The organism is Priestia sp. KCTC 13724 (assembly GCF_056820425.1).
Genome location: NZ_JBXDLD010000002.1, coordinates 1 through 46,430 on the forward strand (window position 1 = coordinate 1; position 46,430 = coordinate 46,430).

Annotated in this window: 50 protein-coding genes; 7 read left to right on the forward strand and 43 right to left on the reverse strand. The window is 38.1% G+C overall.

Going from position 1 to position 46,430, the window contains the following annotated elements; genetic code table 11:
• Positions 1 to 241: 241 nt before the first annotated feature.
• Complete coding sequence (locus tag AC1UFB_RS00075) at positions 242 to 706, reverse strand: hypothetical protein (protein ID WP_482588229.1); 465 nt, start codon at positions 704 to 706, stop codon at positions 242 to 244.
• 82 nt (positions 707 to 788) lie between these two features.
• The gene (locus tag AC1UFB_RS00080) at positions 789 to 2,006 is read right to left on the reverse strand and encodes an MFS transporter (protein ID WP_025911595.1); all 1,218 of its coding nucleotides are present in this window, start codon (positions 2,004 to 2,006) and stop codon (positions 789 to 791) included.
• Positions 2,007 to 2,091: 85 nt separating this feature from the next.
• Here AC1UFB_RS00080 and AC1UFB_RS00085 point away from each other — a divergent pair, with 85 nt between their 5' ends.
• Together AC1UFB_RS00085 and ispG are read left to right on the forward strand one after the other, a co-directional pair.
• Complete coding sequence (locus tag AC1UFB_RS00085) at positions 2,092 to 2,421, forward strand: LysM peptidoglycan-binding domain-containing protein (RefSeq protein WP_100346814.1); 330 nt, start codon at positions 2,092 to 2,094, stop codon at positions 2,419 to 2,421.
• 150 nt (positions 2,422 to 2,571) lie between these two features.
• Positions 2,572 to 3,666 carry a flavodoxin-dependent (E)-4-hydroxy-3-methylbut-2-enyl-diphosphate synthase gene (gene ispG / locus AC1UFB_RS00090; protein WP_174521173.1) on the forward strand — a complete coding sequence of 365 codons (1,095 nt, stop codon included), beginning with the start codon at positions 2,572 to 2,574 and terminating at the stop codon, positions 3,664 to 3,666.
• A gap of 36 nt (positions 3,667 to 3,702) precedes the next feature.
• Here ispG and AC1UFB_RS00095 read toward each other — a convergent pair whose 3' ends face one another.
• Entirely contained in the window at positions 3,703 to 4,050 is a 348-nt protein-coding gene (locus AC1UFB_RS00095) for a DUF4190 domain-containing protein (RefSeq protein ID WP_100346813.1), read from the reverse strand.
• Between the two features lie 143 nt (positions 4,051 to 4,193).
• Here AC1UFB_RS00095 and AC1UFB_RS00100 point away from each other — a divergent pair, with 143 nt between their 5' ends.
• The gene (locus AC1UFB_RS00100; RefSeq protein WP_062687170.1) at positions 4,194 to 4,766 is read left to right on the forward strand and encodes a 5' nucleotidase, NT5C type; all 573 of its coding nucleotides are present in this window, start codon (positions 4,194 to 4,196) and stop codon (positions 4,764 to 4,766) included.
• A 52-nt stretch (positions 4,767 to 4,818) separates the two neighbouring features.
• Here AC1UFB_RS00100 and AC1UFB_RS00105 read toward each other — a convergent pair whose 3' ends face one another.
• Genes AC1UFB_RS00105 through AC1UFB_RS00115 form a run of 3 tightly spaced genes read right to left on the reverse strand, consistent with a single transcriptional unit; the run spans position 4,819 to position 6,859 of the window.
• Positions 4,819 to 5,244 carry a Fur family transcriptional regulator gene (locus AC1UFB_RS00105; RefSeq protein ID WP_025911602.1) on the reverse strand — a complete coding sequence of 142 codons (426 nt, stop codon included), beginning with the start codon at positions 5,242 to 5,244 and terminating at the stop codon, positions 4,819 to 4,821.
• Positions 5,241 to 6,083: a metal ABC transporter permease gene (locus AC1UFB_RS00110; protein WP_025911604.1), complete on the reverse strand. Its 843-nt coding sequence runs from the start codon at positions 6,081 to 6,083 to the stop codon at positions 5,241 to 5,243. The genes AC1UFB_RS00105 and AC1UFB_RS00110 overlap by 4 nt, the downstream gene beginning before the upstream one ends.
• Positions 6,080 to 6,859 (reverse strand): metal ABC transporter ATP-binding protein, encoded by a 780-nt coding sequence (locus AC1UFB_RS00115; RefSeq protein ID WP_078989269.1) that lies wholly within the window; start codon positions 6,857 to 6,859, stop codon positions 6,080 to 6,082. Before AC1UFB_RS00115 ends, AC1UFB_RS00110 begins: the two co-directional genes overlap by 4 nt.
• A 210-nt stretch (positions 6,860 to 7,069) precedes the next feature.
• On the opposite strand from AC1UFB_RS00115, the gene AC1UFB_RS00120 reads away from it, so the two are divergent.
• Positions 7,070 to 7,321 (forward strand): DUF2624 domain-containing protein, encoded by a 252-nt coding sequence (locus AC1UFB_RS00120; protein WP_025911607.1) that lies wholly within the window; start codon positions 7,070 to 7,072, stop codon positions 7,319 to 7,321.
• 71 nt (positions 7,322 to 7,392) lie between these two features.
• Here AC1UFB_RS00120 and AC1UFB_RS00125 read toward each other — a convergent pair whose 3' ends face one another.
• The 3 genes from AC1UFB_RS00125 to AC1UFB_RS00135 all read right to left on the reverse strand — a co-directional run bounded on the left by AC1UFB_RS00125 (position 7,393) and on the right by AC1UFB_RS00135 (position 9,886).
• A complete protein-coding gene (locus AC1UFB_RS00125) occupies positions 7,393 to 7,530 on the reverse strand; it encodes a hypothetical protein (RefSeq protein ID WP_160169911.1) in 138 nt (45 codons plus the stop codon).
• A 127-nt stretch (positions 7,531 to 7,657) separates the two neighbouring features.
• On the reverse strand, positions 7,658 to 8,548 hold the full coding sequence (locus AC1UFB_RS00130; RefSeq protein WP_100346811.1) for a deoxyribonuclease IV: 891 nt from the start codon (positions 8,546 to 8,548) through the stop codon (positions 7,658 to 7,660).
• Between the two features lie 18 nt (positions 8,549 to 8,566).
• Entirely contained in the window at positions 8,567 to 9,886 is a 1,320-nt protein-coding gene (locus AC1UFB_RS00135) for a DEAD/DEAH box helicase (RefSeq protein ID WP_025911611.1), read from the reverse strand.
• Positions 9,887 to 10,060: 174 nt separating this feature from the next.
• On the opposite strand from AC1UFB_RS00135, the gene vrrA reads away from it, so the two are divergent.
• Both vrrA and AC1UFB_RS00145 read left to right on the forward strand, forming a co-directional pair.
• Positions 10,061 to 10,720: a VrrA/YqfQ family protein gene (vrrA, locus tag AC1UFB_RS00140; RefSeq protein WP_482588234.1), complete on the forward strand. Its 660-nt coding sequence runs from the start codon at positions 10,061 to 10,063 to the stop codon at positions 10,718 to 10,720.
• 184 nt (positions 10,721 to 10,904) lie between these two features.
• Entirely contained in the window at positions 10,905 to 11,855 is a 951-nt protein-coding gene (locus tag AC1UFB_RS00145; protein WP_100346809.1) for a 4-hydroxy-3-methylbut-2-enyl diphosphate reductase, read from the forward strand.
• Between the two features lie 27 nt (positions 11,856 to 11,882).
• Here AC1UFB_RS00145 and AC1UFB_RS00150 read toward each other — a convergent pair whose 3' ends face one another.
• The 34 genes from AC1UFB_RS00150 to gpr form a co-directional block, all read right to left on the reverse strand.
• A complete protein-coding gene (locus tag AC1UFB_RS00150) occupies positions 11,883 to 13,004 on the reverse strand; it encodes a Nif3-like dinuclear metal center hexameric protein (RefSeq protein ID WP_482588236.1) in 1,122 nt (373 codons plus the stop codon).
• A complete protein-coding gene (locus AC1UFB_RS00155; protein WP_025911616.1) occupies positions 13,001 to 13,708 on the reverse strand; it encodes a tRNA (adenine(22)-N(1))-methyltransferase in 708 nt (235 codons plus the stop codon). Before AC1UFB_RS00155 ends, AC1UFB_RS00150 begins: the two co-directional genes overlap by 4 nt.
• Positions 13,709 to 13,857: 149 nt before the next feature.
• Positions 13,858 to 14,217, reverse strand: a complete 360-nt coding sequence (gene cccA / locus AC1UFB_RS00160; RefSeq protein ID WP_025911618.1) for a cytochrome c550 — start codon at positions 14,215 to 14,217, stop codon at positions 13,858 to 13,860.
• A 170-nt stretch (positions 14,218 to 14,387) separates the two neighbouring features.
• Positions 14,388 to 15,527 (reverse strand): acyl-CoA dehydrogenase family protein, encoded by a 1,140-nt coding sequence (locus AC1UFB_RS00165; RefSeq protein WP_100346807.1) that lies wholly within the window; start codon positions 15,525 to 15,527, stop codon positions 14,388 to 14,390.
• A 308-nt stretch (positions 15,528 to 15,835) separates the two neighbouring features.
• Positions 15,836 to 16,966, reverse strand: a complete 1,131-nt coding sequence (gene rpoD, locus AC1UFB_RS00170) for an RNA polymerase sigma factor RpoD (RefSeq protein ID WP_482588238.1) — start codon at positions 16,964 to 16,966, stop codon at positions 15,836 to 15,838.
• Positions 16,967 to 17,029: 63 nt separating this feature from the next.
• Complete coding sequence (gene dnaG / locus AC1UFB_RS00175) at positions 17,030 to 18,838, reverse strand: DNA primase (RefSeq protein ID WP_061784757.1); 1,809 nt, start codon at positions 18,836 to 18,838, stop codon at positions 17,030 to 17,032.
• A 41-nt stretch (positions 18,839 to 18,879) separates the two neighbouring features.
• Positions 18,880 to 19,365 (reverse strand): YaiI/YqxD family protein, encoded by a 486-nt coding sequence (locus tag AC1UFB_RS00180; protein ID WP_061784758.1) that lies wholly within the window; start codon positions 19,363 to 19,365, stop codon positions 18,880 to 18,882.
• A gap of 282 nt (positions 19,366 to 19,647) precedes the next feature.
• The gene (locus AC1UFB_RS00185; protein ID WP_025911626.1) at positions 19,648 to 20,454 is read right to left on the reverse strand and encodes a pyruvate, water dikinase regulatory protein; all 807 of its coding nucleotides are present in this window, start codon (positions 20,452 to 20,454) and stop codon (positions 19,648 to 19,650) included.
• Positions 20,455 to 20,490: 36 nt separating this feature from the next.
• Positions 20,491 to 21,129 carry a transcriptional regulator CcpN gene (gene ccpN / locus AC1UFB_RS00190; RefSeq protein ID WP_090752854.1) on the reverse strand — a complete coding sequence of 213 codons (639 nt, stop codon included), beginning with the start codon at positions 21,127 to 21,129 and terminating at the stop codon, positions 20,491 to 20,493.
• Between the two features lie 254 nt (positions 21,130 to 21,383).
• Positions 21,384 to 22,151, reverse strand: a complete 768-nt coding sequence (gene recO / locus AC1UFB_RS00195; protein WP_025911629.1) for a DNA repair protein RecO — start codon at positions 22,149 to 22,151, stop codon at positions 21,384 to 21,386.
• Positions 22,152 to 22,176: 25 nt separating this feature from the next.
• A complete protein-coding gene (locus AC1UFB_RS00200) occupies positions 22,177 to 22,320 on the reverse strand; it encodes a YqzL family protein (protein ID WP_064484023.1) in 144 nt (47 codons plus the stop codon).
• A 117-nt stretch (positions 22,321 to 22,437) separates the two neighbouring features.
• Positions 22,438 to 23,343 carry a GTPase Era gene (gene era, locus AC1UFB_RS00205; RefSeq protein ID WP_025911630.1) on the reverse strand — a complete coding sequence of 302 codons (906 nt, stop codon included), beginning with the start codon at positions 23,341 to 23,343 and terminating at the stop codon, positions 22,438 to 22,440.
• A gap of 142 nt (positions 23,344 to 23,485) precedes the next feature.
• A complete protein-coding gene (locus tag AC1UFB_RS00210) occupies positions 23,486 to 23,869 on the reverse strand; it encodes a diacylglycerol kinase family protein (RefSeq protein WP_025911632.1) in 384 nt (127 codons plus the stop codon).
• A complete protein-coding gene (gene ybeY / locus AC1UFB_RS00215; protein ID WP_025911633.1) occupies positions 23,847 to 24,317 on the reverse strand; it encodes an rRNA maturation RNase YbeY in 471 nt (156 codons plus the stop codon). Before ybeY ends, AC1UFB_RS00210 begins: the two co-directional genes overlap by 23 nt.
• Positions 24,314 to 26,407 (reverse strand): HD family phosphohydrolase, encoded by a 2,094-nt coding sequence (locus tag AC1UFB_RS00220; RefSeq protein ID WP_411831130.1) that lies wholly within the window; start codon positions 26,405 to 26,407, stop codon positions 24,314 to 24,316. Before AC1UFB_RS00220 ends, ybeY begins: the two co-directional genes overlap by 4 nt.
• A 66-nt stretch (positions 26,408 to 26,473) precedes the next feature.
• Positions 26,474 to 27,445 carry a PhoH family protein gene (locus AC1UFB_RS00225; protein ID WP_328100987.1) on the reverse strand — a complete coding sequence of 324 codons (972 nt, stop codon included), beginning with the start codon at positions 27,443 to 27,445 and terminating at the stop codon, positions 26,474 to 26,476.
• Between the two features lie 3 nt (positions 27,446 to 27,448).
• Positions 27,449 to 28,636 (reverse strand): sporulation protein YqfD, encoded by a 1,188-nt coding sequence (yqfD, locus tag AC1UFB_RS00230; RefSeq protein ID WP_328100988.1) that lies wholly within the window; start codon positions 28,634 to 28,636, stop codon positions 27,449 to 27,451.
• Between the two features lie 16 nt (positions 28,637 to 28,652).
• Positions 28,653 to 28,937 carry a sporulation protein YqfC gene (gene yqfC, locus AC1UFB_RS00235; protein ID WP_025911638.1) on the reverse strand — a complete coding sequence of 95 codons (285 nt, stop codon included), beginning with the start codon at positions 28,935 to 28,937 and terminating at the stop codon, positions 28,653 to 28,655.
• Between the two features lie 60 nt (positions 28,938 to 28,997).
• The gene (locus AC1UFB_RS00240) at positions 28,998 to 29,489 is read right to left on the reverse strand and encodes a hypothetical protein (RefSeq protein ID WP_283880275.1); all 492 of its coding nucleotides are present in this window, start codon (positions 29,487 to 29,489) and stop codon (positions 28,998 to 29,000) included.
• Between the two features lie 14 nt (positions 29,490 to 29,503).
• A complete protein-coding gene (floA, locus tag AC1UFB_RS00245; protein WP_100346805.1) occupies positions 29,504 to 30,487 on the reverse strand; it encodes a flotillin-like protein FloA in 984 nt (327 codons plus the stop codon).
• Positions 30,487 to 31,821, reverse strand: a complete 1,335-nt coding sequence (locus AC1UFB_RS00250) for an NfeD family protein (RefSeq protein ID WP_061784762.1) — start codon at positions 31,819 to 31,821, stop codon at positions 30,487 to 30,489. Before AC1UFB_RS00250 ends, floA begins: the two co-directional genes overlap by 1 nt.
• Before the next feature lie 151 nt (positions 31,822 to 31,972).
• The gene (locus tag AC1UFB_RS00255) at positions 31,973 to 32,416 is read right to left on the reverse strand and encodes a GatB/YqeY domain-containing protein (protein WP_025911644.1); all 444 of its coding nucleotides are present in this window, start codon (positions 32,414 to 32,416) and stop codon (positions 31,973 to 31,975) included.
• Between the two features lie 18 nt (positions 32,417 to 32,434).
• On the reverse strand, positions 32,435 to 32,608 hold the full coding sequence (gene rpsU / locus AC1UFB_RS00260) for a 30S ribosomal protein S21 (RefSeq protein WP_003152957.1): 174 nt from the start codon (positions 32,606 to 32,608) through the stop codon (positions 32,435 to 32,437).
• Positions 32,609 to 32,844: 236 nt separating this feature from the next.
• Positions 32,845 to 34,206 (reverse strand): tRNA (N(6)-L-threonylcarbamoyladenosine(37)-C(2))-methylthiotransferase MtaB, encoded by a 1,362-nt coding sequence (mtaB, locus tag AC1UFB_RS00265; RefSeq protein ID WP_025911646.1) that lies wholly within the window; start codon positions 34,204 to 34,206, stop codon positions 32,845 to 32,847.
• 5 nt (positions 34,207 to 34,211) lie between these two features.
• Entirely contained in the window at positions 34,212 to 34,961 is a 750-nt protein-coding gene (locus tag AC1UFB_RS00270; RefSeq protein ID WP_061784763.1) for a 16S rRNA (uracil(1498)-N(3))-methyltransferase, read from the reverse strand.
• Positions 34,962 to 34,980: 19 nt separating this feature from the next.
• Entirely contained in the window at positions 34,981 to 35,922 is a 942-nt protein-coding gene (prmA, locus tag AC1UFB_RS00275) for a 50S ribosomal protein L11 methyltransferase (RefSeq protein ID WP_061784773.1), read from the reverse strand.
• A gap of 94 nt (positions 35,923 to 36,016) precedes the next feature.
• A complete protein-coding gene (gene dnaJ / locus AC1UFB_RS00280) occupies positions 36,017 to 37,144 on the reverse strand; it encodes a molecular chaperone DnaJ (protein WP_062687058.1) in 1,128 nt (375 codons plus the stop codon).
• A gap of 211 nt (positions 37,145 to 37,355) precedes the next feature.
• Positions 37,356 to 39,167, reverse strand: a complete 1,812-nt coding sequence (gene dnaK / locus AC1UFB_RS00285; protein WP_062687056.1) for a molecular chaperone DnaK — start codon at positions 39,165 to 39,167, stop codon at positions 37,356 to 37,358.
• A gap of 32 nt (positions 39,168 to 39,199) precedes the next feature.
• Positions 39,200 to 39,760, reverse strand: a complete 561-nt coding sequence (gene grpE, locus AC1UFB_RS00290; RefSeq protein ID WP_062687054.1) for a nucleotide exchange factor GrpE — start codon at positions 39,758 to 39,760, stop codon at positions 39,200 to 39,202.
• A gap of 99 nt (positions 39,761 to 39,859) precedes the next feature.
• A complete protein-coding gene (gene hrcA, locus AC1UFB_RS00295; RefSeq protein ID WP_025911656.1) occupies positions 39,860 to 40,888 on the reverse strand; it encodes a heat-inducible transcriptional repressor HrcA in 1,029 nt (342 codons plus the stop codon).
• Between the two features lie 85 nt (positions 40,889 to 40,973).
• Positions 40,974 to 42,113: a radical SAM family heme chaperone HemW gene (gene hemW, locus AC1UFB_RS00300; protein WP_328100989.1), complete on the reverse strand. Its 1,140-nt coding sequence runs from the start codon at positions 42,111 to 42,113 to the stop codon at positions 40,974 to 40,976.
• A gap of 155 nt (positions 42,114 to 42,268) precedes the next feature.
• On the reverse strand, positions 42,269 to 44,095 hold the full coding sequence (gene lepA, locus AC1UFB_RS00305; protein WP_100346803.1) for a translation elongation factor 4: 1,827 nt from the start codon (positions 44,093 to 44,095) through the stop codon (positions 42,269 to 42,271).
• A 166-nt stretch (positions 44,096 to 44,261) separates the two neighbouring features.
• On the reverse strand, positions 44,262 to 44,597 hold the full coding sequence (locus AC1UFB_RS00310; protein ID WP_025911662.1) for a DUF3679 domain-containing protein: 336 nt from the start codon (positions 44,595 to 44,597) through the stop codon (positions 44,262 to 44,264).
• Between the two features lie 81 nt (positions 44,598 to 44,678).
• Positions 44,679 to 45,791: a GPR endopeptidase gene (gene gpr, locus AC1UFB_RS00315; RefSeq protein WP_062954402.1), complete on the reverse strand. Its 1,113-nt coding sequence runs from the start codon at positions 45,789 to 45,791 to the stop codon at positions 44,679 to 44,681.
• Positions 45,792 to 45,987: 196 nt separating this feature from the next.
• On the opposite strand from gpr, the gene rpsT reads away from it, so the two are divergent.
• A complete protein-coding gene (gene rpsT / locus AC1UFB_RS00320; protein WP_025911665.1) occupies positions 45,988 to 46,254 on the forward strand; it encodes a 30S ribosomal protein S20 in 267 nt (88 codons plus the stop codon).
• The last annotated feature ends 176 nt before the right edge of the window (positions 46,255 to 46,430 follow it).

The following is a 46,430-nucleotide window of genomic DNA, read 5'->3' on the forward strand; positions in this document are numbered from 1 at the left end:
TTCATTGGTAAGTGTTACCCTTATACTTCAACAGAGAGTAATCGTAATCCTTTAATTCAACTTATATAGGCTTCCGATTAAAAAGGAAAAGCGTACCTCTTTAAACGCTTAAGAGGTACGCTTTATAGTAATTAAAAGAAATGAGCGACTTGCTGCAGTTTTTTGGAAAGTGTGGCTAACTCCTGTCCTATTTTATCAGTGTTTTCAACATTTGTTAAACAGACAGCTGCCCCATTTTAGCTCATTCATCCATTTCTCTTGTATTTATTGATAATTGTTTCATTTGAGAAATCATACTATCTATATATTGATTCATGTTTTGAAAAAAATTAATATTTTGTTCTGAACTAGTAGCCGTTTGAGAAGCGCCTATTTGTAAAAGATCTGTCATCTCTACTAACTGTCTATTATGGTCAAGTGAATTAGTCGAGGCTTGTTTTAGCATATAACCCGTATTATCAAGAGCAGCAGTTGTTTCTTTTAGTTGTAAAAACATTGATTGCATATGCTCTAACATTAACTGAAAAGACGTAATTAAAGATTTAACTTCAGGAATTTGTTTAAAGGCTACTGTGTAACCTTGGTCCTTAATTTGAAAATGGACAACACCCTCCCCTATTCTTTCCACCTTTTTCTCTAGAGCGTTTGAAATATCTACTGTTACGTTACGATTTTCTACAAGCGTCACAGCTTTTTCCTTCTGCAACAGAATTACTTCACCTGCTATTCCTTCTCTTTGCAGATCAGCCATTTTATGTAAAGAAATTGTTCCCTTCAGGTAAAAAGAACTACTTCGATTTCATTTTTACGACTTTTCTCTTTCCAATATCAACTGAACTGAAGATTCGTAAAATCAACCAGCCACCCGCTATCAGCAAAGTCAGAAAGCTATACACGTACATGCTTTTTTCATTCATCATCCAAATTCCATATACAATGGGTCCTAAAGCAACACCTAGAAATCGCGTTGTCCCGTATAATGACACAACAAATCCTCTTTCTGCATCTGAAGCTGTAGACGTAATCATCATGTTGACGCATGGTAATACAAAGCCAAGCCCACCAAAAGCAAGCGTCAAGCTAAACATTAAAACAGACAGAGAATGAACAAAAATAAGCAAGCCGAACGTTACAAATAATAAACTCGTACCTAGAAGCATTAATTTCTTCATTAGTGCCTCATCGTTTTTAATTCTTTTTCCGCTCCAGTAAGAAGCAAGGGTCATCGCACTGAGAGGGAAGAAAAAAGCTGTTCCCTTAAAAAAACCATCGATATGATACGTTTCCTGAATTAAAAAGGATAGAAAATACAGAACACCAAACACAATAAACAATCCTACCCCTCCTATAAAAAAAAGAGGAAACAATTCTTTTTTTCTTTGGTAAACAATTCGAAAAGCTTGTTGAAAATAAGCTCTAATTCCTAACACATTTTCACTGCCCTTTACATTTTCCACATATCGGCTAATACCTAAAAAAGCCATCAATGCAACTAAAGGATAGACAATAAAAACAGCAGACCATATTACGAGCCCAACAGTTGCACCTATAATAGGAGCAATTACCTTCCCTACTCCGTTATAAACTTCTAATAATCCTAATGCCGTCGCTCGCTTATCATTATGAAACACATCACCTACTAAGGCCATTGCAAGGGTTGTCGTGCCTGCTGCTCCCATTCCCTGTATCACTCGCCCCCCAATTAGAATTGAAAATGCCTCATTTGGTATGGCCATGCTTAAAAATGAAATAACACTTCCAACCATAATAAAGGTTAACGAAATTAAAATAAGCTTTTTTCTACCGTAACGATCGGATAGGATGCCTGCAATTGGAATTAAAATGGCTGCCGGGATTGTAAAAGCGCTTAAGATAAAGCCTGTTTGCAATTCGTTTAAACCTAAGGACTGCTGAATATTTGGTAACAGAGGAATCAAAGTAGAATTTCCTAACACCATAATGAGCGGTAATAATCCTAGTGAGATCATCATTAATTTTTCTTTCAAAATAAATTCTCCATTCATAGTTAAAGTTGGGCAAGCATAAGCTATAACACCCTGTTTATTTAAAATTTGCTTTCAGGAGGAGCTTATGAAAAGACTATCTGCCCTTGCCGCTCTCGCATTTGTTGGTTATATTTGTCATTATGATATTAAATATGGTACGATCCCTTCCTCAACTGAAGCTGCTCCTGTCATAGCAAATGCTGAGAAAGAAAAACCAACACAAACAACAACACACTTTATAGAAGTAAGAGTAAAAGCTGGTGATACAGTATTGTCCATTATAGAAAAAGCACTAAAAGGCTCTATTCCCGTTTCAATCAATCAGCTATCAAAGGACTTTACAAGCTTAAACAACGGGCTTTCTCCACATGAAATTCAAGTTGGAAAAACATATAAATTTCCTACTTACAAGTAATTACAGCATACTTCTTGTCAAACAAAGATTGTCATTGTTAAAATAAACAAGCGACACTTTATACTAGTTATTTTATCTATAAAGAGTTATTCTATTAATGAATCTAAATTCTTGATTTCTTTTTGAAGGAGAGATTATCACGTGAGTGAAATTATACATCGTACAAAAACACGCCCTGTTAAAGTTGGAAATTTAACAATCGGTGGTAATAATGAAGTAGTTATCCAAAGCATGACAACAACAAAGACACATGATGTTGAAGCAACGGTTGCTGAAATCAAGCGCCTAGAAGAAGCAGGGTGTCAAGTTGTTCGCGTAGCTTGCCCAGATGAGCGCGCAGCAAATGCTATTGCAGATATTAAAAAACAAATCAATATCCCTTTAGTTGTTGACATTCATTTCGATTACCGTCTTGCTTTAAAAGCAATTGAAGGCGGAGCTGATAAAATTCGAATTAACCCAGGAAACATTGGACGCCGTGAAAAAGTTGAAGCTGTTGTGAATGCTGCGAAAGCTAAGGGTATTCCAATTCGTATTGGAGTTAACGCAGGGTCACTTGAAAAGCGTATTCTAGATAAATACGGATATCCAACGGCTGATGGCATGGTGGAAAGTGCATTACATCACATTAAAATTCTAGAGGATTTAGACTTCCACGATATCATCGTATCCATGAAAGCTTCTGATGTAAACCTAGCCATTGAAGCATATGAAAAGGCAGCAAAAGCTTTTGATTATCCTCTACACTTAGGTATCACAGAGTCTGGTACATTATTTGCTGGAACAGTAAAAAGCGCTGCTGGATTAGGTGCTATTTTATCTAAAGGTATTGGAAATACCGTTCGTGTATCTTTAAGTGCCGATCCAGTTGAAGAAGTAAAGGTAGCTCGCGAATTATTAAAATCATTCGGTTTAGCAGCTAACGCAGCGACTTTAATTTCTTGTCCTACATGCGGACGCATTGAAATTGACCTCATTAGCATTGCAAACGAAGTCGAAGAGTATATTTCACACATTAAGGCACCAATTAAAGTTGCCGTATTAGGTTGTGCAGTAAACGGACCTGGTGAAGCTCGTGAAGCCGATATCGGAATTGCTGGCGCTCGAGGTGAAGGATTGCTCTTCCGCAAGGGTGAAATCGTTCGTAAGGTTCCAGAGGAAACAATGGTTGAAGAGTTGAAAAAAGAAGTAGATAAAATTGCTGAAGAATATTATGAAAAACAAAAAGCAGAACAAAATGCTTAAAAAACAGGGTACCGTTTCGGTACCCTGTTTTCTTTGTTAAAAGAACGGGAGGACAAAGGTTCCCACAATAATGGATACAATCCCAATTCCTATTGCCCATGCTCCTAACGTATATGCTCCTTTTCTTCGTGCGATAAACCCTAAAATAATCCCAGCTGCGCCAAGGATAATTGGCAAGAAGAATAACGAAAGAATGGATAGGATTAGCGCAAAACGCCCATACCCTTTCCCTTCATCTCGATCAACTACTTCATGTTCACGATGAATATGCTCTTCACGTGCTGAAGCTGGACCTGCTATCTCAGCAGCCGTTTCTTCCATAAAGTCTGCTTCGTACGCGTCATAATCTATATCCTTACGTCGTTCATGCTGCTCATTCTCCATGTCTATCCCTCACTTTCTGAAATAAAGGAGCATTTATAGTATGTGATGTCATCTTAAAATTATAGTTGTTAATGTTTTCTTACTTTAGTACACTTAACATAACAAGCCGCTAGAGCAGATTTTACAGATTGGAGTGCAATTGGTTGTCTAAACGATTTGGAATTGACATTGATGGAACAGTCACTTCACCCGAAACATTTGTTCCTCATTTGAATAAAGCATTTAATGCAAATTTAACTTACGAAGATATTACGGAGTATGATTTTTTACCTTTTGTAAATGCTACTCGCGAAGAATTAGCACAATGGTTTACAGACAACGAAGCTGCCATTTACAAAACATCCCCTCTTGCTCCACATGCAAAGGAAATTTTGCAGCAATGGCATAAGCAGCATGAGCTCTTTTTTATCAGCGCTCGCTCAGATAAGCTATTGGATGTGACAGAAAATTGGTTTAATGAACATGATGTATCCTTTCATCATATTGAACTAATTGGAACGCACTTTAAAGTAGAAGCAGCGAAAAAGCACAAAGTGGATATCTTTTTTGAGGACAAACACGATAATGCTTGTGATATAAGCGAAGAGTGCGATATACCCGTCATTCTTTTTGATACACCTTATAACCGCCTTCCAGTGCCGTCAAAAGTGGTACGGGTTCATAATTGGATAGAAGCAAATGAATGGGTAAACAATTGGTTAAAAATACAATCATAATTGCAACAATAAAAGGCGAACTTAAGCTAAGTTCGCCTTTTGTTTATAAAATTTAGTTTACCACTTGCTCGTTACAATCCGTACATTTGCCGTAGATTTCAAATTTATGTCCCGTTACATCGAATCCCTTTAAGTCTTCGTTTACATACTTCATTGGACAAGCATCAATTTCTTTTGTTTTGCCGCATTCTAAGCAAATAAAGTGATGATGGTGGTGTTTAGTTGCACATTTAAAGCGGAAGTGCTTTTCACTTGAAAGCTCCGTCATCTCTAATATGCCAAGGTCTGCAAATAGTGATAAGTTACGATAAATAGTATCAAAGCTAAGACCTGGATAATCCAATCGCATATGCTCTAACACATCTTTAGCCGTTAAGTACTTATCCGTTTTTGAAAACAACGTAAGCATTTCTTCTCGTTTTCCAGTATGCTTATATCCTTCATCTTTTAACAAATTAATTGCTTCTGACAAATTCATGTTCTTTTCCCCTTTCGCCCTTTGTTAATCATAATTGATATAATTAAAATTATAACAGCAATGACAACAATTGTACCTCCGGGAGCTAAATCTAAATAGTAAGCTGAAAACAACCCACCTAGTACGGATACTTCTCCAAACATGACCGATAATAAAATGGTTTGTTTGAAACCATTAGCTAAGCGAATGCTCGCTGCTACCGGGAGCGTCATTAAGGATGACACTAATAAAATTCCAACAATTCGCATGGAAACCGCAATAACTAAAGCAACCATTACGATAAATAAAAAATGCACCCATTTCGCTTTAATGCCAGATGCTGACGCATGCTCTTCATCAAAGGATAAAATAAATAATTCTTTATAAAATACGAAAACGAGCGTAATAACTACTACCGCAATACCAATAACCGTCCATAAATCCGATCGGCTTACAGCACTCACGCTACCAAACAAATAATTCATTAGGTCATTGTTAAAGCCATCTGCTAATGAAATACAAATGGCACTAATTCCTATTCCGCCCGATAAAATAATGGGAATGGCTAATTCTTGGTAATGCTTGTAAACCGCACGTAGCTTTTCAATGAAAAGCGATCCTCCAACTGAAGCAACCATTCCTAGATATAGTGGATTTACTCCTTGCATAAACCCTACTTTCTGACTCAATAACAAGCTGAAAGAAATTCCGGCAAGAGTTACATGGCTAAGCGCATCTGCAATAAGAGAAAGGCGGCGCACAACGATAAAAGCGCCCAAAAGCGGAGCTAGGATTCCAATGATCATTCCCGTTGCAAATGCATTGCGTAAAAATTCAAATTCAAATAAACTTGCAATCATGCGTGCTGCCCTCCATGGTCATGGTGATGAGTTAACATATGAATGTCATGTCCATAAAACATGGATACATCATGCTCACAAAACGTTTCAAAGTCCTTTGATTCCCCGTGAAAATGTAAAAATTTATTTAAACACGCAACGTGCGTTACTTTATCAGTGATCGTTCCAATATCATGCGTAACAAGTAACAGCGTAATTCCGTGTTCCTTATTTAGCTTTTCTAATAATTGATAAAAATTTTGAACATTTTGAGCATCCACACCAACCGTTGGCTCATCTAATATAAGCAGCTCCGGATCACTCACAAGAGCACGTGCAATAAAAATACGCTGTTGCTGTCCACCTGATAACTCACCTATGTTTCGATTTATAAACTCACTCATACCAACTGCCGCTATTGCTTCTTTGACTTTTTTTCGATGTGCTGGTGTCATAAACTTAAACAAGCCAATCTTAGACGTTAGCCCTGTTGATACAACTTCAAATACAGTTGCGGGAAAACCACTGTTAAAACTATTTGCTTTTTGTGACACATAGCCAATTTTGCTTCGCTCTTTAAATTTTCTTTGTTCTGTCCCAAATAAGCGAATTAATCCTTTTGAAGGCTTCTGCAATCCTAGAATACATTTAATAAGCGTTGATTTTCCAGAGCCATTTGGACCCACAAGCCCTAAAAAAGACCCTTTTGGAATTGAAAAGCTAATGTCTTCTAAAACATATCTCCCATCGTATTGGAACGATAATTGTTCAACTTCAATAGCATTCGCTATACTCATATCCATCACCATTCTTTTCTATATTTAAGCACGACGAACAGGGCACGGTTTATTGTCTTAGCCGTTACCCCATTCATGTCAGAATCGTTACGATTTAATCATTCTAATAGTATACCTCAATCCTACTTTGTTGTAAACTTTAACACATAAAGAAAATAGGCACATGTTGCACTTTCCCTCATACAATATATATAACGAGGAGGGATTGACATGAAAATTGTTCAACAAATCGTTAACAAAAAAATAAATAACTTAACACCCAAAGAGCTGCTTAGCTATAGCAAGCAGTATAATGTATTCATTACACCTGAACAGGCTCATACTCTTGTAAACGTCATTAAGCAAAAACCTGTAAATATTTACAATGAATCTGAGCGGCGTTATTTAATTAAACAAATTGCTCAAGTAACAGATCGTGAAACGGCTAAAAAGGTTAATGAGCTGTTCCAAAAACTGATGTAACATAAACAAAGAGTCTAAGAAAAAACGAAACGATTTTTTCTCAAAGACCACGTATGCCTTTTCTAAAGTCTTTAGGCTGTAATAACCAGTTCGTTCCATTGCGCTGCAGACACTCGCTTTCCGCGGGGAGGAATCTGAGCCTCCTCGCTGCGCTGCGGGGTCTCAGCCTTTCCTCTGTTCCCGCAGGAGTCATATGTCTTACGCTCCATTCCACTAGGCTTTTTAACTTATTTTCAAAACAAACAAAAAGATACCCAAACTATCAAAAGTCGTTAACTTCCACTAGTTCGGATATCTCGTTAGCTCAAATACTTATGTCCCAGCTTATTTTAGCTGTTAGCTCATCAGCTTATTTTGTAACTCGGGATCAAACGCTTTTGCTTTTAGCATATCAATTTCAAGCTTATACGGTGCTTTTTTCGTCTTTTTGTCAATACCAACGTACGGCGTTTCTAAAATTTTAGGTACATCCACAAATGCTGGATGATGGACAATGTAATTTAACGCGTCAAATCCAATATGGCCAAATCCAATATTTTCATGTCGGTCTTTTTTAGCCCCACAGCTATTTTTACTATCGTTAACGTGCAGTACTTTAATACGGTCGATACCTACTGTTTTGTCGAATTCGTTTAGCACACCGTCAAAATCATTCACAATATCATAGCCTGCATCGTGAACGTGACATGTATCAAAGCAAACCGACAGCTTTTCGTTATGCGTCACTCCATCAATAATCATAGCGATTTCTTCAAAACTTCTTCCACATTCAGAACCTTTTCCAGCCATTGTTTCTAAAGCAATTTGTACTTCTTGGTCTGGACGAAGCACTTCGTTTAACCCACTAATAATCTGCTTGATTCCTGTTTCTGCCCCCGCTCCTACATGAGCTCCTGGATGAAGCACAATTTGGCGAGCCCCAAGAGCATGCGTGCGCTGAATTTCTGAAGTTAAAAACTCTACTCCAAGCTCAAACGTGACTGGATTTGTTGTATTCCCAATATTAATGATATATGGAGCATGCACAACGATATTATCAATACCGTTTTCTTTCATATGCTGTAGACCAGCTTCAATGTTTAGCTCTTCAATTTTTTTGCGTCTTGTATTTTGAGGAGCACCCGTATAAATCATAAACGTATTCGCTCCATATGAAACAGCTTCTTCACTAGCACCAAGTAACATCTTTTTCCCACTCATTGATACGTGTGAACCGATTTTTAACATGTTGTTACCACCTCTGTTTTATCGATTATTCCGGCGCTCGCTTCTTTTTTTCTTCTGAACAAATTTTTGAATTTCTCGAGCACGTTTTTTCTTATAACCAGGTTTTACTTTCTTCGGCTTTTGAATTAAGCGACTTGCTTCTTTATCAACGTCATCCGTTTTCTTTTGACGTTTTTTACGACGGTTGCGGTCATCAATTGAAATCCACTCACCGTTTTTTAAGTCTTTGTTCACAAACTCAATTCCCATTTTCTCAAGTCGAATCACTGCATCTTCATCTTCTACATCATACATTGTAGCAGCAATTCCTGAATATCCAGCACGTGCTGTACGTCCTACGCGATGAATATAAAAATCCAGGTCTGAAGGAAGCTCAAAGTTGATTACGTGGCTAATTCCTTCAATATCAATACCGCGAGCTGCTAAATCTGTTGCAACAACGTATTGAAACTCTAAATTTGAGATTTGTTTCATCATTTTCTTACGATCACGCGGCGTTAAATCCCCATGAATACGACCTACGCGAAGACCTTTTGCCATTAAATCATCCGCTACTTCATCAGCCATCTTCTTCGTGTTGGTAAACACAATAGCTAAATATGGGTTATACGACAAAAGCATATCATGTAAAAGTTTAAACTTGTTACGGTGACGAAGTGGTACTAATACATGCTCTAGCTTAGCTGCTGCTACTTGGTTTGGTGATACGTGAGAATACTTAGGGTTATCCATATATTTTTTCAAGAATGGCTTTAATTTCTCTGGAATTGTAGCTGAGAATACAAGCATTTGAAGCTTTTCAGGCATGCTACTCGCTAAGCGATCTACGTCTTCTAAAAAGCCCATATCAAGCATTAAATCTGCTTCATCCACAACGATTGCTGCAGTTGTATGAACAAATAACGCTTTTTCATTCACTAAGTCAAATAAACGTGAAGGTGTTCCAACGACAATTTGCGGCTGTTTTTTTAGCTTTTCAATCGTACGCTGCTTGTCTGTTCCACCAATAAAACATTTTGCCGTAATTTCTTTGCCTTCTTCACAGTACTTCGTAATCTTTAGTACTTCTTTATAAATTTGTGAAGCTAACTCACGTGTTGGTGCCGCAATAACAACCTGTACTTCTTGTTTTGCTGGATTTACTTTTTCTAAAAGAGGAAGTAAATATGCATGTGTTTTACCTGTTCCAGTTTGCGACTGACCAATAACGCTGTCTCCCTTTAAAACTGATGGAATTAAGCGTTCTTGAATTTCCGTTGGGTTATAAAACCCTAATTGCTTGATTGCTTCTATTAAAAATGGCTGTAGCTCAAAACGTTCAAAGTTAGTTTTTTCCATATTAAATCTCCTTTTTTTACTGTCACGTTCAATTTTAAACACAATATATGATTATAATCCATTTTTCTCTCGCTGACTACTGATCATTTCGATTCTAAAAACTTATGTTGGGTTTTGCAAACATTTTCGGTACAAATGCATAGGATAAAGAAGAAGTTTACTAACCTAAAGGAGGTGCGCTCTTTGATTCCAAGAAGACCATCCTTTCCCCCTCGTATGCAGAGTCCTTTTGGACCTACTAATACTCAACAAACATTCTTCCCGAATACACAGGGAATCAACCCTCAAGGAACGTCTCGTGGTCCAGGGAATTTACTAGCTCGTATATTTGGAAGAGGTCGTGCTGGTGCCAGAGGTCCTGAAGCCATTGGAGGTTCTGGAGCTGCTGGAGCTCAAAGGATGATTCCACCTACTTCTCTATTTAATACGGTTCAAAGTGCAGCTACACCAGCATCGTCTGCTTCATTATTAAGTAACTTACAGAACTTAACGAACCCTGCTACGCTTAGCTCTATGATGACCAATATTCAAAAGGTTATTAAAGTAGCTGAAACCATGGGGCCAATGGTACAACAATACGGACCACTCGTTAAAAACGCTCCATCTCTCCTAAAAATGTATCAGCTATTACGAACGGCGGATACAGATGAAGGAGAAGAGAATGACCCAAATAACGATAGCGAAGAAAAAGAAAATGAAGTAAGTAAGCAGGTTGATGGTTTAAAAGAGGACGAAAAAGAAAAAAAATCGGAAAGTGACGAGTTTGATTTTGATGATCAAGAAATTAAATCTGTTAAAAAGGTACGCCAATCAACACCAAAGCTTTACATTTAAGATAAAAAAGGTAGAGAGGTTAACATCTACCTTTTATACATACTTGCATCGAAACTAAGGGCTAATTCCAGTTATTGAGATGAACCATTACAGCACCAATATATTCTTTGTATTATTGTTCATGCTTTTATATAATAGAAAGGAGTTTACAAATACTCGTCACCTTATGATGAGGAGGATACTAATGAAGGTTATAAAGATTGCTCCACGCGGCTATTGCTATGGAGTTGTTGATGCAATGGTTATTGCACGCAACGCAGCTTTGGATACATCACTTCCACGCCCAATTTATATATTAGGCATGATTGTGCATAACAAGCACGTAACAGACGCGTTTGAAGAAGATGGAATCATTACCCTAGACGGTGCAAACCGTTTAGAGATTTTAGATAAAATTAATGAAGGTACGGTCATTTTTACAGCTCATGGTGTATCACCAGAAGTAAAAGAACGCGCAAAGGAAAAAGGACTTGTTACCATTGACGCAACGTGTCCAGACGTAACAAAAACCCATGACCTTATTCTTGCAAAAGAAAAAGAAGGCTATGAGGTTGTCTATATCGGCAAAAAAGGCCATCCTGAGCCAGAAGGTGCAGTTGGAATTGCACCTCACATCGTTCATCTAATTGAAAAAGAAGAAGATGTGGAATCCCTTGCGATTACAAGAGATAAAATCATTGTGACTAATCAAACAACAATGAGCCAATGGGACGTAGCCGATGTGATTGAAAAAGTTCAGGAGAAGTACCCTCATGCTGAAGTTCATAAAGAAATTTGCCTAGCAACACAAGTACGTCAAGAAGCGGTAGCGGAACAAGCCGGAGAAGCCGACGTGACAATTGTTGTTGGTGATCCAAAAAGTAATAACTCTAACCGCCTAGCGCAGGTTTCTGAAGAGATTGCTGGAACAAAAGCTTATCGTATTAGCGATATTTCTGAGCTTGAAGTGGATTGGCTTAAAGGTGCTACTTCTGTTGCTGTAACGGCTGGTGCATCAACTCCTACGCCAATTACAAAAGAAGTCATTAAGTATCTAGAGCAGTTTGACCCTGCTGATGAAACGACTTGGACGCGCGAAAAAGCTGTTCCTTTATCAAAAATCTTACCAAAAGTACGTACAAAAAAATCATCCTAAAAAAAGATGCTCTGATGAGCATCTTTTTTATAGAAACGTAAATGGATTTGTATCAACTTGAGAAGAAAAGATCGTGCACTCAAACTTTTTGTCTTTACATAGCTCTTGCATTTTCTTTTCAACCCCTTGACGCATTACCTTTTCCACATGATGACCAGGATCGATAACGTTCAATCCCATCATCATCGCGTCATGAGCTACGTGAAAATATAAGTCTCCTGTAACGTAAACGTCCGCACCTTTAAACTTTGCATTAGAGATGTATTTGTTACCATCTCCACCTAATACGGCTACCTTTTTCACCATATCATGTAAGTCACCAACAACTCTTAGCCCTTCTACATCTAACGCTTCTTTTACATGATGAGCAAATTCTTTTAAAGTCATCTCACGAGGAAGCTTTCCAATCTTCCCAAGACCGTACTCTTTTCCTTTTTGCTTAAGCTTATAAATGTCATACGCTACTTCTTCATATGGGTGAGCACGCAGCACAGCTTGTACAACTTTTTTTTGAAGCTTTGCTGGAAAGATCGTTTCAATTTTCACTTCGTTCACGCGTTCTGCAGTACCCTGTGAGCCGATATAAGGGTTTGCCTGCTCAGATGGAGTGAAGGTTCCAATCCCTTCTGTAAAAAAAGCACAGCCACTATATAGCCCTATCTCACCTGCACCGGCTTCTGAGATAGCTTGGTGAACGGCTTCATAGTGAGTTTTTGGCACATAGACTACAAGTTTATTTAGTTCTTCAGCACCCGTTGGAACAAGCACTTCGGTATTTTGCAAACCTAATGCATCAGCTAACAAATCGTTAACCCCACCCTCAGTAATATCTAAGTTCGTATGAGCAGCGTATACCGCAATATCATGTTTAATGCACTTTTCAACAATACGGCCAGCGGGTTGGTCCGTTTGAATTTGTTGTAATGGTCGAAAGATAGGAGGATGATGAGCGATAATGAGATCAACATGTTTTTCAATCGCTTCATCAACAACCGTTTCTAATACATCTAAGGTAATCATCACTTTATGAACCGGCTTGTTTAATGTCCCGATTTGCAAACCAATTTTATCCCCTTCCATAGCTAAGTGCTTCGGGGAAAAAGACTCAAACAGTTCAATAACTTGATAACCGTTTGGTACTTTATTCATGATAAAACCTCCTCAATGATTCGAATTTCATTTTCTAGCTTTTTCTTTTTTTCTTGCCCTTCTTTTGTTGTAGCTGATTTCTCCATTTGCTCGACGATCTTTTTTGTATGAGCTAGCTCATGATTCCATTTCTTTTTAAAAGCATCGTTTTTCTCTTTTGCTAAGATTGGACCTACTAAAATTCCCGCTTCAACTTTTTCATCATAAGACTCTAACGGCTCTCCTTGTTCAGCAACAAGAATTTCATAGATTCGACCGTCATCTTCCATGATTTTTTCGTCAATTAAAGACCATTTATGTTCAATTAACCACTGTCTGATATGATGAGCCCCAATATTAGGCTGAAGCACAAGTCTTGTAACGCCCTGTAGCTTTTCTTTCCCGTCTTCTAAAATGGTTTGAATTAAAGTTCCACCCATTCCTGCAATTGTAATGCAGTCTACTTCACCCGGTTTAATAACAGATAACCCATCGCCTTTTCTTACTTCAATAACGTCTGTTAAGTTTGTTTTTTCTACCTGCTTAACAGCTGATTGAAAAGGACCTTCTGTAATTTCACCTGCAATTGCTCCTTTTATATACCCTTGTAAATATGCATAGCAAGGTAGATAAGCATGATCTGATCCAATATCAGCAAGCATAGCTCCTTTTGGAATTGATTTTGCGACTTCTTCTAGTCGCTTGGATAATTTTAGCTCATTCATTGTCTTGTCACCTATTCTTTATGTAATTACTGTTCCTTATTTTATCACAAACACTGTTGCGAATCATACTGTGACTCCGCTTCTATTATTTCCTATATCCCATAAAAAAAAGCCTCTTCGTTTGTAAGAGGCTACCATAAAAATCCTATTTATTTAATTTCTGAAACCCATTTCGCCATCTCAGGAGCTTTTTCAGCAGATATTAACCCTGGTGGCATTGATCCCTTTCCGTTCACTAGGATATCAGCAATTTCTTCTTCAGAAAGCTTGTCGCCCACTCCTTTTAAAGCTGGCCCTACGCCTCCTTGATACTGATCGCCGTGACATCCAATACAGTTTTGTTGATAGAGATCTTCAGGCTTTGCTGAGGCTTGATCTTCTTCGCCTCCACCTTCTTTTTCAGCGGCTATTTCTTCTGCGTTGTTGAGACCATTAAATGAGAAGGTTACCATTAATCCAATTCCAATAAGTGCAATAAGCAAAAATGGTATCAGTGGATTTCGATTCATTAACTATACCCCCTTTATGTATTCCCATCCCGTGAAATAGCAAAAATAGTATAAGCATCTTTATTTTACTGTAAAACGAGGACAAGTGAAAGGGTTTTATTTACAGAATTATCTAACCTATCCATAAAATCTACTATTTTTCGAAGCGTTTACACTTTTCAAGTAGTTAATTAGCACCCAATTTGCCTAGCAATAACGGAACGCTGAATTTCAGATGTCCCTTCACCAATCTCCAACAGCTTGGCATCACGTAAAAAGCGCTCAACCTGATACTCTTTCATATAACCATATCCACCGTGGATTTGAATCGCTTGGCTCGCTACTTCCATACATATTTCAGAGGCATATAGTTTACACATGGCTGCTTCCTTAGTAAAAGGTTTGCCTTGATCTTTCAGCCATGCTGCCTTATAAACCATTGTTCTTGCCAGTTCCACTTTCATGGCCATATCTGCTAGTTTAAATTGGATTGCTTGAAAAGACGAAAGTGTTTTTCCAAACTGCTTTCTTTCTTGTGCATAAGCAAGAGCTTTTTCATAAGCCGCTTGAGCAATTCCAACTCCCATTGCTCCAATTCCAATTCGTCCTCCGTCGAGCGTTTTTAAGAATTGCTTAAATCCCTCTCCTTTTTTGCCAAGTAGATTTTCTTCTGGCACTTTTACGTCTTCTAGAATTAGTTCCGTTGTATTTGAAGCATGAAGTCCCATCTTTTCATAATTATCGATGACTGAGAAACCAGCTGCATCAGTCGGCACAATTAACGCAGAAATCTCTTTTTTTCCTTCATGTCTTGCCGTTACAGCTGTCAAAGCTAAAAATTTTGCATAGCTTGCATTGGTAATGTAGCATTTACTACCGTTAATCGTATATTCACCATTTTCTAACTCTGCACTTGTTTCAGTTCCTCCAGCATCACTTCCCGCATTAGGCTCAGTTAACCCAAATGCTCCAAACGATTCTCCTATGCAGATTGGAACTAAGTATTTTTCTTTTTGCTCCGGTGTTCCAAATAGGTGAATAGGCGCACCCCCTAACGATACATGAGCAGAATATGTAATTCCCGTTGAACCACACGCTCTGCTTAGCTCTTCTACTACAATTGCAAAGCTGACCGTATCAGCACCGCCCCCACCATACTCTTCTGGGAAAGGAAGTCCCATAACGCCTAAATCAGATAACTTTTTAAACACATCTAACGGAAATTCTTTCGTCTTGTCTCGTTCCAATGCTCCTGGTGCAACCTCAGCTTCAGAAAACTCTCGAAGTGTTTTTTGAATCATTTTCTGTTCTGCCGTTAATTCAAAATTCATCTCAAATCCCCCCAAACAAAATGTATACGCTTACAATAATTAATTATAAGTCATTTTTGTAAATTTTCTCAACTTTTAAAATAAGAGAATCTATTTCATGATATAATAAACGAAAGTTTCTTTTAAAAAATGACAGCGATTGCATTTAAGGGCGTGACTGGATAAATTAGTGGATTTTTTTAAAAGAGCATTTGCAAAACAAAACTCATTTCAGTAAAATATATTCAAAGGGTAGTGATTGGTAAAAAAAAGAAGCAAAAAAATAGTTTACTCCTATATAGAAGTAAACTATTAATTCATCACAAATTCTATTCTAAGAAATCCTTTAAGCGCTTGCTGCGGCTTGGATGTCTTAACTTACGTAGCGCTTTTGCTTCAATTTGACGAATACGTTCACGTGTTACGCCAAACACTTTTCCAACTTCTTCAAGTGTACGTGTACGACCATCATCTAAGCCAAAACGAAGACGCAGCACATTTTCTTCACGATCTGTTAACGTATCTAAGACGTCTTCTAATTGCTCTTTTAATAGTTCGTAAGCAGCGTGCTCAGAAGGCGATGTTGCATCTTGATCTTCAATGAAGTCACCTAAATGAGGGTCATCTTCTTCACCAATAGGCGTTTCAAGTGAAACAGGCTCTTGCGCAATTTTTAAGATTTCACGTACTTTTTCTGGCATTAAATCCATATCCTCTGCAATTTCTTCTGGAGATGGCTCACGACCTAAGTCTTGCAGTAATTGACGTTGAACACGAATTAACTTGTTAATTGTTTCTACCATGTGTACAGGAATACGAATTGTTCTTGCTTGGTCTGCAATCGCACGTGTGATGGCTTGACGAATCCACCATGTTGCATACGTACTAAATTTGTAACCTTTACGGTAATCAAACTTTTCAACTGCTTTAATTAGGCCCATATTTCCTTCTTGAATTAAATCTAAGAAAAGCATGCCGCGTCCTACATATCTCTTAGCAATACTTACAACTAGACGTAAGTTTGCTTCTGCTAAACGGCGCTTAGCTTCTTCATCGCCTTCTTCAATACGTTTTGCCAAGTTAATTTCTTCTTCAGCAGATAGAAGATCTACACGACCAATTTCTTTCAAATACATACGAACAGGGTCATTGATTTTTACTCCTGGTGGCACGCTAAGATCATTCAAATCAAACTCTTCTTCCTTAGACAATTGTTGAATATCTGGATCCGCATCTTCATTTGCTTCTGCTTCACTCATCACTTCAACACCTTGTTCACCAAGGAATTCATAGTATTCATCCATTTGGTCGGACTCAATTTCAAAATTTGCCATGCGCTCGGCAATTTCTTCATATGTGAGAACACCACGTTTTTTACCAATTTCAGTCAATTGTTCTTTGACTTGCTCTATTGTTAAATCTGAATCAAGTTGCTTTGAATGTGCTGATTTTTCAGCCATCAAATCCCCTCCTTCCAAAATTTTGAGGACACCTTTTTTAAAAGTGGGACTAATAAACACGTTTTATTTTAACGCCTTTTTTAATTCCAAAATTTCCATTGCAATCGTCGCAGCCTTTACATAATCCTTTTGACGCTCCGCTTCTTGCCTTTGCTGCTCTTTTTCTTTTATTATGGACTTCTTTTCATAATTCAACACTTGTTGAATGTAATCATGCAACGCTTGCTCCGACAATTCTTCGTTAATTGACATCATCGCTAGTTCCGAAGCTAAACCTGTCAGATTTGAATCAGGAATACGTTCGATAAAGTTGCTTGGGTTAGGACTATACCCTTCTTCGTAGTAACCATACAAGTATGTCACAAGAGCCCTATGTTCTTCTATATTAAACTGTGCTTGAAGCAGATCTTGAATCCGAAACGCTATATCCCTGTCTTTTAGCATATATGCAATTAAATGCCTCTCTGCATTTTCATGTGCAGGAAGAAGGTTTTTTTTGGTGACAGGATGTCTTGATATAGTATTTCTATTCCAAGAATCATTATCCTTTTTCTTTTTCACTTCATGGCGAACTTGTTGCTGCTGTTCCTTTAAAGCATCTAATGAAATTGAAAACTCTTGAGACAGTTGCCTGAGGTAATAGTCTTTTTCGACCGCTTTTGTTAATTGACTAACTGCTTTTAACACTTCATCAATGTACTTCATGCGATCAGCTTCAATCTGCAAGTTCTTACCACGTCGCAAGTATCGCATTTTAAACGCCATAAGCGTCAAACTGTTTTCAATGACTTCGTTTCGAAATTTTGCTGCTCCAAACTCTTTTATATAATCGTCAGGGTCATATCCATCCGGCATCGTGGCGACTTTTACTGAGCAGCCTGCATCTGTTAAAATATTCACAGCTTTATACGCAGCTTCAATACCTGCCGAGTCTGCATCATAGCATACAATAACGGATTCAACGTTTCGACGAATAATTTTTGCCTGCTCTTCTGTAAGCGCAGTACCCATCGTTGCAATTGACTGTTGACACTCAGCAGTAACCGATGAAATAACGTCTGCGAATCCTTCAAATAAAATGACTTGTTGATTTTTTCTGATGTGTTTTTTTGCACGGTGAAAATTGTAGAGTGTACGACTTTTATTAAAGATTGAAGTTTCGGGACTATTTAGATACTTGGGCTGCCCTTTTATCTCTTTTAATAGGCGACCTGAAAAAGCAATGGTTCTTCCTTGTAAGTCTGCAATAGGAAACATAACTCGATCTCGAAACCGATCGAAATAGCTTTCTTCTTGATTTCGTTTAATAATAAGACCTGCAGCTTCCATTTCATCTGGCTTAAATCCACGCTTTGTTAAAAACTTAGTAACGAAATCCCAGGAATCTAGCGCATATCCAATTTCAAACTCGTCTATAATTTCTCTTGTGAAACCACGGTTGATTAAATAGTCATAGGCTTCCTGGCCTTCTTTTGTATTTACCAATAAATGATGATAAAATTTCTTTAAAAGCTCATGTGCATCAACAAGGGCATTTTCTGACTTTGAACCCTCAGAGCTCGGCTGTTGCACTTCATATTCAAATGGAATGTTTCCTTTATCAGCAAGGTGTTGAGCAGCTTCGGTAAATGAAAGCCCCTCTAAATCCATAACAAATGAAAATGCGTTTCCTCCAGCTCCACAGCCAAAGCAATGATAAATTTGCTTATCTGGCGATACGGAAAACGATGGTGTATTTTCCCCATGAAACGGACACAGCCCAAAATAGTTTCGGCCCTGTTTCGTTAGCTGCACATAGTCGCTTATGACATCGACAATATCTACTGAACGCCGAATACGATCAATCACTTCATCAGGAATTCGATTTGCCATGTTAACAGCTCCGTATTTCTATAGTAGTTCTTCATCAAAAGCTAAATTCCTTCACGTTTCGACAATATTTTTTCGAGTGCTGTGCTGAATTTTTCTCTGTCTTCATCGCTAAAAGCTTTAGGACCTTTTGAATAGCGACCTGCTTTTCTTTCCTTTGCTGAAACATATCGAAAAAAAAGAACCGTATCCATATCGTTCTCACTATATACTTTTCCACGTGGAGACAATACATAAACACGTCGACTAAGAAGCATGCTCGCTAACCCTGTATCCTGTGTTACAGCGACATCTCCTTGCTGAACATGATTTAAAATGTATAAGTCTACTGCTTCCTTCTCACTATCTACGTAAACCCACTTACCAGCTGAAGGGTTTGTTTGCATGTGAGCATATGAAGCAACAAAAACAACCTCAACGCAGTATGTATGTGCCAGTTCTACAATCTCTTTTTTTACAGGACACGCATCAGCATCGACAAAAATCGTATAGTTTCTTTTGCTATAACTCTGTATTCTACATCCCTCCACAGATTCCTTCTACCATTTGTAATTTCATGTAGATTGCGTTTGTCGAATACTTTTTAGACTCAATCCTTGACATTTATATAAATAGTTTATTCGTTCTTCACAGAGTCTAAACCTAAAACTATTCTTTTTTATCACAATTTTTAATTATAATATAACTACGCAATATTTTCTACCATAAAGTTAAAGAGTAGCCCTTCACGCAAAGGGCCATCATTCAGGAATGATGGCTCATAAAGCAACACAGTGTTGTCACGTCATTTCTTCGTGTAACTGACAACTGCTTTATTTCTTTTGTTGAATGATTTTCGCAATAATTCCAGCAGTCTCTTCTACAGCTCGATTTGAGACGTCCACTACTTCACATCCAATTTTATCGACAATTCCTTGGAAGAAATCTAACTCCTCTTTAATTCTTTCAATGTTTGCGTAAATAGCTTGGTCATTTAGTCCTAATGATTTTAAACGTTCTTTGCGAATATCATTCAATTTATCAGGACTAATCATCAGGCCAATGCATTTTTTAGGCGACACGTGAAAGAGTTCTTCTGGTGGATCTACTTCCGGTACGATTGGAACGTTAGCCACCTTTAAACGTTTATGAGCTAAAAACTGAGACAGCGGCGTTTTAGACGTTCGTGATACTCCAATGAGCACAATATCTGCTCGCAGAATGCCTCTTGGATCTCGTCCATCATCATATTTAACTGCAAATTCAATCGCTTCCACTTTTTTGAAATAATCATCATCTAGCTTGCGAACCGTTCCTGGTTCATATCTTGGCGATAGCTGATAGGATGATTGAATTTTATCAATAAGCGGTCCAATAATATCAAAAACTTCCACGCCTTTTTTAGCCGCTTCGTTCAGCAAAAAGTTTCGCATTTCTGGTTTCACAAGCGTAAATCCAATAATTCCATTATTCAACTTAGCCAAAGATACCACTTCTGCTAACGTAGCAGTATCTTCTACATAAGGAACTCGTTTAATAATAAACTCCGTCATATTAAATTGACTGGAAGCTGCTTTGACAACTAATTCTGCTGTTTCCCCAACCGAATCTGAAATTACATATAAGCATGGGTTGTTCATTTTGGCACATCCCCTTAATCATTTTAATCACTTCGATTATAATACTTCATCATGAGCCAGTGCTACTAGTAATTTTGTGATATTTGTTTTGGTCACTCTTCCTACTACCTCAAGTCCTGCGTCTACTTTTTTCACCACGGGAATAGCATCAATTTGTTTCTCAATCAGCACTTGTGCAATATCAATGAGAAGCTCTTCACGATGACAATATGTAATGTTAGGCATCCTAGTCATAATAATATGAACAGGAATTGATGTAAGCTCTTGTTTCCCGATGCTGGCACGCAGCAAGTCTTTTCGAGATAGAACTCCTACTAATAACGACTGTTCATCCACAACAAACAACGTTCCTACATCTTCTAGAAACATCGTACAAATCGCATCGTATACGGACACATTCTCATTGACTACAACAGGAATAGATTGATAGTCCTGAACTTGGATTTTTTTGATTTTATCCGTTAGCAGCTGCGCCCCTGTTTTTCCTGTATAGAAATAACCCACACGAGGTCGTGCTTCTAAATAACCTGCCATTGTTAAAATCGCTAAGTCCGGTCGCAGCGTTGCACGCGTTAAGTTTAGCTTATCTGCAATATGCTCTCCAGTAATGGGACCTTGATCTTTTACAATCTGTAAGATGTGCTCTTGTCTTTTATTTAGTTCGATTTTAATCACCACCTAACCGTTAAATGTGACATACTATTTATAAAAACATTATATACTTTTTATTCAAAAGTAAAAGATGAAAAGATATATTTTTCAAAAGGATTTTTTATTCTATCACGTTACGGCCAAAAAAACATGAAAGATGCCTGTAACTTTTTTAATGACTATTCTCTTTTTTAAATCAATAGTAAAAAGGGCGTCTCAAATATTACTTTATCCTTTGAGGCACCCTCACGTTATGTTATAAAACTCATACGTAACCTTTATTCGCTTTTAGTTGGCAGTGCCGCTTTCAAAGATTCCATTTGAGTTAAAAATCGCTTTGTTTTTAAATACAAGCCTGAATACTCATCATAATATTGATCAATAATAAAGTGCAATTGTTTTTTCGTTTCCGGCTTAACTGAAATAGAGCCTAGTCTTTTTAAATCCATATAATAAAATAAGCGCAGTAATTTAACGGTCATGGGCGTCAGTTTAAAATGATACGGATCTTTTTCTAGGCAACGGTGACAAATAAAGCCCCCTTCGCGTACAGAAAAGTGGAAAGTTCCTTCTTTTGCATGACAGACCGCGCATTCATCAAGAATTGGATATAAACCTAGTACATTCAACATCTTCATTTCATAGATATACATTAAAATTTCAGTATCGTATCCTTCATTCATATAATGAATCGTTTGGTAAAGCAGCTCAAACAGAAACGGATTTGGCTTGTTGTTATCTGTTCCCTTATCCGTTAATTCAAGAATATAAGAAGCATACGCGGTTGTAAAAATATCTTCGCGTATGCTTCTCATAGAAGAAATCACTTCACCTTGCTGAAGAGTTCCCATTCCTGAACCTGCTTGTATAAAGAAATAGCCATACGTAAATAACTGTGTCACAGAAGCTAAACGGCTACTCGGCTTCTTCGCGCCCCTGGCCATTAAGCCTACCTTGCCCAATTCACGTGAATAGATGGTTACAATTTTATTTGATTCACCATAGTCATTCGTTCGAATAACAATACCTTCACATTTTTTAAACAAACTTTATCACCTACTGTTGGGAAGGCTACGAAACTGGAGAATTGAGACCATCAGTATCATCTTCGTGTGCTTCAGGCCCTTCTATTACCTCTTTTTCAAGTTCTTTGAAAAGAAGGTATGTATCGATACTACCTGTTTGTGAAAAGACGTTCCAAGTAAAATTCAACATAGAACTCCCACCTTTCTAATCGTATAGATCAGATACAATTTCAATTCCTTACGTTTAGAATAGCCTTCCTAGCTAAAATCATGTAACACAATTTTTTACAATTTATGATGTGTTAATTTAATATTCATCTTCTCTAAAACCATAGTCTCTTAAGTGTGATGAACGGTTGCGCCAATCTTTTTGCACCTTCACCCAAAGCTCTAAGAATACTCTTGAACCTAGTAAAGCTTCAATATCAGCACGCGCTTTTCTACCTACTTCTTTTAGCATTTTCCCTTGCTTTCCGATGACGATGCCTTTTTGAGAATCGCGTTCAACAATAATTGTTGCTCCGACGTATATAGCACCGTTATCTCGCTTTTGCATGGAGTCCATGACAACTGCAATGGAGTGAGGAATTTCTTCGCGCGTTGAATGCAATACCTTTTCACGAATTAATTCCGTAATGATAAAACGCTCTGGATGGTCCGTTACTTGATCAGCAGGATAGTATTGCGGACCTTCTGGAAGCACTTTTTTAATTTGCTCTAACAAACGCTCTACATTGTTTCCTTGCAAAGCAGAAATTGGGATAATTTCAGCGAAAGGATATAGATCCTTATACGTTGTGATAATTGTAAACAACTCATCTGGGTGAATTTCATCAATTTTGTTAATGACTAAAAACACAGGTGTCTTTGTCTCTTTTAAACGCTCAATGATAAACTCATCACCACGACCTAACCCTTCAGCTGCGTTTACCATAAACAGCACAAGATCTACTTCTTTTAAGGTATTTTGCGCAACTTTCATCATAAAGTCCCCAAGCTTATGCTTAGGCTTATGAATCCCAGGTGTATCAATGAACACAATCTGTGCCTCATCTTCTGTATAAACGCCTTGAATTTTATTACGAGTTGTCTGTGGCTTGTCACTCATAATGGCGATTTTCTGCCCAATTACTCGATTTAAAAAGGTAGACTTCCCAACATTAGGTCTACCAATAATTGAAACAAAACCTGATTTAAATGTATGATTACTCATGTAAAGCCTCCGATGATTGATCCATTCATAATATTCTTATCACCTTTTCTACAACACGTAATCAGTTTAGCATGCTGTAAAAAAGAGCAAATCTTACTATAGCATCATTATAGCACAACGCTATATAGAGAATACAAACAACTCATGAAAAGAAGATGTATTTCCAAAAGATAAGGATGCCAATAACAACAGCAAAACACGCATAAACCAACACTGCCGCAGCGGCAGCATCTTTTGCGTGCTTTGCTAAAGGATGACGTTTAGTTGTAATTAAATCCACTGTTTTTTCAACAGCCGTATTCATAAGTTCTAAGCTAAACATACCTGCAATTAACAGCAGAACAACCAGCCATTCTGTTAATGAGATACGAAACCACAAGCTTGCTAAGATAACTACAAAGGAAGCGAAAACATGAATTTTCATGTTTGCTTCCTTTGTAACTACATACTTAAATCCTTCTATTGCATAGCCAAAGCTACGAACTAATCGTCTTATTCCTCTTTTATCGCGTGAGTCCATGCTCATCTAAAATATCCTTTTGACGTGTAAACATTTGCTTCTCATCTTCAACCGTTTCGTGATCATAACCAAGCAAATGTAAGAAACCATGTACGGTTAAAAAACCTAGTTCGCGCATAAAGGAGTGGCCATATTCTTCAGCTTGCTCAACTGTTCTTGGAACGGAAATAATAATATCGCCTAAAACTCGCGGCATTTCCTCTCCAAAGATTTCAATCTCCCCTTCGCCCATTTCCTCTAAAGCAAAAGAAATAACGTCCGTCGGCTTGTCCTTGTCACGATATTCACGGTTGATTTCTTGAATACGTTCATTGTTTACAAACGTAATTGATACTTCTGTTCCGTCTTCTACACCTTCTTTAGCAGCAGCTACTGCTAATAAGGCTTCTAATGTTTCTTTTTGTTCATTTGTTATTTCATTTGTTTCATCAATAAAGTCAATTAATAAACTCATGCTTTCACCTTCTGTTTTTTTAATTCAGGATACTCAATACGAGAATGGAATATACCATTTAGCGTCTCACAAAGAGCTTGTCTAATCAATTCCAATTCTTTTAATGTAATATCACATTCAATAAACTGCTCATCTTCAACTCTGTCATTAATGATGCTTCGCACTAGCTTCTCAATCTTTTCTGGGGTTGGATTGGGCATCGAACGCACAGCAGCCTCTACGCTGTCTGCAATGCAGATGACGGCTGCTTCTTTTGTTTGGGGCTTAGGCCCCTCGTAACGATAGTCTTCTTCTTTTATTTCTTCTTCTGTTTGTTCCAATGCTTTATGATAGAAGAACTTTAATAAAGACGTTCCATGATGCTGCTCGGCAATATCAACAATCTCTTTTGGTAGCTTATGCTTGCGCAAAATAGCCGCTCCGTCTGTTGTATGAGATGTAATGATATTTTTGCTGACTTTTGGAGATAACGTATCATGTGGATTACGAATATTCATTTGGTTCTCAATAAAATATTGAGGACGCTTCGTTTTACCAATATCGTGATAATAAGCCCCTACGCGTGCGAGCAAACCGTTCGCTCCAATTGTTTCACAAGCAGCTTCTGAAAGGTTAGCTACCATTACGCTATGATGATACGTACCCGGCGTTTCCGTTAAGATTTTTCTCAGTAAAGGATGATTTGGACTAGATAGCTCAATTAGCTTCATTGTTGATAAAATACCAAAGCCACTTTCAAAGAAAGGAAGCAAACCAATGGCTAATACTGAAGAGATAATGCCAGATGCCATTGCCATTAAGCTATAATAACCAAGCTCCATTGTATCTAACTGACCATTTTTAATAAAAATAATTGATAGACTAACAATCACATTCATTAGCGCGACAACGAGTCCTGCTTGAAGCACTCTTGTCTTGCGCTGTTTGTCCATTAAAAACAAGATAGCTGTAATATTACTAATCAAAAAGTAAATCCCTATATTCATATTAAACGCTGTTGTCAATTCACCGTTAAAAATAATGCTACCGCAAATGGCAAAAATGATGCTGGAAATAATGGCAATCTTCTCATTCATTAACACTCGCAGCAAAATACCACCAACAGCCACAGGGGCTAAGTAGCCAATTTCAGATAAATCAATTCGTTGAAAAAAGCTTAAGATTTTCATTAAAGCAATCGTAATACTTGTGATAATTGCATATAAAAGGAGTGGCTTATATGTATTTGCATGAAGGCCTCGCAAATAAAAAGCTGCTCCGCCAATCATAATAATAATTAGCAAACTTAAGCCAATAAACGGTTGCAGCATTCCTTTATTGTTTAACAGCCCAGCAAGCTGAAGCTGACGGTAGATATCCGCATTGATGAGCTGATTTTCTTCCACAATAATTTGACCTTGTTTAATCCGCACAGGCTCTATTTTTTCAACTGCTGCTTGGCGATTTTCAGATGTTTTTTGTGGATCGTAAATGACATTTGGAATAATAGAAGATCTTGCGATTTCATTCATCGCAGCCTTTAAGCTAGAACTTACATTAGTTGTATACACCAGCTGCCCCTCAGCTTGGTCTTTCATTTCTTCTAAGTCACTAATCATAACTTGGTTTTTCATTACGTGGTGGACTGCTGTAACAACCGCATCTTTTGCAACCGATAATTCTTCTTTGTTCGTCTGTAAAAGCTCGCTAATTGCCTTGTCAGATAGACCCTTACGAATATTATCTGGAAGCTTGTCCTGCAACATTTCTTGCTTGCTTGTTTCGCTTTTATTTTCTAACTGGTCGTACTCTTTATTCACTTCAATAATAGCATCAAAAATAGATGCAACAAGATCGACCTGGTTTTGTGCATATTCTGTTTTTTGTGTATACACATCTTCAACTGCTTCTTTTGCCTCTGCCTTCTTCTTTTCTGTACTTTCTTTATCTTCAATTGTCACAGGTGAGTAAATCGTCTCCGGTGAAATCGATAAAAGCCTCAAGTCCAATTCTTCTGGCTTTACATTGCTGTACATAGACGCAAACATAATGAGACCAATTAAAGCATATAACCCTAGTTGAATTAACCGCAGCTTTTCGATCTGTGCCATTGTTTGTTTAAAAAACCGAAACTTTGACACACCAATTTCCCCCTTTTACAAAAAATAGACCCTAAATTAAAGGGTCTCTTTGTCAAATTGGTCATACGCTTGAATGATTCGACCAACCAATGGATGACGAACGACATCTGATTGATCTAAATGGATAAACGAAATGCCTGTTACATTATTTAATATTTTTGTAACTGACCCTAATCCAGACTTCACACCTCTAGGCAAGTCCACCTGTGATACGTCACCTGTAATAATCATTTTTGACCCGAAACCCAATCGAGTTAAAAACATTTTCATCTGTGCTAATGTTGTATTTTGCGCCTCGTCTAAAATGACAAAAGCATCGTCTAATGTACGGCCACGCATATAAGCAAGTGGAGCAATCTCAATTACTCCTCTTTCTATTAGTCGCTGCGTATGCTCCGTTCCTAACACATCATGCAGCGCATCATATAGTGGTCGTAAATAAGGATCTACCTTTTCTTTTAAATCTCCTGGTAAAAAACCTAAGCTTTCCCCTGCTTCAACAGCTGGGCGCGTTAAAATAATACGCTTTACAAAACCATTTTTTAAGGCGTTAACGGCCATTACTACGGCTAAATACGTTTTTCCCGTTCCCGCTGGTCCAATACTAAATACAAGGTCATTCTTTTTAATAGCAGAAATATAGTGACTTTGCCCTAATGTCTTAACACGAATTGACTTACCCTGTACATTTTTGGCAATCTCTTCTTCATATACATCTTCAAAAAACTCCAGCGTACCTTTTTTAGCAAGCTGAATTGCATAGACAACATCTCGTTCTGAAATTGTAATGTTTTTACGAATAATTGTTACTAGCTTCTTTAACATTTCTTCAACGGTTTGTACATCTTCAGGGTTACCTGAAACAATGACTGTTTCACCTCGAGAGATGATGTTTACATTCATTTCTTCTTCAATTCTTTTCAAGTTAACATCCTGAACACCGAATAAAGAAATTGCTTCGTTTGAATCGTCAAGTTGTACGTTAATTGTTACTAGCTGTTCTGACATTCCTCAATCTCCTTGAATAATTGGTTGGGTACTCGCAATATTTTCTATAACTTGGTAATGTATTGATAATTTTACTTTACCATTCTCAAGTTGCTGGTGCAAAACTTTTTCACCTTTTATTTCAGCATCTTCACTTAAAAATGCTTTTAATTGTTTTCGACCCGTTTCAAGCCCTTTGGCAACGGCTTCTTGTTTAGAGTATACCCGTTTTGTAGTTTGATCTTCTCTTATAATCACTTTTTCATAAGAAAGGGATGTTTTCCACTTGAAAAAGTACAGCGGCTTCACTTCTTTTTCAACTTTTGTCGTTCTATACTTTTCTTTTGAAAACGCCCAAAGCGGCATTTTAAATGCGCTTAAATCTAAGTAGTGCTTATTATAGGATTCTCCAGTCAGCACATGAAAATTAGTTTCCAGTGGAACTTCTACTTCAGACCTGTACCATGTCTCCCCATAAACTTCCCCTTTTGCTGATACAACCTTCTTATTTTTCTCGTTACCAATAATACCAGAAACCAGTACTTCACCTTCATTTACCACGTCGTTTACTTTTACCAAAGGTTGTCCTTTCTCAACAAACATTTTTGTAATCGTTGCTTTTTTAGCTGCAACTAAATGCTGATGAGATGATTTCTCCTGCTGCTTTGGTTCATTCTTCTCAACAACTTGAAAGTGATAAGAAGTTCCCTTAACCTCTACACCGACCCATGTGATATTATTCATGGAGTCGGTTAAGTAACGCTGTATTTGCTCAGGACTACCTAATGAAAATTGAAATTCTCCTCTCTTAACGCCAACTTCCTTTAGCTTCTTGGTCATTTCATATTCTGTTTCTGGAGAAGCTCCAGTTATCTCAACTTTCCATATCATATTAGATAGCAGCGTAAGCAAAAGAAAAAAAGAAAGAACGCCTAATACAAACCCGCTGTTTCTCCACATTGTTTTTGTAAAAAAAGGAAAGCCTTGCCGACGTACAAAATAAATTTTGCAGTCAGCTTTTCGAATCAGTATACGAATTTTTTTGACGTCTTTCAACAAAATAGTGGCTGTAATACAACCCTCTTCTACTTTTTTGACATGAGAGATCATAATTCCTTGGCGCACGCATAAATTCACAAAACGTTCAATACCTTTTCCAACAATTCGAATTCGAACGGTTCCAATAATAAAGTTTGTCCATCCATTCTTCATTATGTTCCTCCTACCCTTACTGTTCTAAATAAAGAACTTGATTAATTTTCCCTTCTAACACTAATTCTTCAGGTAAAATCACCTTTATCACGAGTCCTTCACCGCGGACTAGCATTTGTCCCTGCTTCAACAACACTCGTATTTCAGTATCAGAAAAGGCTAATAAACCTTTGTGATTTTCAATATATATGTGTATTTGTCCAACTAACGTAATCCGAGGAAGATCCATTAACACATCAGCGGGTAGTTCCATCGTTTTCGTCATCCATCTTTTCATTTGCTGTCTCCATGTTTTGCTCATAAAAAAGAACCCCCTTTCATCTCATGTTTATGAGAAAGGGGGTTAATGTATCACATCTATTTATCTTTTATAACTTCGTCTTTTCGACTTTGGCGGTCCTAGTACTTCCGACCAAATAACACCTTGAATTGCTGCTTTCTTCGAAAACACAACGGGACGAGTAGATGTATCCTGCTTTTTGTCGATAGATGAAACTGAGCTCGTTTCAGCTCGCTTTGGTATTTCTCTTTGAGTCTTTAATTGTTCAAGCTTTTCCTGAAGCTCATTCCGAACGGCTTGAGCCTCTTCTTTCATATCTTTCTTAGCTTCTACTACCGTTTCTTTTTTGTTGCGCTCAGAAGGACGATAGGGTATTCGTTTTGGTCGATTTCTCTCTTCTCTAGAAGTAGGATTACCAACAGGAGGCATTGGCTGGCGCTGTGGGCGTTTTTCTTCCTCTTCTGCCCCTGAACCAATATAACGTTGAATAACGTTTAAAATAAAGCCTCCGACGATGATAACAAGAAAGAGATGTCCGATAATAAATTCAAATATGCCTTGAATTATGTTCATGAGGAGAGCCCTCCTTATTTCTCTTCGTCATCCTGTCCCATTTTGCCGATAGAATCTCTCATGTCCGTGTCTGCATCAATGTTTCGGATATTCATATAATCCATCACGCCAAGGTTACCAGAGCGCAGTGCTTCTGCCATCGCTAACGGAACTTCCGCTTCCGCTTCTACTACTTTTGCACGCATCTCTTCTACTTTTGCACGCATTTCTTGTTCTTGTGCTACAGCCATTGCACGGCGCTCTTCCGCTTTTGCTTGTGCAATGTTTTTGTCAGCTTCCGCTTGGTCAATTTGAAGGACTGCACCAATGTTTTTACCGATATCGATATCTGCAATATCAATTGATAGAATTTCAAAGGCTGTTCCTGAATCCAACCCTTTTGTTAAAACTGTTTGTGAAATCATATCTGGGTTTTCTAATACCTTTTTATGATCTTGCTGAGAACCAATTGTAGAAACAATCCCTTCACCGACACGGGCAATAACTGTTTCTTCTCCAGCTCCCCCTACTAAACGGTCAATGTTTGCACGTACTGTAATACGAGCTTTTGCTTTTACTTCAATACCATCCATCGCCACACCTGAAATAAAAGGTGTTTCAATTACTTTTGGATTAACGCTCATTTGAACAGCTTCTAACACATTACGACCCGCTAAGTCAATCGCAGCTCCACGTTCAAATGGTAGTTCAATGTTTGCACGCTGAGCAGCAATTAACGCATTAACCACGCGGTCAACGTTACCACCTGCTAAGTAGTGGCTCTCTAGCTGATTTGTCGAAACATCCAGTCCAGCTTTACTTGCTTTAATTAATGGATTTACAACGCGAGACGGGATAACGCGACGTAATCTCATTCCGACTAGTGTAAAGATACTAATACGTACACCTGCTGCTAATGCTGAAATCCACAGCATTACCGGTACAAACGTAAAGAATACGGCTAATAGTATAATGCCTAAGCCAATTGCAACAAAAAATAATAAGCTACCTGGTTCCATTATTTAACTTCCTCCTCGGTTGGTAAGTCTTTCACTTTTCGTACCACAACTCGTGATCCTTCTACTTTCATCACTTTCACTTTAACATCTTTTGCTAAATAATTCCCCTCTGATACTACGTCGATGTATTCATCATTGATTGAAACTGTACCAGATGGTCGAAGTGGTGTAATTGTTACCCCTTCTTTACCGATCAATTCATAACGATTTTGGTTAGAAACATAACCCGACTCTGTATTAAGTGAGTCACTTAATACCATCTTTCTCAACGTTTTCATTCTCTTACCAAAAAATTTCATCATAACAAACGCTCCTCCCAAAGCAACAGCACAAGCAATGATTAACGACACTCCCATTTGCACGTAGTTATCCGTAGTGAGAAAGAAACTAACAAAAATAGCCCCTAACCCAATTATTCCTAATATTCCACCTGGTAAGAAAAGCTCTAAAAGCAGAAGAACAATTCCAATAATAAATACAATAATTGCTTCCATTCCTGCTAATCCCGCTACCAGATGACCATAAAAGAATAGAAGTAGCGCACCAATTCCCATGGAACCAGCTAAACCAAACGTTGGCGTATAAAGCTCAATCACTAAACCTAGTCCTCCTATCGACAGCAAAATTGGTACGACTACTGGATTGGTAACGAAGCGAGCGATATGCTCTGCCCAGCTAACCTTTGTTGTAATCACATCCGAATTTTCATAGCCTAATTTATCTAATAGCTCATTTAAATTAGCAACTGTTCCTTCAGAATATTGTACGTCTTCCGCTTGTTTAGGAGTCAGCGTTAGCAGTTCTTTATTCGTTATGTCCAGCTCTGGCAGCTCAATCGATTTATCTGCCATTGCCATTGCATATTTTGGGTCGCGTCCATTTTGCTCAGCGGCGCTTTTCATCGCTGATAGCCAATAAGACTGTGCTTTGTCGTCCGCTGCGTTACCTGACCCATCAATAACAGCTGCAGAACCCATTGTTGATCCAGGAGTCATATAAATTTCATCCGCATTTAAGGCAATGTATGCTCCTGCGGATAATGCTTTTTTATTGACGAGCGCAACAATGGGAATATCCGTTTTTGTAATACTTTTTCCAATATCAGAAGCAGCATCTACGGCCCCACCAGGCGTATTAATATCTAACACAATTAAATCTGCCTTTTCGGTTTCTGCTTCTTTAATACTACGGTTTAAAAAAGCGAGAAGTCCTTTTTCAACTGTATCCTCAACTGGAATGACATATACTTTCTCTGAACTAGCAGTGAAGGCTTGTGGCAAGAAACAAAGTATGATAAACGTAGCGACAATGATGCTTACAGTTATTTTTTTCACTTATTCTATCACCCCTCCTCTCTTTGCATCATATGAGTGCTTATCTTCTTATACGATTAACTTTACAAATAGTTTCAAGTTTTTGAAACTTTTTATGTATGAATATGAACCTATAACATATAAAAAACACCTTACGTGTGTAAGGTGTTTTTTACGATAAGTGTTGAAGAACAAGCTTATTTACAAGAGAGCCATCAGCTTTACCTTTCACTTTAGGCATAAGCGCTCCCATAACTTTCCCCATATCAGCTTTAGAGGAAGACTGCGTTTCTTCAATCGTTGCTTTAATCAATTCGCTTAACTCTTCTTCACTTAGTTGCTTAGGCGCATAAGCTTCTAATATAACTAATTCAGAATGAATTTTATCAACAAGATCTTGACGACCTGCTTTCTCAAATTCATGGAGGGAGTCTTTACGTTGTTTGAATTCGCGAGAAATAACCGTCAACTCGTCTGCTTCAGTTAGATCGTGGCCCAACTTAATGGCTTCATTTTGAAGAGATGCTTTTACCATGCGAATCACAGTTAGCTTCTCTTTCTCTTTGTTTTTCATCGCTTGCTTCATATCACTATTTAAACGCTCGAGAAGACTCATAATAAATCCACCCTCTTATTAAAACTTGCGCTTTCTAGCAGCTTCAGATTTCTTCTTACGCTTTACGCTAGGCTTTTCATAGAATTCGCGCTTTCTTGCTTCTTGTAACGTACCAGTTTTTGAAACTGAACGTTTGAAGCGACGAAGAGCATCTTCAAGCGATTCGTTTTTACGAACAACTGTTTTTGACATTCTAATTCCCTCCCTCCGAACAAAACCACTAACATCATAATGACATGTGTTAGACATGTCTTTTGCCATTATAATATAATGAACTCTTAAGGTCAACCAGTTTAAATAAAGTAATAAACCCATTCAATTGTATTTTATGAATTCACTTATTAAACCATACCCATTTTCTCAATCAATTATAAAACTTGCACACGCAGGCTTTCTTTATCTTCCAAACCTGCGTGTGCTTTTTGAAATTAAGAACTTAGTTTAACGCGATCTGCTGGCATTTCTACATCGTCCATCACACGTACAAACTCACCTTCGTTATATGGGTAACCAGCTTTAGAAATTTTTACTTTCACAAGCTTTCCAACCATTTCTTCCGTTGCTGGGAACACTACTTTCAAATAGTTATCCGTGTAACCAACGTACAGATTGCTATTTGATTCTTCTTTGTAACGTTCTTCCGGAATAACTTCCAATACTTCACCTTCAAATTCTGAAGCATACTCTTTCGCCAGTTGATTTGAAAGCTCGATTAAGCGATGTACGCGCTCGTTTTTCACTTCTTCATCAATTTGGTCATCCATGCGAGCAGCAGGTGTACCTGTACGCTTAGAGTATGGGAACACGTGAAGCTCTGAGAATTTATGCTCTTTAATGAAGTTGTATGTTTCCATAAACTCTTCTTCTGTTTCACCAGGGAATCCTACAATTACATCAGATGTAATCGCAAGTCCAGGTAACGCTTCTTTTAAGCGTGTCAAACGCTCTCCAAAGAATTCCATTGTGTACTTACGACGCATGCGTTTTAACACCGTATTTGACCCGGACTGAAGGGGCACGTGTAAATGACGAACAACCATTTCAGATTTATCCAACACGTCGATAACTTCGTCTGTAATCTGACTAGCTTCAATTGATGAAATACGGATGCGTTTTAATCCTTTTACTTGAGACTCTAAATCACGTAATAGCTGTGCAAGATTATAATCTTTCATATCTTCACCGTAGCCACCCGTATGAATTCCCGTTAAAACAATCTCTTTATAACCAGCATCTACTAATTGTTGAGCTTGCGCTACAACTTCTTTTGGATCGCGTGAACGCATTAAACCTCTTGCCCAAGGAATGATACAAAACGTACAGAAATTGTTACAGCCTTCTTGGATTTTCAAGGATGCACGCGTACGGTCCGTGAAAGCTGGTACGTCTAATTCTTCATATACGCGTGTTTTCATGATATTTCCTACGCCGTTAATCGGCTGGCGCTCTTGTTTAAATTGTTCAATGTAATCTAGCATCTTCACGCGATCTTGTGTACCTACAACGATATCAACGCCAGGAATCGCCATTATTTCTGCTGGTGATGTTTGTGCGTAACATCCTGTTACACAAATAACAGCATCTGGATTTTTACGAATTGCACGACGAATTACTTGGCGACTTTTTTTATCACCTGTGTTCGTTACCGTACAGGTATTGATAACATATACATCAGCAGTTTGTTCATATTCTACGCGATCGTAGTTAGCTCCTTTAAACAACTGCCAAATAGCTTCTGTTTCATAGTGATTCACTTTACACCCTAACGTGTGGAAAGCAACTGTTGGCATTGTGTTCACCCCATTAACTCAGTTTGATATGAAATAGCAGATAGCACGTATAGCGGTGCTGTTTCTGCACGTAAAATTCGAGGACCGAATCCACATTTAATAAATTGATGTTCTTCTAAAAACGCAACTTCTTGTTCTGTGAGTCCACCTTCTGGTCCAATAACAACCAAAAGCGAATCACCTGGCTGTAGATTAGATAAAACATGATGCAAATTAGAAGACTCACCTTGCTTAGCTACTTCTTCATACGCTACAATTTTATGCGTACAGTCGCTTGCTGCAACGAGCTGTTTTAAAGTCATCGGACTGTCAACAGCTGGCACTATGGTACGATGAGATTGCTCTGCAGCTTCCTTTGCAATTTTGTTCCATCGCTCTAATTTCTTTTTACCTTTTTTCTCGTCCCATTTCACAATGGAGCGATCCGCAATAAAAGGGATAAACCTCGTTGCGCCAAGTTCTGTCCCTTTTTGAATAATAAGCTCAAGCTTATCCCCTTTAGGCAACCCGCTCACAATCGTAACTGTCACAGGCATTTCTTTTTCTTCACTTAGCCATTCTATAATAGATCCTTGGATTTCGTCAGTGGAAATCATTTCAATCTCACAGAGAGCCGCTTGTCCATTTTCATTGCAACAAATAATACGTTCTCCTTCTGACATTCTCATCACTCGCTGAATGTGGTGAGCATCTGATTCAGTAATTCTCACCGTTTTATCAACAAATTGATCATTTTTTAGAAAATAACGTTGCACAGCTACACCTTCTCACTTATCAAGCTTGTTTAGTCGCAATAATAGCTACCCAATCTTCCATCATTGTTACTTCTTCAATAACAAATCCAGCCTTCACAAGCGCTTCTTTTACTTCTTCTTTCTTGGCACTAATTATGCCTGATGTAATAAATGAACCGCCTGGCTTCAGAACCGCATATGCATCGTCAACAAAACGAACAATAATTTCTGCTAAAATATTTGCAACAACAACGTCTACAGGACCTTCAATATTATTTAAAAGGTTATTTTGAGCAACCGTTACAGCATCTTGCACTTTGTTTAGCTTTACGTTTAAACGAGCAGAACGAACGGCTACTTCATCAAGATCAAGTGCTCTTACAGATTTTGCTCCAAGCATTGCTGCACCAATACTTAAAACGCCAGAACCTGTTCCAACATCGATAACCGTATCATTTTCTTTAACCGTTCGTTCAAGTCCTTGCAAAGACATGACCGTTGTTGGGTGGGTCCCTGTTCCAAACGCCATCCCTGGATCTAATTCAATAATTAATTCATCTGTGTTGACTTTTTCATAGTTTTCCCAAGTAGGGACAATTGTAAAACGCTCAGATATTTTTACAGGATGATAATATTTCTTCCATGCAGTTGCCCACTCTTCTTCATTTACCTCACTGATTGTCACCTTGTTTGCACCTAAATCAAAGTCATAAACTAACAGGCCGTTAATAGCCTCTTTAATACCTTCAACCGTCTCACCTAAGAAGCTATTTACAGGAAGGTATGCTTTTACAATTACGCCTTCTTCAGGGTAATCATCGGCATTAAGCTGGTAGATTTCCCCAAAAGTTGTATCCCTTTCTTTTATTAAATCTGCAGGATCTTCGATTACAACACCGCTCGCTCCTGATTCATGTAAAATATGTGAGATTGGTTCAATCGCTTCCTGTGTCGTATGAATACAAATTTCAGACCATTTCATCTCTACCAACTTCATCCCTTCTATTTTTTCACTTCATTTTGTTTTATGACAGCTGACAGGTTGGTAAAGCATTTTACCAACCTGTCAGTGTTTACTATTCGCCTTTAATTGCTCTCTTTACTTTTGCAAAGAAAGAATCGTGCTGCTCATCAACTGCTTCTTGTCCGCTTAATTCTGCGAATTCTCGGATCAATTGTTTTTGTTTCTCAGAAAGCTTTGTTGGTGTAACAACGCGCACGTGAATATGCTGGTCACCCTGACCATATCCTCGAACGTTTGCTACACCTTTCCCTTTTAGTCGGAACCTCGTACCCGTTTGCGTACCTGCAGGAATTTTCAACTTTACTTTTCCATGCAGCGTCGGTACTTCCACTTCATCTCCCAGTGCGGCTTGTGCAAAGGTTAACGGCATTTCACAATAAATATCATCACCGTCACGCTCAAAGAGTTCATGTGATCGAACGTTAAACACAACGTATAAGTCTCCAGATGGACCGCCATTTGCACCAGGTTCTCCTTGGCCACTCACGCGAAGCTGTTGACCATCATCCACACCAGCTGGAATTTTCACATTAATTTTGCGACGTTTTGTTACTTTTCCTTCTCCGTGACATGTTGAACATTTCTGCTCAATTTTCTTACCAGTTCCATTACAATGATGGCAAGCACGACGGTTTACTACACGACCAAACGGCGTGTTTTGTTCCACATTTAATTGCCCAGAACCGTTACAGTGTGAACATGTGCTTACTTTTGTACCTGGCTTTGCACCTGACCCATTACATGTGTCACATGTTTCTTCACGAGGAATTTCAATTGTTGTTTCTTTCCCAAATACCGCTTCTTCAAACGATAACGTCATCGTATATTGTAAATCGGCACCTTGTCTTGGCGCATTAGGGTCTCTTCTACGACCTCCACCACCAAAGATTGAACTAAAAATATCTTCAAAGCCAAAGCCGCCAAAGTCTGATTCGCCGCCAAAACCACCAAAGCCTTGATTTGGATCAGTATGACCAAATTGATCATAGTGTGCTTTCTTTTGATCATCACTCAATACTTCATATGCTTCTTTGACTTCTTTAAATTGCTCTGCAGCATCCTCGGCTTTATTAATATCTGGATGATATTTTTTTGAAAGCTTACGGTACGCTTTTTTAATTTCATCTTTTGTAGCGCCTTTGCTGATGCCGAGTACTTCATAGTAATCTCGCTTACTCATCAATACTCACTCCCGAATCGTTTCACATAAACGTAATTGTATCATCATTAATCTTTCCATCGCAACAGAAAAGTTAAGCAACACACCGAACCTATTGTGAATTGCTATTTTTGTACGTTAAAAAAGTCAAAGCCAAGAGATAGCTTGACTTTGACTTTTGAAATCCTGTGAATTGCACCGTGGCGTCCTTCACATTAGTCGTCAAGATGCATTATTTTTTATCGTCGTTTACTTCTTCAAACTCTGCATCTACAACATCATCGTTTTGAGCGCCTTCGCCACCAGCTGCTTGTTGAGCTTGCTCGTACATTTTCACCGTTAGAGTTTGAACAACCTCTTGAAGTTCATCTTTTTTCGCTTTGATTTCTTCAAGGTCATTCTTTTCAATTGCAGCTTTTAACGCATCTTTTGCTTCGTTAGCTTTTGTTACTTCCGCTTCTTCAACCTTACCTTCAAGGTCTTTCAACGTTTTTTCAGTTGTAAATACAAGTTGATCTGCTTCATTGCGTAATTCAACTTCTTCTTTACGCTTTTTATCTGCATCCGCATTATCTTCTGCTTCTTTTACCATGCGTTCGATTTCATCATCTGATAAACCAGTAGAAGACTTGATTGTAATTGCTTGCTCTTTATTTGTACCTAAATCTTTTGCACGTACGTTTACGATACCGTTTTTATCAATATCAAAACTTACTTCAATTTGAGGTACACCACGTGGAGCTGGTGGAATGTCCGTTAATTGGAAACGACCTAACGTTTTGTTGTCAGCTGACATTGGACGTTCACCTTGAAGCACATGAATGTCTACAGCCGTTTGGTTATCAGCTGCCGTTGAGAATACTTGTGATTTACTTGTAGGAATTGTTGTGTTTCGCTCAATTAGCTTTGTAAATACGCCACCCATTGTTTCAATTCCTAGAGATAATGGCGTTACATCTAGTAATACTACGTCTTTTACATCACCAGTTAATACGCCACCTTGAATTGCTGCACCTAAAGCAACAACTTCATCAGGATTTACGCCTTTATGAGGCTCTTTACCAGTTTCTTTTTTAATTGCTTCTTGTACAGCTGGAATACGAGTAGAACCACCAACTAAAATAACTTTATCTAGTTCACTTGCAGAAAGACCAGCATCTTGTAATGCTTGACGTACTGGAGCCATTGTACGCTCTACTAGGTCTGCAGATAACTCTTCAAACTTCGCGCGTGATAGCGTTACTTCTAAGTGAAGTGGTCCAGCTTCGCCAGCTGTGATAAATGGTAATGAAACTTGTGTAGAAGTTACACCAGATAAATCTTTCTTCGCTTTTTCAGCAGCATCTTTTAGACGTTGAAGCGCCATTTTATCTTTAGCTAAATCAATGCCATTTTCTTTTTTAAACTCAGCTACTAAGTAGTCGATGATTACTTGGTCAAAATCATCTCCACCAAGACGGTTGTCACCAGCAGTTGAGCGTACTTCGAATACACCATCGCCTAGTTCTAGAATCGATACGTCAAACGTACCTCCACCTAAGTCATATACTAGTACAGTTTGATCTTCGTCTGTTTTTTCTAATCCGTATGCAAGAGCAGCTGCTGTTGGTTCGTTGATGATACGCTCAACTTCTAAACCAGCAATTTTACCAGCATCTTTTGTTGCTTGACGCTGAGCATCGTTAAAGTATGCAGGAACTGTAATAACCGCTTTTGTTACAGGCTCACCTAAGTATTCTTCTGCATATCCTTTTAAATGTTGAAGAATAATTGCTGACATTTCTTGAGGTGTATACTCTTTCCCTTCAGCTTCTACTTTGTAATCTGTACCCATATGACGTTTAATTGAGATGATTGTGTTTGGGTTTGTAATTGCTTGACGCTTTGCTACTTCCCCAACTTGACGCTCACCGTTTTTAAACGCAACAACAGATGGTGTTGTACGATTTCCTTCTGGATTTGGGATTACTTTTGGCTCGCCGCCTTCTAAAACAGCGACACAAGAGTTCGTTGTACCTAAATCGATACCAATGATTTTACTCATATAAAATAACCTCCTTGTTTTATGTAATAGTTTTATTGGTTTACTTTTACCATTGCAGGGCGAATAATTTTATCCTTTAGTTTATACCCTTTTTGAAGTTCTTCTACGACTGTATTTGGTTCATACGCCTCATCTTCTACTTGCATAACAGCCTGATGTTCATAAGGATCGAATGGTTTCCCTACAGATTCAATTGCCTCAACACCTTCTTTTTGAAGTGCCTCAACTAATTGACGGTAGACCATCTCTACACCTTTCATCACAGACTTCGTATTCTCATCTTCTGTGTTCACCTGTAGAGCACGATCAAAGTTATCTAGTGCTGGTAAGATATCTGCCACTAAAGATTGAGCACGATATTTCTGTGCTGCTTCTGCATCAAGACGAGAACGACGACGGAAATTATCGAAATCAGCTTGTAGACGTACATATCTATTTTCCTGTTCTTCAAGCTGTTGCTTTAATTGGTCAATTTCTGTTTGAAGAGTAGCTTCTACAGATTCTTCTCCAGATTCTTCAACAGTCTCTTCTTGCTGAACTTCTGTATCTACAGTTTCTTCTACTACATCCTCTACTTGCTTTTCGTTTGACAATTCCTTCACCTCCTTAAAGTTAGAGCACGTTCATGCTGCTGTCTATTTTATCATAGGAAAGACAGGAAGCAATGACTTCCAGCACTTTCCTTTTATTTTTTATTGCTTGTATAAATTCGTTAATAAACGAGACATGTCAGAAGATAACAATGTCATTAAGCTAATAGCTCGCGCATATTCCATACGAGTCGGTCCTAATAAAGCAATGGTACCAATTTGTTCTTCACCAAACGAATACGTAGCAGTAATTAAACTACAATCAGCCATTTCGTTTACTTCATTCTCACGGCCAATTTTAACGTGAATACCAGATTCACTAGACGTTAAAAGCTGTGAAAACTCTTTTTCATGTTCAATAATAGTGAATAAATCACGAATTTTATCAATGTTATGAAACTCAGGCTGAGCAAACATATTCGTTTTTCCACCGATAACCATTTTACCGCTTGTATTCAGCTTTAACGTATCGCTTAAAATCGTCATCGTTTCTTTATACCCTCGAATATGATTTTTTAACAATAAAGCTACTTCTTTATACATCTTATCATGTAGCTCAGTAATCCGAACGCCTACTAGCTTATCGTTTAAAATATTGACCATCTTCTCAATATCTGATGCGCCAATACCAGTAGGTAAAGTAATGGTACGATGCTGTACGTGACCTGTATCTGTAACAATAATAGCAACGGCTGACTCCTCAGTTAACGGCAAAATCTGCAGCTGCTTGAGCTTATTCGTTACTGCTTTAGGGCCAAGCACAATGGACGTTAAGCTTGTTAAGTCTGATAAAATTTGAGCAGATTTTTGCACAATCTCTTCCAGTTCAACAACTCGTTCAGCAAAGAGAGACTTAACTGTTGAAATATCTTCATTCGTTAATAGCTGCGGAGATAACAAATGATCCACATAATAGCGATATCCTTTTTCGGATGGAACGCGCCCTGAAGATGTATGAGTTTTTTCAATAAAGCCCAGCTCTTCTAAATCAGACATTTCATTGCGAATTGTTGCTGAACTAAAGTTAATTTCACTTTTTTTAGAAAGTGTACGAGAGCCAACAGGCTGTGCAGATCGAATAAAATCATCAATTATGACTTGTAAAATTAATAGTTGTCGATCAGTAAGCACGTTTCATCACCTCTGTTAGCACTCTAAAAGCTTGAGTGCTAAATCTAATAATAAATTACCAAATCATTATGGGTCATGTCAACGATTAGATTCCACCAATAAATGCCTGGAATACCTCATTTCCTAAAAAGCGCCCTTTTTTTGTTAGTCGCAGCGAACTTTCGGTTTGTTCCAGCAATCCTTTGTTTGTATATTCTTTTATTGGCTCAGAAAAAACATCATTCATTTCAACTTTATACTTTTCGTAAAAGCTAGCTTTGTTAACACCATTTGTTTTACGCAATCCTAGAAACATCTCTTCTTCCATTCTTTCCACTTTTGAAACAGAAATTTCATCTAAATAAGCATGATTCGTTTCAGTAACGGCCTGCATATATTTTTTTAACGGTGCAATATTCGATCGTCTAATTCCATCAATGTAGCTATGAGCTCCCGCTCCTATCCCGTAGTAATCATTATTATCCCAATACGTCAGGTTATGGAGGCTTTCGTAGCCTGAACGAGCAAAATTGCTAATTTCATACTGAGAATATCCATGCTTATCCATCTCATCCATTAACATCTCGTACATAAACGTTTCATCGTCTTGAGAAGGCACACGAAGCTTTCCTTTATTCATTAAGTTATAAAATACGGTTTTAGGCTCAATGATAAGAGAATAAGCAGATATATGCTCGACATCCAGTGAAAATGCAATATCAAGCGTTTCTTTGAAATCAGAAATCGTTTGTCCAGGCAAGCTGTACATTAAATCTAAGCTAATATTTCTAAACCCTATTTTTCTCGCTTCGTCAACAGCTTGAAATGCTTGCTGGTTGCTATGAACACGTCCAATTTTTTCAAGAAGCTGTTCATTGAACGTTTGAACACCAATGCTCAATCGATCTACACCGTACGCATGTAAAATTCGTAACTTCTCTTCTGTTAGCTCATTAGGATTTGCTTCAAACGTAAACTCTTTTACATCATGAACTGGAAACGATTCATGAATGGATTCTAAAAAGTACGTCAGTTGCTTTTCATCAAGGGCTGTCGGAGTTCCTCCACCGACAAAAATCGTCTTTAAATCATTAGCTGGATACCTTTCTACCGTCTGCTTCATCTCATCTCTCATTTTTTCTAGATAGGGCATAACGGGCTGATTTTTGAAAAATACTTTATTAAAGTCACAATAGTGACAAATATGATGACAAAAAGGAATGTGCAGGTAAGCTGCTTCAATCATCGTCTTCCACCTCAAAATAGTTAAAGTAAATGATAAAAATACCGCAGATGCTCTCTGCGGTATTTTTTATCGTAACGCGTCTTTAATCGCTCTACGCTATAGTGTAACAAATCAATCAGTTATAAAACACTAAACTGCTTATATTAAATGATTTCTCACTCTTCATCCATACGCAGTACAGCCATGAATGCTTCTTGTGGAACTTCTACTGATCCGACTTGCTTCATTCGTTTTTTACCTTCTTTTTGTTTCTCAAGAAGCTTACGCTTACGAGAAATATCTCCACCGTAACATTTTGCTAATACATTTTTACGAATGGCTTTGATTGTTGAACGTGCTACAATCTTTTGACCAATAGCTGCCTGAATAGGGACTTCAAACTGCTGACGTGGAATCAGCTCTCTAAGCTTCTCTACGATAATCTTACCGCGGTCGTACGCTGAGTCACGGTGCACGATGAAGGACAGTGCATCGACTTTTTCTGCATTTAATAAAATATCCATTTTCACAAGCTTAGATTCTTTGTAACCAATTAATTCGTAATCGAAGGATGCATACCCTTTTGTGTTTGATTTTAATTGATCAAAGAAATCATACACGATTTCAGCTAGCGGAATCTCATACACAATGCTCACTCGATTCGCATCTAAATACTGCATGCCGATGAAGTTACCGCGCTTCTTCTGACAAAGCTCCATAACAGCTCCTACATAATCATTAGGAACCATCATCGTTGCTTTTACATACGGCTCTTCCACTTTTTCAATCTTTTGAGCGTCTGGCATATTAGACGGGTTATCAACAGATACTTTCTCGCCATCCGTCATGTAAACATCGTAGATAACACTTGGTGCTGTTGTAATCAAGTCAATCTTAAACTCACGCTCGATACGCTCTTGGATAATTTCCATGTGAAGCAGGCCTAAGAATCCACAGCGGAAGCCGAATCCTAATGCTTGAGATGTCTCTGGTTCAAATTGAAGGGCAGAATCATTCAGCTCCAGTTTTTCTAAGGCTTCACGTAAGTCATTATATTTTGCTGTATCAATTGGATACAAGCCGCAATATACCATTGGATTTAAACGACGGTAACCTGGTAATGGTTCAGTTGCACCATTTTTAGCAAGCGTAATCGTATCCCCTACGCGTGTATCTCCTACGTTTTTAATAGCAGCTGTTAAATATCCTACATCTCCAACAGATAGTTGGGCTTGTGGAACTGCTTTTGGTGTTAATACACCAATTTCTGTTACTTCAAACTCTTTGCCCGTTGCCATCATGCGAATTTTATCGCCTGTTTTGACCGACCCTTCTACAATACGAATAGATGCAACAACACCACGATACGCATCATAGAATGAATCAAAAATTAAGGCTTTTAAAGGCCCTTCAGGATCGCCTTCAGGAGCAGGTACCTTTTCTACAATTTGCTCTAAAATCTCTTCAATTCCAATACCTGCTTTTGCAGAAGCGAGCACTGCTTCTGAAGCATCTAAGCCAATTACATCTTCCACTTCTTGACGTACGCGTTCAGGCTCAGCACTTGGAAGGTCAATTTTATTAATAACCGGTAAGATTTCCAAATCATTATCTAGCGCTAAGTATACGTTTGCTAATGTTTGTGCTTCAATTCCCTGAGCTGCATCCACTACAAGAATTGCTCCTTCACAAGCTGCAAGACTACGAGACACTTCATATGTAAAATCGACGTGCCCTGGAGTATCAATTAAATGGAAAATATATTCTTCCCCATCTTTTGCTTTATACTTAAGCTGAACAGCATTTAGCTTAATAGTAATTCCACGCTCACGTTCTAAATCCATAGAATCCAAAAGCTGAGCTTTCATTTCGCGCTGCGTAAGCGCATTTGTTTTTTCTAAAATACGGTCAGCTAATGTTGACTTTCCGTGATCTATATGAGCAATAATCGAAAAGTTTCTAATTTTCGACTGTCGGTTTAACTTCGCTTCTCTATCCATCATTTTTTCACTCCTACTGAAAATCGGCAAAATACACTAAAGTAAATTATAACAACACATCAGTCAACATTCAATAAACTTCTCAAAGGAAGGAGAGAGATGAGCTCAATAGTAAAGCAGAGCAGCTTTAATGTATAGCGAAACATTAAGGCTGCTCTGCTTTGTTGTTTTATACAAACAGGTTATGAAAAGCTTCGACTGCTTTTTGCATAACAGCCTGTATGCCGTTAGCTAAGCTTTTTCCGATTGAAGAAAAAAAGTTAAATGCCTTTCGCTCTTCCAGTAGCTTTTGTTTTTCTTCAAGGTCCACAACTCGCTTGTTGCCCATTACATCTGCTTCTACTTCGCCCTCGCTCGTTTTAGAAACTGTAAAAACTTGCTGAATACTAGGGTCATCATACCCTTTCATCTTAATTAGCCCTTGCTGGGCAGTCTGCATCCCTAATAGTACACCGAACAATAACACAACGCTTAGCAGCAGCGACTTCATCATGAATTTCGCCATGAGAATGCTCCTTTCATCTAAACATACCTATTCATTTTCGTAGTATTCATTATGGGATACTTCTTCTTGTTTCATTCACTTTTAATGAGTATAAGATCCAAAGTTTCCTTGATCCACTTCATGGTGAAGAGCTGCGTTCAGCCCTCCAGCTACCACGTTGGCCATCTCTTCTATAAATAAGTCAACTTCTTTTGGTGTAACCATCAAATTATGACCTAACGGCGCTAACACCTCATGAATTAAACGACGCTTTTCTTCATCAGGTAACGTACCAATCATTCCTAAATACGTTTGACGATGTTCTTCGCTTGGTAAATCTTCGTCAGTTAACTGTTTTTTTTCTCCAAACGTCATTCCGGAAGGGATAAGAGACTTCGAAGGCTTGTCTTGTTCATTCATCTCACGTCCAAAATGCTTTAAAATAAAATCAATGGTATCGCTTGTAATTGATACCGCATCAACAACTGTGGGTATACCGATTGCAATTACTGGAATACCTAGCGTTTCATAGCTAATTTCTTTTCGTTTATTTCCAACTCCAGAGCCGGGATGAATACCTGAATCTGAAATTTGAATCGTTGCGTTCACACGTTCGATTGAACGAGCTGCTAAAGCATCAACCGCAATAATAAAGTCAGGTTTTACTTTTTGGACAACACCAAAGATAATATCGCTCGTTTCAATTCCCGTAATCCCCATTACACCAGGTATAATAGCACTTACCGGACGGAACCCTTCTTCTACGCTTTCAGGCTGTAGAGCAAATAAATGACGAGTGATTAATAAATTTTCGACCGTCTTTGGTCCAAGTGCATCCGGAGTAACGCTGCTGTTTCCAAGACCGACTACTAAACAACTTGCATCATCTGGGATATTCAAGCCTTTTATAAAATGATTTAGTTCTTCGGCAAATACTTCTTCCATCTTTTCCTGCTTTTCGGTATCCTGCTCGCGAATTCCAACAGATTCTAGAGTAAGATAGCGACCTTTTTTCTTTCCAATCGTTTGGGCACCTTGTTCAGTTATTTCGACTAAAGATACCTTTACTCCATCGACATCTTTCTCTTTAAAAATAACGCCTTCAAGCTCAGACTGCTTGGCTTGCTTTTCATTGTCTTCAACAGCCATCGTTCTTGCTTCCACGGCTAAATCAGTGCGAATACTATATTGACTTAAGTCTAAGTTTTCATTCATTGCAGACCCTCCTCAGCTATTATCATAGAAGTTAGTTTCACCTCTTGCTAATTAATTCATGCACGAGAGCGATAAAATTCCTTTTAGGTGCTATTGCATTATAGCCGTGGGTTTGATAAAATATCCTTTGTTCTTATTGTAAGAAATGTCGAGTTCTATATAATCTCGATTGTTATAATTTCGGGAGGTGAAACGAATGCCAAACATTAAATCAGCTATCAAACGTGTAAAAACTGCTGAAGCTCGTCGTGCACATAACATCCAAGTAAAATCTGCTATGCGTACTGCTATCAAAAACTTTGAAGCTTTAGTTGAAAACAACGATGTAGATAATGCAAAAGCAGCATACTCTGTTGCTTCTAAAAAATTAGACAAGGCTGCACAAAAAGGTCTTATCCACAAAAACGCTGCAGCTCGTCAAAAATCTCGCTTAGCGCAAAAACTTAACGGTTTATCTGCATAATAAGCGAAAAAACGATCCCTATAGGATCGTTTTTTTTATGTTTTGCTACACTAGCGTCGCATAAATTTTAACTGAATTTTCTGTTTTATTATTTTTCCTTTTTTTCCTTTTTTTTCTTTTATAAAGAAAAACGAATACTCTTGAACAGAGGTAGTAAACATCCATTTTTTTACTAT

Bases quoted from the DNA above. Each gene is read 5' to 3' on its own strand.
- AC1UFB_RS00085 (WP_100346814.1), top strand. From the start codon at position 2,092: ATGAAAAGACTATCTGCCCTTGCCGCTCTCGCATTTGTTGGTTATATT.
- AC1UFB_RS00095 (WP_100346813.1), bottom strand. From the start codon at position 4,050: ATGGAGAATGAGCAGCATGAACGACGTAAGGATATAGATTATGACGCG.
- AC1UFB_RS00105 (WP_025911602.1), bottom strand. From the start codon at position 5,244: ATGAATTTGTCAGAAGCAATTAATTTGTTAAAAGATGAAGGATATAAG.
- AC1UFB_RS00110 (WP_025911604.1), bottom strand. From the start codon at position 6,083: ATGATTGCAAGTTTATTTGAATTTGAATTTTTACGCAATGCATTTGCA.
- AC1UFB_RS00115 (WP_078989269.1), bottom strand. From the start codon at position 6,859: ATGAGTATAGCGAATGCTATTGAAGTTGAACAATTATCGTTCCAATAC.
- AC1UFB_RS00120 (WP_025911607.1), top strand. From the start codon at position 7,070: ATGAAAATTGTTCAACAAATCGTTAACAAAAAAATAAATAACTTAACA.
- AC1UFB_RS00125 (WP_160169911.1), bottom strand. From the start codon at position 7,530: ATGGAGCGTAAGACATATGACTCCTGCGGGAACAGAGGAAAGGCTGAG.
- AC1UFB_RS00130 (WP_100346811.1), bottom strand. From the start codon at position 8,548: ATGTTAAAAATCGGTTCACACGTATCAATGAGTGGGAAAAAGATGTTA.
- AC1UFB_RS00135 (WP_025911611.1), bottom strand. From the start codon at position 9,886: ATGGAAAAAACTAACTTTGAACGTTTTGAGCTACAGCCATTTTTAATA.
- AC1UFB_RS00145 (WP_100346809.1), top strand. From the start codon at position 10,905: ATGAAGGTTATAAAGATTGCTCCACGCGGCTATTGCTATGGAGTTGTT.
- AC1UFB_RS00150 (WP_482588236.1), bottom strand. From the start codon at position 13,004: ATGAATAAAGTACCAAACGGTTATCAAGTTATTGAACTGTTTGAGTCT.
- AC1UFB_RS00155 (WP_025911616.1), bottom strand. From the start codon at position 13,708: ATGAATGAGCTAAAATTATCCAAGCGACTAGAAGAAGTCGCAAAATCA.
- cccA (WP_025911618.1), bottom strand. From the start codon at position 14,217: ATGAATCGAAATCCACTGATACCATTTTTGCTTATTGCACTTATTGGA.
- AC1UFB_RS00165 (WP_100346807.1), bottom strand. From the start codon at position 15,527: ATGAATTTTGAATTAACGGCAGAACAGAAAATGATTCAAAAAACACTT.
- rpoD (WP_482588238.1), bottom strand. From the start codon at position 16,966: ATGGCTGAAAAATCAGCACATTCAAAGCAACTTGATTCAGATTTAACA.
- dnaG (WP_061784757.1), bottom strand. From the start codon at position 18,838: ATGGCAAATCGAATTCCTGATGAAGTGATTGATCGTATTCGGCGTTCA.
- AC1UFB_RS00185 (WP_025911626.1), bottom strand. From the start codon at position 20,454: ATGAACAACCCATGCTTATATGTAATTTCAGATTCGGTTGGGGAAACA.
- AC1UFB_RS00200 (WP_064484023.1), bottom strand. From the start codon at position 22,320: ATGTTGAATTTTACTTGGAACGTCTTTTCACAAACAGGTAGTATCGAT.
- era (WP_025911630.1), bottom strand. From the start codon at position 23,343: ATGAGTAATCATACATTTAAATCAGGTTTTGTTTCAATTATTGGTAGA.
- AC1UFB_RS00210 (WP_025911632.1), bottom strand. From the start codon at position 23,869: ATGAGCATGGACTCACGCGATAAAAGAGGAATAAGACGATTAGTTCGT.
- ybeY (WP_025911633.1), bottom strand. From the start codon at position 24,317: ATGAGTTTATTAATTGACTTTATTGATGAAACAAATGAAATAACAAAT.
- AC1UFB_RS00220 (WP_411831130.1), bottom strand. From the start codon at position 26,407: ATGGCACAGATCGAAAAGCTGCGGTTAATTCAACTAGGGTTATATGCT.
- AC1UFB_RS00225 (WP_328100987.1), bottom strand. From the start codon at position 27,445: ATGTCAGAACAGCTAGTAACAATTAACGTACAACTTGACGATTCAAAC.
- yqfD (WP_328100988.1), bottom strand. From the start codon at position 28,636: ATGAAGAATGGATGGACAAACTTTATTATTGGAACCGTTCGAATTCGA.
- yqfC (WP_025911638.1), bottom strand. From the start codon at position 28,937: ATGAGCAAAACATGGAGACAGCAAATGAAAAGATGGATGACGAAAACG.
- AC1UFB_RS00240 (WP_283880275.1), bottom strand. From the start codon at position 29,489: ATGAACATAATTCAAGGCATATTTGAATTTATTATCGGACATCTCTTT.
- floA (WP_100346805.1), bottom strand. From the start codon at position 30,487: ATGGAACCAGGTAGCTTATTATTTTTTGTTGCAATTGGCTTAGGCATT.
- AC1UFB_RS00255 (WP_025911644.1), bottom strand. From the start codon at position 32,416: ATGAGTCTTCTCGAGCGTTTAAATAGTGATATGAAGCAAGCGATGAAA.
- rpsU (WP_003152957.1), bottom strand. From the start codon at position 32,608: ATGTCAAAAACAGTTGTTCGTAAAAACGAATCGCTTGAAGATGCTCTT.
- mtaB (WP_025911646.1), bottom strand. From the start codon at position 34,206: ATGCCAACAGTTGCTTTCCACACGTTAGGGTGTAAAGTGAATCACTAT.
- prmA (WP_061784773.1), bottom strand. From the start codon at position 35,922: ATGAAATGGTCTGAAATTTGTATTCATACGACACAGGAAGCGATTGAA.
- dnaJ (WP_062687058.1), bottom strand. From the start codon at position 37,144: ATGAGTAAGCGAGATTACTATGAAGTACTCGGCATCAGCAAAGGCGCT.
- dnaK (WP_062687056.1), bottom strand. From the start codon at position 39,167: ATGAGTAAAATCATTGGTATCGATTTAGGTACAACGAACTCTTGTGTC.
- hemW (WP_328100989.1), bottom strand. From the start codon at position 42,113: ATGATTGAAGCAGCTTACCTGCACATTCCTTTTTGTCATCATATTTGT.
- lepA (WP_100346803.1), bottom strand. From the start codon at position 44,095: ATGATGGATAGAGAAGCGAAGTTAAACCGACAGTCGAAAATTAGAAAC.
- AC1UFB_RS00310 (WP_025911662.1), bottom strand. From the start codon at position 44,597: ATGGCGAAATTCATGATGAAGTCGCTGCTGCTAAGCGTTGTGTTATTG.
- gpr (WP_062954402.1), bottom strand. From the start codon at position 45,791: ATGAATGAAAACTTAGACTTAAGTCAATATAGTATTCGCACTGATTTA.
- rpsT (WP_025911665.1), top strand. From the start codon at position 45,988: ATGCCAAACATTAAATCAGCTATCAAACGTGTAAAAACTGCTGAAGCT.